49 protein-coding genes and 2 tRNA genes (1 of these 51 running past the window's edge) are annotated in these 57,671 nt (G+C 41.2%); 29 read left to right on the forward strand and 22 right to left on the reverse strand.

Annotated features, from left to right (window positions below; translation table 11 throughout):
• Nucleotides 1-51: 51 nt before the first annotated feature.
• Together bcp and AN395_RS11350 are read right to left on the reverse strand one after the other, a co-directional pair.
• Complete coding sequence (gene bcp / locus AN395_RS11345; RefSeq protein ID WP_029774548.1) at nt 52-531, reverse strand: thioredoxin-dependent thiol peroxidase; 480 nt, start codon at nt 529-531, stop codon at nt 52-54.
• Nucleotides 532-541: 10 nt separating this feature from the next.
• Nucleotides 542-1,078 carry a glycine cleavage system protein R gene (locus AN395_RS11350; RefSeq protein ID WP_054983068.1) on the reverse strand — a complete coding sequence of 179 codons (537 nt, stop codon included), beginning with the start codon at nt 1,076-1,078 and terminating at the stop codon, nt 542-544.
• Between the two features lie 360 nt (nt 1,079-1,438).
• Here AN395_RS11350 and bamC point away from each other — a divergent pair, with 360 nt between their 5' ends.
• Nucleotides 1,439-2,497, forward strand: coding sequence for an outer membrane protein assembly factor BamC (gene bamC, locus AN395_RS11355; RefSeq protein ID WP_029772477.1), 1,059 nt, complete (start codon nt 1,439-1,441; stop codon nt 2,495-2,497).
• Between the two features lie 70 nt (nt 2,498-2,567).
• Nucleotides 2,568-3,938 (forward strand): YjiH family protein, encoded by a 1,371-nt coding sequence (locus tag AN395_RS11360; RefSeq protein WP_029772478.1) that lies wholly within the window; start codon nt 2,568-2,570, stop codon nt 3,936-3,938.
• Nucleotides 3,939-4,058: 120 nt separating this feature from the next.
• Here the strand turns inward: AN395_RS11360 and AN395_RS11365 are convergent, their stop codons facing one another.
• Nucleotides 4,059-4,595: an acyloxyacyl hydrolase gene (locus AN395_RS11365; RefSeq protein WP_004589166.1), complete on the reverse strand. Its 537-nt coding sequence runs from the start codon at nt 4,593-4,595 to the stop codon at nt 4,059-4,061.
• Between the two features lie 246 nt (nt 4,596-4,841).
• Here AN395_RS11365 and AN395_RS11370 point away from each other — a divergent pair, with 246 nt between their 5' ends.
• Together AN395_RS11370 and AN395_RS11375 are read left to right on the forward strand one after the other, a co-directional pair.
• A complete protein-coding gene (locus tag AN395_RS11370) occupies nt 4,842-5,435 on the forward strand; it encodes a phospholipid-binding protein MlaC (protein WP_004589167.1) in 594 nt (197 codons plus the stop codon).
• Nucleotides 5,436-5,645: 210 nt separating this feature from the next.
• On the forward strand, nt 5,646-6,983 hold the full coding sequence (locus tag AN395_RS11375; protein WP_054983069.1) for an ankyrin repeat domain-containing protein: 1,338 nt from the start codon (nt 5,646-5,648) through the stop codon (nt 6,981-6,983).
• 270 nt (nt 6,984-7,253) lie between these two features.
• Here the strand turns inward: AN395_RS11375 and AN395_RS11380 are convergent, their stop codons facing one another.
• Genes AN395_RS11380 through AN395_RS11400 form a run of 5 tightly spaced genes read right to left on the reverse strand, consistent with a single transcriptional unit; the run spans nt 7,254 to nt 10,774 of the window.
• On the reverse strand, nt 7,254-7,697 hold the full coding sequence (locus tag AN395_RS11380; protein WP_054983070.1) for a DUF2069 domain-containing protein: 444 nt from the start codon (nt 7,695-7,697) through the stop codon (nt 7,254-7,256).
• A complete protein-coding gene (gene wrbA / locus AN395_RS11385; protein ID WP_004589170.1) occupies nt 7,694-8,248 on the reverse strand; it encodes an NAD(P)H:quinone oxidoreductase in 555 nt (184 codons plus the stop codon). The genes AN395_RS11380 and wrbA overlap by 4 nt, the downstream gene beginning before the upstream one ends.
• Nucleotides 8,248-8,595 carry an arsenate reductase (glutaredoxin) gene (arsC, locus tag AN395_RS11390; RefSeq protein WP_029772483.1) on the reverse strand — a complete coding sequence of 116 codons (348 nt, stop codon included), beginning with the start codon at nt 8,593-8,595 and terminating at the stop codon, nt 8,248-8,250. The genes wrbA and arsC overlap by 1 nt, the downstream gene beginning before the upstream one ends.
• Before the next feature lie 54 nt (nt 8,596-8,649).
• Complete coding sequence (locus AN395_RS11395) at nt 8,650-10,107, reverse strand: M48 family metalloprotease (RefSeq protein WP_024034211.1); 1,458 nt, start codon at nt 10,105-10,107, stop codon at nt 8,650-8,652.
• Between the two features lies 1 nt (nt 10,108).
• Nucleotides 10,109-10,774: a hypothetical protein gene (locus AN395_RS11400; RefSeq protein ID WP_004589173.1), complete on the reverse strand. Its 666-nt coding sequence runs from the start codon at nt 10,772-10,774 to the stop codon at nt 10,109-10,111.
• Between the two features lie 147 nt (nt 10,775-10,921).
• Between AN395_RS11400 and AN395_RS19640 the strand changes: the two genes are divergently transcribed.
• The 11 genes from AN395_RS19640 to AN395_RS11455 all read left to right on the forward strand — a co-directional run bounded on the left by AN395_RS19640 (nt 10,922) and on the right by AN395_RS11455 (nt 26,252).
• Nucleotides 10,922-11,140 carry a hypothetical protein gene (locus tag AN395_RS19640; protein WP_004589174.1) on the forward strand — a complete coding sequence of 73 codons (219 nt, stop codon included), beginning with the start codon at nt 10,922-10,924 and terminating at the stop codon, nt 11,138-11,140.
• Nucleotides 11,133-12,209: an AI-2E family transporter gene (locus AN395_RS11410; RefSeq protein ID WP_004589175.1), complete on the forward strand. Its 1,077-nt coding sequence runs from the start codon at nt 11,133-11,135 to the stop codon at nt 12,207-12,209. The genes AN395_RS19640 and AN395_RS11410 overlap by 8 nt, the downstream gene beginning before the upstream one ends.
• Before the next feature lie 126 nt (nt 12,210-12,335).
• Nucleotides 12,336-14,561, forward strand: coding sequence for an aminotransferase class V-fold PLP-dependent enzyme (locus tag AN395_RS11415; protein ID WP_054983071.1), 2,226 nt, complete (start codon nt 12,336-12,338; stop codon nt 14,559-14,561).
• Nucleotides 14,562-15,079: 518 nt separating this feature from the next.
• Nucleotides 15,080-16,726, forward strand: a complete 1,647-nt coding sequence (pgi, locus tag AN395_RS11420; protein ID WP_054983072.1) for a glucose-6-phosphate isomerase — start codon at nt 15,080-15,082, stop codon at nt 16,724-16,726.
• A 268-nt stretch (nt 16,727-16,994) separates the two neighbouring features.
• Nucleotides 16,995-18,467 carry a glucose-6-phosphate dehydrogenase gene (gene zwf, locus AN395_RS11425; RefSeq protein ID WP_004589178.1) on the forward strand — a complete coding sequence of 491 codons (1,473 nt, stop codon included), beginning with the start codon at nt 16,995-16,997 and terminating at the stop codon, nt 18,465-18,467.
• Between the two features lie 3 nt (nt 18,468-18,470).
• The gene (pgl, locus tag AN395_RS11430; RefSeq protein WP_054983073.1) at nt 18,471-19,181 is read left to right on the forward strand and encodes a 6-phosphogluconolactonase; all 711 of its coding nucleotides are present in this window, start codon (nt 18,471-18,473) and stop codon (nt 19,179-19,181) included.
• A 338-nt stretch (nt 19,182-19,519) separates the two neighbouring features.
• Nucleotides 19,520-20,227 (forward strand): SapC family protein, encoded by a 708-nt coding sequence (locus AN395_RS11435; protein ID WP_004589180.1) that lies wholly within the window; start codon nt 19,520-19,522, stop codon nt 20,225-20,227.
• 246 nt (nt 20,228-20,473) lie between these two features.
• Complete coding sequence (locus AN395_RS11440; RefSeq protein ID WP_054983146.1) at nt 20,474-21,508, forward strand: isoaspartyl peptidase/L-asparaginase family protein; 1,035 nt, start codon at nt 20,474-20,476, stop codon at nt 21,506-21,508.
• 95 nt (nt 21,509-21,603) lie between these two features.
• Nucleotides 21,604-25,491 carry an ATP-dependent RNA helicase HrpA gene (hrpA, locus tag AN395_RS11445; RefSeq protein WP_054983074.1) on the forward strand — a complete coding sequence of 1,296 codons (3,888 nt, stop codon included), beginning with the start codon at nt 21,604-21,606 and terminating at the stop codon, nt 25,489-25,491.
• Nucleotides 25,492-25,565: 74 nt separating this feature from the next.
• Nucleotides 25,566-25,946: a PleD family two-component system response regulator gene (locus AN395_RS11450; RefSeq protein ID WP_024034218.1), complete on the forward strand. Its 381-nt coding sequence runs from the start codon at nt 25,566-25,568 to the stop codon at nt 25,944-25,946.
• A 9-nt stretch (nt 25,947-25,955) separates the two neighbouring features.
• Nucleotides 25,956-26,252, forward strand: coding sequence for a PilZ domain-containing protein (locus AN395_RS11455; RefSeq protein WP_004589184.1), 297 nt, complete (start codon nt 25,956-25,958; stop codon nt 26,250-26,252).
• A gap of 96 nt (nt 26,253-26,348) precedes the next feature.
• On the opposite strand, the gene AN395_RS11460 is transcribed toward AN395_RS11455, so the two are convergent.
• Nucleotides 26,349-27,539 (reverse strand): class I SAM-dependent methyltransferase, encoded by a 1,191-nt coding sequence (locus AN395_RS11460; protein ID WP_054983075.1) that lies wholly within the window; start codon nt 27,537-27,539, stop codon nt 26,349-26,351.
• A 140-nt stretch (nt 27,540-27,679) separates the two neighbouring features.
• Between AN395_RS11460 and AN395_RS11465 the strand changes: the two genes are divergently transcribed.
• Nucleotides 27,680-28,336, forward strand: coding sequence for an HD domain-containing protein (locus AN395_RS11465; protein ID WP_054983076.1), 657 nt, complete (start codon nt 27,680-27,682; stop codon nt 28,334-28,336).
• Nucleotide 28,337: 1 nt separating this feature from the next.
• A complete protein-coding gene (locus tag AN395_RS11470; RefSeq protein ID WP_054983077.1) occupies nt 28,338-28,766 on the forward strand; it encodes a VOC family protein in 429 nt (142 codons plus the stop codon).
• On the opposite strand, the gene AN395_RS11475 is transcribed toward AN395_RS11470, so the two are convergent.
• Entirely contained in the window at nt 28,763-29,758 is a 996-nt protein-coding gene (locus tag AN395_RS11475) for a two-component system response regulator (RefSeq protein WP_054983078.1), read from the reverse strand. The two genes, AN395_RS11470 and AN395_RS11475, sit on opposite strands and share 4 nt — an antisense overlap.
• A 9-nt stretch (nt 29,759-29,767) precedes the next feature.
• The gene (locus AN395_RS11480) at nt 29,768-33,100 is read right to left on the reverse strand and encodes an MHYT domain-containing protein (protein ID WP_054983079.1); all 3,333 of its coding nucleotides are present in this window, start codon (nt 33,098-33,100) and stop codon (nt 29,768-29,770) included.
• 267 nt (nt 33,101-33,367) lie between these two features.
• On the opposite strand from AN395_RS11480, the gene AN395_RS11485 reads away from it, so the two are divergent.
• The gene (locus tag AN395_RS11485; RefSeq protein WP_054983080.1) at nt 33,368-34,060 is read left to right on the forward strand and encodes a M48 family metallopeptidase; all 693 of its coding nucleotides are present in this window, start codon (nt 33,368-33,370) and stop codon (nt 34,058-34,060) included.
• A gap of 61 nt (nt 34,061-34,121) precedes the next feature.
• On the opposite strand, the gene AN395_RS11490 is transcribed toward AN395_RS11485, so the two are convergent.
• Together AN395_RS11490 and AN395_RS11495 are read right to left on the reverse strand one after the other, a co-directional pair.
• A tRNA-Tyr gene (locus AN395_RS11490) sits at nt 34,122-34,234 on the reverse strand.
• A 48-nt stretch (nt 34,235-34,282) separates the two neighbouring features.
• Nucleotides 34,283-34,367, reverse strand: a tRNA-Tyr gene (locus tag AN395_RS11495).
• Nucleotides 34,368-34,479: 112 nt separating this feature from the next.
• Between AN395_RS11495 and AN395_RS11500 the strand changes: the two genes are divergently transcribed.
• Together AN395_RS11500 and AN395_RS11505 are read left to right on the forward strand one after the other, a co-directional pair.
• The gene (locus AN395_RS11500; protein WP_054983081.1) at nt 34,480-35,007 is read left to right on the forward strand and encodes a VC2046/SO_2500 family protein; all 528 of its coding nucleotides are present in this window, start codon (nt 34,480-34,482) and stop codon (nt 35,005-35,007) included.
• Nucleotides 35,008-35,197: 190 nt separating this feature from the next.
• Entirely contained in the window at nt 35,198-35,500 is a 303-nt protein-coding gene (locus AN395_RS11505) for a DUF6172 family protein (RefSeq protein WP_004589192.1), read from the forward strand.
• A 128-nt stretch (nt 35,501-35,628) separates the two neighbouring features.
• On the opposite strand, the gene AN395_RS11510 is transcribed toward AN395_RS11505, so the two are convergent.
• The 3 genes from AN395_RS11510 to AN395_RS11520 form a co-directional block, all read right to left on the reverse strand.
• Nucleotides 35,629-36,108: a YchJ family protein gene (locus tag AN395_RS11510; protein WP_029774254.1), complete on the reverse strand. Its 480-nt coding sequence runs from the start codon at nt 36,106-36,108 to the stop codon at nt 35,629-35,631.
• 42 nt (nt 36,109-36,150) lie between these two features.
• Complete coding sequence (locus AN395_RS11515) at nt 36,151-36,585, reverse strand: SulA-like leucine-rich domain-containing protein (protein ID WP_054983082.1); 435 nt, start codon at nt 36,583-36,585, stop codon at nt 36,151-36,153.
• Nucleotides 36,586-36,868: 283 nt separating this feature from the next.
• On the reverse strand, nt 36,869-37,324 hold the full coding sequence (locus AN395_RS11520) for a tetratricopeptide repeat protein (RefSeq protein WP_054983083.1): 456 nt from the start codon (nt 37,322-37,324) through the stop codon (nt 36,869-36,871).
• 117 nt (nt 37,325-37,441) lie between these two features.
• Here AN395_RS11520 and AN395_RS11525 point away from each other — a divergent pair, with 117 nt between their 5' ends.
• Nucleotides 37,442-38,734 (forward strand): NCS2 family permease, encoded by a 1,293-nt coding sequence (locus AN395_RS11525; protein ID WP_054983084.1) that lies wholly within the window; start codon nt 37,442-37,444, stop codon nt 38,732-38,734.
• Nucleotides 38,735-38,988: 254 nt separating this feature from the next.
• Here the strand turns inward: AN395_RS11525 and AN395_RS11530 are convergent, their stop codons facing one another.
• A complete protein-coding gene (locus AN395_RS11530) occupies nt 38,989-39,747 on the reverse strand; it encodes a hypothetical protein (protein WP_054983085.1) in 759 nt (252 codons plus the stop codon).
• 293 nt (nt 39,748-40,040) lie between these two features.
• On the opposite strand from AN395_RS11530, the gene cysB reads away from it, so the two are divergent.
• On the forward strand, nt 40,041-41,018 hold the full coding sequence (gene cysB / locus AN395_RS11535) for an HTH-type transcriptional regulator CysB (protein WP_054983086.1): 978 nt from the start codon (nt 40,041-40,043) through the stop codon (nt 41,016-41,018).
• Between the two features lie 71 nt (nt 41,019-41,089).
• On the opposite strand, the gene AN395_RS11540 is transcribed toward cysB, so the two are convergent.
• The 3 genes from AN395_RS11540 to pabB form a co-directional block, all read right to left on the reverse strand.
• On the reverse strand, nt 41,090-42,466 hold the full coding sequence (locus AN395_RS11540; RefSeq protein WP_004589403.1) for an L-serine ammonia-lyase: 1,377 nt from the start codon (nt 42,464-42,466) through the stop codon (nt 41,090-41,092).
• 102 nt (nt 42,467-42,568) lie between these two features.
• Complete coding sequence (locus AN395_RS11545; RefSeq protein WP_039972509.1) at nt 42,569-43,144, reverse strand: CoA pyrophosphatase; 576 nt, start codon at nt 43,142-43,144, stop codon at nt 42,569-42,571.
• Between the two features lie 6 nt (nt 43,145-43,150).
• Nucleotides 43,151-44,497 carry an aminodeoxychorismate synthase component I gene (pabB, locus tag AN395_RS11550; protein WP_054983087.1) on the reverse strand — a complete coding sequence of 449 codons (1,347 nt, stop codon included), beginning with the start codon at nt 44,495-44,497 and terminating at the stop codon, nt 43,151-43,153.
• Between the two features lie 169 nt (nt 44,498-44,666).
• Here pabB and AN395_RS11555 point away from each other — a divergent pair, with 169 nt between their 5' ends.
• The 6 genes from AN395_RS11555 to AN395_RS11580 all read left to right on the forward strand — a co-directional run bounded on the left by AN395_RS11555 (nt 44,667) and on the right by AN395_RS11580 (nt 55,877).
• Complete coding sequence (locus AN395_RS11555; protein ID WP_004589406.1) at nt 44,667-46,193, forward strand: fumarate hydratase; 1,527 nt, start codon at nt 44,667-44,669, stop codon at nt 46,191-46,193.
• A 450-nt stretch (nt 46,194-46,643) separates the two neighbouring features.
• Nucleotides 46,644-47,684, forward strand: coding sequence for a Glu/Leu/Phe/Val dehydrogenase (locus tag AN395_RS11560; protein WP_024033350.1), 1,041 nt, complete (start codon nt 46,644-46,646; stop codon nt 47,682-47,684).
• A gap of 153 nt (nt 47,685-47,837) precedes the next feature.
• The gene (locus tag AN395_RS11565) at nt 47,838-48,476 is read left to right on the forward strand and encodes a CatA-like O-acetyltransferase (RefSeq protein WP_095206654.1); all 639 of its coding nucleotides are present in this window, start codon (nt 47,838-47,840) and stop codon (nt 48,474-48,476) included.
• Nucleotides 48,477-48,831: 355 nt separating this feature from the next.
• Nucleotides 48,832-51,720, forward strand: a complete 2,889-nt coding sequence (locus AN395_RS11570; RefSeq protein ID WP_327078101.1) for a ligand-binding sensor domain-containing diguanylate cyclase — start codon at nt 48,832-48,834, stop codon at nt 51,718-51,720.
• Between the two features lie 58 nt (nt 51,721-51,778).
• The gene (locus AN395_RS11575; RefSeq protein WP_054983089.1) at nt 51,779-52,603 is read left to right on the forward strand and encodes a M90 family metallopeptidase; all 825 of its coding nucleotides are present in this window, start codon (nt 51,779-51,781) and stop codon (nt 52,601-52,603) included.
• 97 nt (nt 52,604-52,700) lie between these two features.
• On the forward strand, nt 52,701-55,877 hold the full coding sequence (locus AN395_RS11580; protein ID WP_054983090.1) for an amidohydrolase family protein: 3,177 nt from the start codon (nt 52,701-52,703) through the stop codon (nt 55,875-55,877).
• Nucleotides 55,878-56,017: 140 nt separating this feature from the next.
• On the opposite strand, the gene AN395_RS11585 is transcribed toward AN395_RS11580, so the two are convergent.
• On the reverse strand, nt 56,018-56,386 hold the full coding sequence (locus tag AN395_RS11585) for a hypothetical protein (protein WP_004588144.1): 369 nt from the start codon (nt 56,384-56,386) through the stop codon (nt 56,018-56,020).
• Between the two features lie 150 nt (nt 56,387-56,536).
• On the opposite strand from AN395_RS11585, the gene AN395_RS11590 reads away from it, so the two are divergent.
• Nucleotides 56,537-57,289, forward strand: coding sequence for a Nif3-like dinuclear metal center hexameric protein (locus tag AN395_RS11590; protein WP_054983091.1), 753 nt, complete (start codon nt 56,537-56,539; stop codon nt 57,287-57,289).
• A 13-nt stretch (nt 57,290-57,302) separates the two neighbouring features.
• On the opposite strand, the gene AN395_RS11595 is transcribed toward AN395_RS11590, so the two are convergent.
• On the reverse strand, nt 57,303-57,671 hold the end of the coding sequence (locus AN395_RS11595; RefSeq protein ID WP_235576572.1) for a YdcF family protein. The gene runs 396 nt beyond the window's last position; 369 of the gene's 765 nt are visible here — the last part of the coding sequence; the start codon falls outside the window, past its right edge; it ends in the stop codon at nt 57,303-57,305.

The following is a 57,671-nucleotide window of genomic DNA, read 5'->3' on the forward strand; positions in this document are numbered from 1 at the left end:
ACAGCTTACAGCTTACAGCTTACAGCTTACAGCTTACAGCTTACAGCTAACTTATTCCGCCGCTAAGTAATCTAAAACCACTTGATGATGATCTTTGGTTTTAAACTTATCAAATAAGTGTTTAATTTTACCGTCTTGGCCTACTAAAAAGGTTAAGCGGTGAATACCGTCATACTCTTTACCCATAAATTTTTTGTAGCCCCATACGCCAAATGCTTCAGCAATGGCGTGATCTTCATCGGCGAGCAAATCAAAGTTAAGCTCTTTTTTAGTTTCAAAGTTTTTAAGGCGCTTAATAGGGTCTGGGCTAATACCGACAACGCGGGTATTAAATTGAGCAAGCTGCGCTTGTTGGTCACGTAGGTTTTCGGCTTGAACCGTACAACCCGGCGTTGATGCTTTTGGGTAAAAGTATACCAGTACTTGTTGCTCTTTTAACAGCTCACTTAAGGTGACTGTTTCGTCGTTTTGGTTTTGTAAGCTAAATTCTGGTGCTGTATCACCGGCTTGTAATGGACTAATTTTGTTCATGCTGTGCTCCTTAGCGAATACGTTTAAAAATATAATCTAAGTTAAGACTGTGCGAAAGGTTTTCAAAGGTCACTTTAAATTGGTCTATATCAACCTCTACTGGGATATTAAACTCAATTTCGCAGCGCATTTTAGTGTCGGTTTCTTCATCGTAGGTGTCTGACTTTAATGAGCAGATACTAATGTGGTGATCGGCAAAAAAACGCGTTACTTTACTGAGTGTACCTGGGGTGTCTATCCCTGTGTATTCAAGGGTATAGCCTGCGCAAAATTCACTTTCGGTGTGGCGAGTGGTGCTGCGCTTCATCATGGTGAGTAGGCCTAGCTCCATGCCTTTAGTAGGCAAGGTGTGCTCTATGCGGCTAATGGCCGACATATCGCCGCTTAGCAGCATGGTAAAGGTAAATTCGCTGCCTAAAATGGCTATTCGGCTATCTATAATGTTGCAATGACAATCACTTACAAGCTGTGTAAGTTCACTTACAATTCCCGGTCTATCTTCGCCAATAGCGGTTAAAACAATTTGATGATTTGAAAATGCAGTCATGAAGTTTAATACCTACGTTTTTTGAAATATAACAACCGAGTTGGTATAGCCCGCTGCGCATACACTACGTTGCACGGCGGCGAAGTTTAACACAAAAAGCGCCCTAAACTACATAGGCGCTTAATTAAAGGCGCTTTAAAGCGTTGTGTTCCTTGTTTTTACTGGCACAGGAAAGTACCATAGCTAAAATTTGTCTTTTTGTTGTGATTGATTTTATAACACTTAGGTGTGAACTTTATTGCAATTAGACAGCCAAATAATAAATGTAAAGTTAATGTTGATTTTACACTGAACCAAATTCGGTATTACCCACTCATATACGTGTAAAACAATTAAAGGGTATGCTAAGGAGAAATATCTGTGCAGTATTGGATCCCAAAAGCACTTGCAGTGAGTGTATTGGTAAGTTTATCAGGGTGTAATGTTTTTATTAATGAAGCGCACAACGAACGCAATTATCGTACGCATGAAGGTGTTAAAACCCCGCCATCGTTATCTCAACCAGCGCAAGATCCGGTTTATAAAATGGATGTGGGTCAATACGATAACAACCCTGAGGCAACAAACTATCGTCCACCAGCACAGGTTTTAACTGTTGCTAAAGGTAGCTGGGTAGAAGAGGGCGATAAACAAGCGCGTATTTACTTTGATAAAAACGATGGCATTGTTGATTTAGATGAATTTGTTTGGGACTCAATTAAAGCGGTTATTGCCGAAAATAATGCAACAACCACAAAAGAAGATAAGCTGCTTGGAATTATCGAAACCGACTGGTACTCAATAATTAAAGCTGAAGAGAGCTGGTTATGGGGCGATGAGGTAAGCGAAAACCAAGAGCGCTTTAGATTCACAATTGAAGAAAAATCGCATCAGCGTACTGCTTCGTTACGCGCTGAACTTATTGACTTTAAAGGTGATGACACGTTAACCGATTTACTTAAGCAGCAATTAGAAGTACGCGCGCTTAACCAAGTTGTGGCTGAATTTGATTATCGCTATCGTCAGTTAGAAGTAGAAAACCGCAAGCGCCAAGGTATTATTTCTTTAGAAATGGGCTTTGATAACAAAGGCAATGCTGCACTTGTTACTGAGCAATCATACGATGCAGTATTCGACCGCTTCTCGGGCTTTTTAGAGCGCCTATCGTTTACCATTGTTGAGATTAAAACCGATACCGGCTTAATAACTGCCGACTACAACAAGCCAGAAAGCAGTGTATGGGATTCTATTTGGGGCGACGAAGTTGCGCAGCTTCCTATTGAAGAAGGCCAATACCAAATTTTAGTGAGCAAAACTAAAGAAGGCGGTACAAGCTTAACCTGGATGGATGACAAAGGCGAAACACTCGAACCTGGCACCATGAATGGTTTACAACAAGCGTTAGAAGCAGCACTTATTCAGCGCGGCATCAAAATTTAATAATTAATAATAAGTTTTTACTACAAAAAGAGCGCTTTGCTCTTTTTGTAGTTTTTATGGATTAAAAAATATGTCTCAGTTACCTCCTCGCGGCCACTATACGTGGCGCACTTGGTTTACTTTTTTAGTACCGTCGTTAATTGGTGTGTTTTTATTTATGACACCCATTCCTACCGCAGACGGGATGACCATTCCTATTGCGTTAATGGCTAAAGGCGTGCAAGCGTTGATGTCTGGCTCTGCGCAAGCAATTATTACCCTTATTATTTGTATTACTGGCGTTATGTCGGTGATCACCAAAGTATTTAAACCCGCCGCTATTTGCCAATCACCCCTGTTAAAGCATTTATTTGATGTAAGTGTAGTGTGGTTAGTGGTGCGTTTATTTGGTATGGCGTTTGTGCTAATGACCCATTTAGGGTTAGGTAGCGAGGCAATCACCTCTGCAAACACAGGCGCTTTGGTATTAAACGACTTATTACCTGTTTTGTTCTCGGTATTTATACTGGCCGGTTTATTACTGCCTTTACTAATTAACTTTGGGTTATTAGAGCTTGCAGGCACCATGCTAACCAAGGTAATGCGCCCTGTATTTGGCGTACCTGGGCGAAGTGCAGTTGACTGTACTGCGTCGTGGTTAGGTGATGGCAGTGTTGGTATTTTAATGACCGCAAGGCAGTACGACCAAAAGCACTACACGCAGCGCGAAGCCGCAATTATTGGTACTACGTTTTCGGCGGTTTCTATTACATTTAGCTTAGTGGTTTTAGGCCAAGTGAAATTAGAGCACTTATTTGCCCCATTTTATGCCACCGTATGTTTAGCCGGTGTGGTAGCCGCTATTATTGTGCCGCGTTTACCGCCACTTCGCTTTAAAAAAGATTTGCTTATTGATGGCAGTGAGCCAAATCGCGATGCTGAGGCTATCCCAACGGGTAAAAGCTTAGTAGGGCACTCACTTGATGTAGCATTAGCAAAAGCCAATAACTCGTCGGGCTTTAAAGGTACCTTAAAAGAGGGTGTACATAATGCGCTTGATATGGTGTTTGGTGTACTACCTGTTGTAATGGCCGTAGGAACATTTGCACTTATTATTGCTGAGCACACGCCGGTATTTCAATATTTAGGTATGCCGTTTGTGCCATTTTTAGAGTGGTTACAAGTACCCGAAGCACAGGCCGCGGCACAAACTATTATGGTGGGATTTGCCGATATGTTTATTCCGTCAATTTTAGCTGCGGGCACCATTGAAAGTGATGTAACTCGCTTTATTATTGCCGCAATGAGCGTAACTCAGCTAATTTACATGTCTGAGGTTGGCGCACTTTTACTGGGCAGTAAAATACCGGTAAACATTGTTGAGCTGTTCGTTATATTTATTTTACGTACACTTATTACGCTGCCGGTTATTGCCTTAATGGCGCATTGGTTAGTTGGCTAGTAGTGTATTTTAATTATAAAAAGCCCTGATTTATCAGGGCTTTTTTGTGGCTAGTTATTTCAATTTACCCTAATACTTAACCCTTTTAAGTGACAAATTGATACTAAATACGAATGAAGATTAAAAACGCCTTGCCACTGAAAGAGTTAAAAAGTTTAAACCTGGGTTAGGCTCTTTAAATCCGGCGTTTGAGTAATGAATAACCCGAAGCGCTACGTTAGTATGGCCAAAGTCTGCAACTAGGCCAATACGGTCTTCAAATTGGTAGTGAGTACTAATATTTTTGCCCGCAAATTTAGTTTCATCAATAAGCGATACGCCAATACCTGCTTCAATATAAAACGGGGTATTATGAAAACTAAAAGCAGGAAACTGCAGCACGGGCGACATAGCCAAAACAAGATTAGATTGCGAGTTGTCACCATGGCGGTATTCCCACATATTAACGCTGGTTTCAAAATAAAAGCGCGCATCGCCCACTAAGTTTTGTAAGCTAGGGGCATGATATTGATAAGCCAGCTTAACACCATTCACGTTGCCTTCGCCCTTGAGAACATCTACGGCGTAACCATGATTAGACTGCGCAAGCGCCGTGTTACCCCATACAGAAATAACTAAAAATAGAATAAGTGTAAAAGTTTTATATACCGTTTTCATAACTGCCAAATTGATGTGTGAGTCGAATGAGTAAATAAATGATAAGGGCGGGCCATTCACATTTTCAATGAGGACAAAATGCCGCTTGTTTATGGGCTGTTAACAGGGAAGGCTTAACTAATTGAAAATAAATAGTTTATTTAATTGGTGCTGTTTTGGCATTAATAAGGTGCATTTTTGTGTCTGTTTTTGTGGCTTAAAATCGCGTAATTTAGCCACATCTTAATCACACACATGGTCACGCTCATGAAACTTTTTAACACTATTTTTATTGCTGCTGCCTTTTTTAGCAGCGCGTTATTTGCGCAAACGGCGCAGTCGCCTCAACATATGCTTGAAGGCGTTGCCGATACGCTTTTTAGCGATATTGCAAAAGTAAATGCACAAGGCGATGCAAGCAAAGCCGATATGGCGCGCATTGTAGAGACGCGTTTAATGCCAAACATAGATATTAAGTTTGTGTCGTTTAAATTGCTTGGTAAGCACATAAAAGGCATTGAGCGCGAGCAAGCTGTACGTTTTATTGATGCAGTAGAGCATTATTTAACAGGTACTTACGCAGGTGCGCTAATGAAGTACACCGGCCAGCAAGTGGTATTTGAACAAGATACCGCTAAAAGCGACTCTGAGTACGCTACGGTTAAAACGCAAATTATTGAGCCAAACGCGCCCGTGATTGATCTGCATTTTAAGCTGCGCCAAGGTAAAGACCAGCAATGGAAAGTTTACGACATTGTTGCCGAAGGTATTTCGCTTTTAAGCGCTAAGCAAAAAGAGATCATTCAACGCATTTCTGATGTAGGCTTAGAGCAAGTAATTACTGAACTAAAAAATAAATAGTTCACTTCCTGATTAAGACCCTCTCCAACCACAAAAGCAGCCGCACTAAAGTGTATTGGCTGCTTTTATATTTTCTTAATATTCATCTACTTTAAGCTCGCAGCAAAAAAAAGGTGTGATAGAATATCACCACGTCGATTAAGCGTGGTGTCAGCTAAAAACTGCTATAACTGACGCCTCATCAAGCTACACTGGAGTTGTGCTGTTTTAATGGAAAATGTACTGATTTGGCCAAAGGAATACCCATTACTTATTAAAGGACTTGTAGAACAAAACGGTGCCTTTATTTTAGATGCTTTAGAAGCTTGGCCTGCATGTCGTTCTACTATTGAAGATGACGGTGTATGCACCACTGTGCTACCACCCATTTACTATTTGATATGGTTAACCCCGCTTGAACCCTTTGAAGAGTGTTATTTTCAGCATATTAGTGAATATGATGAAGATGCGCACGCTTACATTGCTGCTGTTAAAAATCATTATTTAGATAACGAATACACCAGCGAGTCCATGGCGCTAATGCTGTGCCAGCGCTTAGAAAAATACGCCAGTGTGGCGTCGCAAAACGCACTTGATACGCCGCTTTCGTTGTTTAGCTTATTATTTAGTAAACGCTATTTTTCGTTAATTGAACATGCTCTAAATAGTGGCAGCAAATTAAGTGCACACGATACGCTAGCACTGTGGCAAGAAGTTGATTTTAGAGAGCGTTTAAGTGCTTTTTTACCTGAATCGGTTGCTGATTTAAACGAACTTACAGAGTTTGCCAGTCAAAAAGTAGCAAACGGTAAAGACTATTTTACGCTACTAACGCAAGTATCGCCTGATGTTGATTCTATTGTATTGCTTGAAAAAGCATTACTTGCTCATTTAAGCCAAAAAAGCGCAAAGCAAACCATGGCAATGCGTTTTATAGAGCAAGGTGCCACCGGTACATTGGCTGATGAAAACAATAAAACAGCGTTTATGTGGGCAGCCGAAAAAGGCTATGTAAATGTGATAGAAACCCTGTTGGCTAAACAGGATCAAAAAGCGCAAGACACCTTAGGCAATACCGCACTGCATTATGCAGTGTTAGCTAAAAACGAAACCCTTATGGTGCTATTACTAAAAGCAGGTTACGACTTTAGAGCACGTAATAACGAGGGCTTAAGCTGTTACCGGTTAGCAGTAAGTATTAAAGCAAGCAATTTAGTTAAATGCCTTGAGCGCGATTTTGGTATAAAAGAGCTTTCGCCAGAAGGGCAGTTTAACCGCATTAAAAAGGTGCACGCCTTACACGCAATTGTCACTATTTTATTGCCATTGCAGCTCTATTTCTTTTTTGATGAAAGTATTGCCATAAAAAGTGAGCTGACTTTAATTTTTACATTGATTGCATCGGTGTGTTTTTTCTTTGCGGCGAGTTTAAAGCGCTGTGCGCTCTATCCACATATAAAGCACCCGTGGGGGTTATTTGTGTTGCGTGTTTTTTCGTTGTTAAGCTTAATAGCTCAGCTTGGATTAGCCAGCATAGTTGCACTGGCTGCACTGAGCGAATTAGTGTAGCGACTGCCATGGCAAACTAAAAGCCTAAAAAACGCGCTCACATTGTTATGTTAAGCGCGTTTTTTGTATGTATAAGCTGTTATATCAATCCGCAATAATATCTAATCATTTTGCGGGGCTAAACGTGTCGCTATCTGCGTGCGAATTTTTTGCCTTGCTATCAACACGTTTTTCCATCCTCAAAATAGATTACTTACTTATGCGGATTGGTATTATTTCAACTTTCAACTTTCAACTTTCAGCTTAAATAATTTATTTTGCGAATTAGCATTATTTATTGTATTCGTTAGCGGCTTTTTCCTCTGCTAGCTCTTCTTTAAGCTTACGTATTTTTAAGCCTTGCTCTTGCCCACGGTGCCGTGCGTAATATGTGCAGCCAATAAACATGGCAGAGGCAAACACAAGCTCTAATAACACCCATATTAGCTCATCAGGTGCAGCCCATAACATGGTTAAGCCGTGTATAAAGTACAACATAACAACAAAGTTAGCCCAAGCGTAAGTGTAAGTGTTGTCTTTAATAAAGCCTCTTAAGGGCAACAGTAAAGGGATTATAGGCACAAACAAGGATACGAAATTTGCGTTGCCATTTAGCGGAGGTACAAAGTACATCCACAGAGGAAATAAAAGTAATAAACCCACATAGCCAAAAATAGCGGTGCGCTGAAATTTTACAGTAATTGGCTTTTTAGCAGGGGTGTCAGCGGTATTCATTGAAGTTTTCTCGCAATGTGAGTGAGGCGTTTACCAACGCTTTGGCATATTTTAATTTCGTCTTTACTTAAAGTATTCGTATTACTACTGCCGGCTACATGTGTTGCCCCGTAAGGTGTGCCGCCGGTTTGCGTAGCTAGTAACTCAGGTACTTCGTAAGGCACCCCTAATAACATCATGCCGTGGTGTAGTAGCGGCAATGATAAATTAAGTAAGGTGGCTTCATTGCCGCCATGCATACTGCTTGATGATGAAAACACACAGGCTGGTTTATCTATTAACTGGCCTTTTAGCCAGAGATCGCTGGTGGTTTCCCAAAACGTTTTTGCTTGCGATGCCATCATGCCAAATCGGGTAGGTGTGCCAAACGCAAGGCCGTCGCAATTTATTAAATCATCTTTTGTAATTACTATATCGTGCGGGTTTTTAGCAACAAAGGTACGCAATACGGCTGTGGCACCCTGTTGCTCTATAGATTCGGCTATTTCGTGCGCCATAGCCTCAACCGAGCCATGGCTTGAGTGATACAGGACAACAATGCGAGTCGTCATTATAATACGCTTAATACGTTTTCAGGCGGACGGCCAAGGGCTGCTTTACCGTTGTTTTGTACAATAGGGCGTTCAATAAGTTTAGGGTTGTCTACCATGGCGTTTATTAGCGCTGACTCGTTGGTTTCTTCTTTTAGGTTAAGCGCTTTGTATGCGTCTTCTTTTGTGCGCATTAGCTGGCGAGCTGAGCTAAAGCCTAATTGTTCTAAAAGTTGGCTTATTTGCTCATGGTTAAGCGGTGTTTTTAAATACTCTACTACGCTTGGTGTTACGTTGTTTTGTTCTAGTAATGCGAGGGTTTCACGCGATTTAGAACAACGTGGATTATGATAAATAGTCACTGACATACAATTAGTTCCAAAATGTAATTTGCCGCTATTTTAGGGCAAGCGCTGACAGACTTAAAGCCTTGCCAGCTCTTTTTGTAAACGGCGGTACTGAGTAAGCAAGGCTTTTAAGCGTTGCTGTTTAACCAGTTCTGTGGGTTCTACGAAGTTAAGCGCTTTTTGGATTTCGTCTGCGGCTTTAATATACGCGCCATATTGCGATAACACATCAGCATTGGCCTCGTGATAAGCGGCAAGCTTGTCTTGCTTTTTATAGGCATCGGCTAATAGCTGTTTACCTAAGTTGTGGTCGGGTTTTTCAAGTAAAAAGCTTTTTAAAATGTTTTCAGCTAGTTCAAACTGCTCAGCCTCTAATGCCGCATTTGCATAGTTTAAAGTTATAACTTGGTTGTTAGGGCGATAGTTGTTTAGTTCAGCCAAAAATTTTACCGCTTCGTCGGCTTTTTTTTGCGCTATTAGTAAATCGGTATGGGTATCGATATAAAATAAATTTTTAGGACTTTGCGCTAATAGCGGCTCTAAAATTTCGGCGGCTTCATCTAGTTTATCTTGATCAAGTAAGCTTATGCCCAAGCCGTATTTAAGCGCGGTGTTGTTGTAACTGTTTTCGCGCATTAATTTTTTAAATAACGCTTCGGCATTTTCGGGCTTATTGGCATAACGGGCAAGTACACGGCTTTTTGCTAAATTAAACTCAAGGCTTGGGTTTAAATGGCGCACAGGGAATTGCTCTGCACGTAGGCGTACGTCAGATACACGGCTCTCTGGCAATGGGTGAGTCAGTAAAAAAGCGGGTGGTTTGTACTTATACCTTATTTGCGCTGAAAGTTTAGTTAAAAATTCACTCGATGCACGGGCGTCAAAACCGGCGTTATTAAGGGTTTGCATACCAATTCTGTCGGCTTCTTGCTCGGCAGCACGGCTGTGAGTTAATTGGCTAAACGCAGCTTGGGTTTGGTTAGCCGAAATAATAGCAATACCTGCGTCGGGAGCAACCACGGTGGCTAATATACCGGCTATCATGCCTGCAATAGTCAGTGCGCTGTTGTCTTGTTGTTGCTGAATACGACGAGCTAAATGGCGCTGAGTTACGTGCGCTATTTCGTGCCCAAGTACAGAGGCAAATTGGCTTTCGTTATCTGATTGCGCAATAAGCCCAGTATGCACACCAACATGCCCGCCGTAAAAAGCAAAGGCGTTAATTTCGTTGTTATTTACCCAAAAAAACGAAAAAGGAAAACGCACGTCGTTTGCATTAGCCACAAGTTTTCGGCCAAGTGTGGTTAAGTATTCGTCTAAAACGGGGTCGTTTACTACCGGTGATGAGCCTCTTATTTGCATCATCATCACTTCGCCAATGGCTTGTTCTTTTTCAAGTGGCAAAACTTGTAGCGCAGACGTGCCTAAATCGGGTAGCGTAAAGTTTGTTTGTGCCTTTAACGGCTCACTAACCAGTAGGCTAAAGGTAAGCGCGGCACTGCATAAAGTGATAAAGGCTGATTTTAGCTGCATTTTATTCCTTGTTAATTTGTTCACCAATGGCAATTTTTGCTATGTCAATTTCATCGCTGCTTGCACGGCTGTCTTTTTCGCACAATTGGTAGAGTTCTTTTATTGTGACTCCATCAAGCTTTACAACGTTCAATTCCTGCTGCAAAAATTTAATAATTTTATGTACTACCTTATGTGCATGTAAAATAATGGCTTTATCGGCCTTGTCGCCGCGCTCAAAATAAAAGCCAATAAACTTATGGAGCTGATTTATGCGGATCAGGTTTTTCATTGAATGCGGATCCCATACTTTAAACTCCATAAAGCGGTTATCTTTAACGTATTGATCAATAATTATGTCTTTAGCATAGGGTTGCGCCCAAAGCTCAAAGCCTCGGTCGGTAAATACTTGGTGTAGCGCTATACGCGGCTTATGCTTGGTGTGTATTTCACCAAAATCATCTTCATAGCCATCAAGTAAGTCTAAGTTCCAATTGCGTTTATTGATCAGGCTTTTTACAGCGTTATCAAATCCGTGCTCCAATATTCCTTCAGATTCGCTGACCGAAGAAGCAACAAGATGATAAAAAGGCGGGAGCTCTCCCCAGTTTATCTGCTTTTTATACCAATTAATCTCTTTGAGAGTTGGATTACTAGGTAGTTGCGCTTTATTATGCGTGCCAGGCATTAACTTATCCTTACTGCTAATTATGTTATAAGGATAAACCATTGCTGGAATGGTTTTAAGAAAAAGTTACTGCTGTTCACATTTTATAAATAGAATGACCGACAATATGCGACTTATTATTCATTTTACTTAGCGAGTAAAGTAGTTATGTTAGAGTGCGATTTAAAAAAATTTAAATGCCCACAACAGTTTGTACAATTTAAATTAGCGCTTCGTAATGCGCAGTCATCTAATAAGGCAATAACGTTTAGTATAAATAACGACGAAAGCGCAGATGATATTACGCGTTTTTTAAGCAAAAATGCATATACATATAAATTTGATCAACACCTAGGACTATTACTAGTGGAGCCATTGCATGTTTGAATACGTTAAAACATGGTACGAAAGAAAGTTCTCAGATCCTCATTCAGTCACCTTACTTTTTTTACTCATTGCCTCTGTGGCATTACTGTACTTTTTTGGCTCGTTAATTGTTCCTGTGTTAGTGGCATTGGTGATTGCTTATTTACTTGATTGGCCGGTTGTACACTTAGAGCGCTTTGGGTTAAAACGCTTTAGCGCCACAGTCATTGTAATGCTTATTTTTACCGGGGTTATGCTTACCCTTATTTTGGTTATTGGCCCCGTACTTTGGAAGCAAACCAGTAATTTAGTACAAGAAACCCCACACATGGTAGAGCAAGGTAAGTCATTTTTAATGGCCTTACCACAGCAATACCCCAGTTTAATTAATGCTGAGCAGGTCCAAGCTATTGTGGCAAGTGTAGAGGCAAAGGCGCTCGAATTTGGCCAAGTTATTGTCTCGTTTTCACTTACTTCGTTAAAAGATGTTGTGGCATGGCTTATTTATTTGGTGCTTGTACCCTTACTTGTATTTTTTATGCTTAAAGACAAGCTTGAGCTTACAAGCAGTGCCGCTACGCTTATTCCGCAGCAGCGACGGTTAATTTTGCAAGTGTGGCACGAAATGAACCAGCAAATAATGAATTATATTCGAGGCAAAGTATTCGAAATTTTAATTGTGGGTGGCACCTCGTTTATTGCCTTTACTGTACTTGATTTACGTTATGCAGCTTTACTTGGTGTGCTGGTTGGGTTTTCGGTGTTAATTCCATTTGTGGGTGCGGCATTGGTTACCATACCGGTTGCGGCGGTGGCGCTGTTTCAATTTGGTATCGAAACGCAGTTTTGGACCATATTAATAATTTACGGGGTCATTCAGGCGCTCGATGGCAACGTATTAGTGCCCTTGTTGTTTTCTGAGGCCGTTGATTTAAATCCCGTATTTATTATTGTTGCAGTGCTATTTTTTGGTGGCTTATGGGGTTTTTGGGGCGTGTTTTTTGCCATTCCGCTCGCATCGCTTGTAAAAGCGCTAATAAATGCCTGGTCATCAACCCATGGAGAAATAACAAAAGAGCGGGCAGAGTAACGTACTTTTAGTTTAAAAAAGCATAGTAAACGCACCTAAGTTACTAATTGATTATTACCCAATGAGAACAAACTTATGTACTATTGGGTATAAGATATATTTTTTAGTAATAAAGGTGCGTTTTTAATGTCTGAGTTTTTATTGCACGATGAACAAGCAGCCCAAGTTTATCTTGATGCAAACGCTACAACACCTGTTTTACCCTGTATTGCCGATGTGGTCTCGCACACCATGCAAATTTGTTTTGGTAACCCCTCAAGCCCCCATATTAGCGGTATACAAGCCAAGTATTTATTAGAACAAACAAGACAAAATGCACGCCATGTTATTGGTGCGCCCGATGGCGATATTCTTTTTACCTCAGGCGCAACAGAGGGCATACAAACAGCCATTGTTTCAACGCTCATTCATGCTAAAAATCATACGGTTAAAAACCCTGTATTATTGTACGGGGCAACTGAGCATAAAGCGGTGCCTAACACGTTAAAACATTGGAATAGCGTTTTAGGCATTAACGCCCAATTACTGGCTATTCCTGTTGATAGTAAAGGGGTTTTAGATTTAGCGTTTATTAGTGAGCACATAAATAACGCGCTAATGATTTGCACCATGGCGGTTAATAACGAAACCGGTGTTTATCAAGATTTAAACGCTATAGAGCATACTATTCGCAGCCGTAATAAATCAGTGTCTTGGATGGTTGATTGTGTACAAGCCTTAGGTAAACAAGCGCTAGCGCTTAGTAGTACCAGCATAGATTATGCCCCGTTTTCGGGCCATAAACTCTATGCACCAAAAGGTATTGGTTTTTTATACATTAAAAATGGCAGTGCCTATACGCCATTTATTGCGGGGGGCGGGCAAGAAAGCGGCATGCGCTCTGGCACTGAAAACCTACCAGGTATAGCAGGGCTTAATAAACTGTTTAACTTGCTGCTAGATAAAAACGACGACACGTTTAAGTCGGTTGAGGTATTAAATAGCTACAGAGCGCAACTGCTTAATGCGCTGCAAAGTACCTTTGGTGATATAACCTTTAATCACGATTTTTCACATTCTGTACCTACCACCCTTAATTTTGCTGTTGATACGCTTACCTCCAAAGAGGTTATTGATTTATTTGACGCAGCAGGCATTAGAGTGAGCGGTGGCTCGGCGTGCAGTACAGGGGCAACACGCAGTTTTGTGCTTGATGCAATGGGGGCAACTAATTGGCAAAGTGAAAACGCCATTAGGCTGTCTTTTGGGCCTGCTGCAACCGAGCAGCAAATTAGCCAAGCATGTAAGCGTATATGCTCGTTAAAGGCGGTATTAGAGGCCAATTGCTTAATTGTTTCTGACAGTGCCTCGCCAAAGCAAGAAGTGTGCGCGCTGGGATTAACACAATTTAGGCATAAAGGGGCGTGTAGCTGGCTGTATGTTAGTGACGATGACAGCGCCGTTATTATTGACCCGGTAATAGAGCTTATTCCGCGCTTTGAAAAAATAGTGAGCACACAACAGCTCAACGTAAAAGCAATTTTAGATACCCACCAGCACCAAGACCGCCCAAGCGCAGTGGCTTTGTTAAATGAAGTACTGGGCACAACGCATGCGCTGCAAAATAGCATTGAGCTTGGTACAAAAACGCTAACCATAGAGCCAACCCCAGGGCACAGCAAAGACAGCGTTAGTTATTTATTAAAAGAGCGCACCAAAGGTCATATTGATTATTGTTTTTGCGGTGATTTAATTTTACCTGCAGGACTTGGCAATACCTCGCTTGAAGGGGGCAGTGCAACGCAAATGGCACACTCACTTATTACCCTTGCTGAGCAAATAAGTGACGATACGGTTATTTGTTCGGGGCATGACTATCAGCAATGCTTTGCCATTAACTGGCGTACTGTACGTGCACAAACGCCTTTGCTTAGCCCATTATTAGATGGAGAAATAAGTACGGCGCAATTTGCACAGCTAAAAGCACAACACGATCAGCTACATATGCAAACCAGTAACCAATTGTGTGGCTATGTACAGGCGGCGGTGCAAACAGACACTAAGCAGCTAGACTTTACGCAAGCTAAAGCGTTACTAACGCAAAAAAATGTGTATTTAATTGATACCCGTGAGCCGTATGAACATGGCGCAATTAATGTGGCGGAGCTTTTTGCTGCGTCTTTAGCTAATACGCTTAATATTTCACTTAGCCGTATGGCTAACGCCATAGTACAAAATCAATTAAACCCGCAGCACACCTATATATTACTGTGTAGAAGCGGCAATCGTTCTAAAATTGCAGCGGCAAATTTACAGCAATTAGGCTTTGCGAATATTTATAACGTAGCGGGTGGCTTGGCGTTGGTGAGCTAATTATGGGCCTAGTTTTGAGGATGTTTTAACCACCTATAAAGCTAGGCGAGTGCATACGGTGCAATTTATGCTTTGGGCCTATAATGTTTCGAAGTTTAATTTGCAGCAGTGTGTTTGCTATTTTTACATGGATGTAAGCCAGTAGCGTAACGCAAGAGCAGTTACTGAACCCACTAGGGTACAAACCTCGCGCCAAGATTAAATTGTTCCTAGTTTGTACAAATTTTAATCCTAAAAGGTCAACAGGCCCTAATTCATGAATATTTAATAAATGTTGTTTAAACTATTAAATGCTTAAAATTTGTGGGTAATTAATTCATAAAATTTTTATGATACCGGTGTCAAAAGTAAAAAATTGCGTTATTATCTGCATCATAAATTATAAAAACAGCATTTTTATTGCTTTTTTCGTTATACTAAGCGCTTGCTTTTTTACTAGCACTACGCGCAATTAGCGAAGTCTTTTTACCTAAAACTGTTTTTAAATCATTAATTTAAATATTTTAGAGGATATTTACATGTCTAATCGTTCGCAATTAGCAAGTTGGCAAGCACTGCAAAATAGTGCCGCGCAGATGAAACAAACCCATCTAAAAACGTTATTTGCACAAGATGATACACGATTTGATGCATTCTCTACTCAAATTCCGGGTGTGTTGTTTGATTATTCAAAGCAGCGTATTGATAAAACTATTTTTGCACAACTCATCGAGCTTGCTAAAGAGTGTGACATTGCCTCTTGGCGCGAAAAGATGTTTAGCGGTGAAAAAATCAATATTACAGAAGAGCGTGCTGTTCTTCATACTGCTTTACGTAATCGTGCCCATACACCTTTAGTTGTTGACGGCGAAGACGTAACGCAAGCGGTTGATAACGAATTAGCTAAAATTAAAACCTTTGTAGAAAAAGTACGCAGTGGGCAATGGGTAGGCTACACAGGTAAAGCAGTAAAAGATGTGGTAAGCATTGGTGTAGGTGGTTCAAACCTAGGCCCGCAAATGGCAACCGAAGCGCTAAAAGCACTTGCTGATGACACTTTAAATGTCCATTACGTATCTAATGCTGACGGTGTTCAAATTGCCTCTGTGTTAAAAGCAATTGACCCAGAAACAACCTTGTTTGTTATTTCATCGAAAACATTTACCACATCAGAAACCATGACCAACGCCAAAACGGCCGTTGATTGGTTTTTACAAACAGCAAAAGATGACAGCGCCATTGCTAAGCATTTTGTTGCTGTGAGCACAAACTTAGAAAAAACCGCAGCCTTTGGTATTAGCGATGAAAACGTATTCACTATGTGGGATTGGGTTGGGGGTCGCTTTTCACTTTGGAGTGCGATAGGCTTACCTATTGCGTTATACCTAGGTTATGACGCGTTTGAAGCTATTTTAGAAGGCGCATTTGAAGTAGATGAGCACTTTAAAGCAGCCCCATTTGAGCAAAATATTCCGCTTATAATGGCACTACTTAGTGTATGGAATACCAGCTTTTTAGGCTTTACGTCGCAAGCTATTTTACCGTACGACCAAGCGCTTCATATGTTACCTGCGTATTTACAACAAGGTGAGATGGAAAGTAACGGTAAACACGTAAACTTTGCAGGCGAAACCGTACCTTATACAACGGTTCCTATTATTTGGGGTATGACCGGTATTAACGGCCAACATGCGTTTTATCAGTGCTTACACCAAGGTAATGTAATTGTACCTGCTGATTTTATAGCCTCAGTTAAGCCGCAGGTAGCCGTAGATAAGCATCACGATATTTTATTATCTAACTTTTTAGCGCAAACAGAAGCAATGATGAGCGGTGTAGATGCACAGCAAGTCACAGAAGATTTAGCCGCTAAAGGTAAAACACAAGCGCAAATTGATGAGTTACTAAATCATAAAATTCATCAGGGTAATCGCCCTACAACATCTATACTGCTAGATACAGTTGATGCAAAAACAGTAGGCCGCTTAATTGCGCTGTACGAACATAAAATTTTCTGCCAAGGCATAATTTTAGAAATTTGCTCATTTGATCAATGGGGTGTAGAGCTTGGTAAAGGCCTTGCCTCTAAAATTGAAAGCGAACTAACCGATGACAGCGTAAAACACGCCCACGATAGTTCAACAAATGGCTTAATTGCGTACTACAAGCAACACCGTACGCAGTAATATATTCGCTTATGTAAATAAGCAAACCGAGTACCTTTGAACGGGTAGCGCTGGAGTTCTTAGGGCCTGTATTTTTGTGAGAGGATTTACAGGACTCCTAAGACTCATTTAATTGTGCGAACAGTCAAATAATAAATAAAACGCCGTAGCGTAAAACATTCAATAGGCTTTTATTAACACTAAGAGCCACTGTCATTCAAGCACTAAACCTGCATACCAAGCGGCTTATGGAAGTCACTTTTAGGTATTACAAACGTAGAGAGTAACTATGCTTAATCCTTTTGATATTATAATTTTTGGGGGCGGTGGTGATCTTGCGTTACGCAAATTGCTACCTGCAATGTACAGAGCATATCAAGAAGGCAACTTACCAGAAGGCTCGCGTATTCTGCCTACAGTGCGTGAAGAAAGTAAGCGTGCTGACTACATAGAAACAGCACACAACGCACTGAAAGAATTTTTAAGTAAAGGCGAATTTAACGCTAAAGATTGGAAAGCATTTTCTACTTACTTAGTGCCTGTAGTAAGCAACGTAACTGAAGCTGACGACAACTGGGATGTACTTAAAGGCATTTTAGATGAGCACGACAGCAATAAATCTCGCGTATTTTATTTATCACTTCCGCCTGCTGTTTACGGCACATGTTGTGAAATTTTATCAACGAAAGGTTTAATCACACCCACTTCACGTGTGGTTGTTGAAAAGCCAATTGGTTACTGCGGCGAATCAGCAGAGGCTATCAATGGTAAAATTGCAGAGTTTTTTGACGAAGAGCAAATTTTCCGTATTGACCACTACTTAGGTAAAGAGACAGTACAAAACCTAATGGCACTGCGTTTTTCAAATTCACTGTTTGAAAACATGTGGGATGCTAAATCTATTGATAATATTCAAATTAGTTTATCTGAAACGGTAGGCCTTGAAAGCCGTGCTGGTTTTTACGATAAAGCCGGTGCACTGCGCGACATGGTGCAAAACCACCTATTACAGTTATTGTGCTTAGTGGCAATGGAATCACCAAATAAACTAAACGCAAATAGCATCCGTACTGAAAAACTTAAAGTATTAGAAGCACTTCGTCCGTTACTAGAAGGTGACGTAGATGAAAATATCGTTCGCGGTCAATACGTACCAGGGGATTTAAACGGTAAAATTGTACCAGGTTACTTAGAAGAGCTTAACGAAGGTTCAAGTAAAACAGAAACCTTTGTGGCTATTCGTGCACACATTGATAACTGGCGCTGGGCGGGGGTACCTTTTTACCTTCGTACTGGTAAGCGTATGGCTAAACGTTGTGCAGAAATTGTGGTTGAGTACAAAAAAGTATCGCACAATATTTATGAAGAAAACGTGGGTAATATTGAGCCAAACCGCCTTGTTATTCGTTTGCAGCCGGAAGAGACGATTCAATTAACGCTTATGTCTAAGCGCCTTGATAATCTTGAAATGCAATTAGAGCCGGTAACGATGAATATTGAGCTTTCTCAAGCATACAGCAACGGTTTCCATTCTGATGCGTACAAACGCTTAATGCTTGATGCTGCAGCTAATAACCCATCGTTATTTATACACCGTGACGAAGTTCGTCAAGCGTGGAAATGGATAGATCCAATTATTGAGCGCTGGCAAACTAAAGGCAAACCTGCACTTTACCGTGCTGGTAGCTGGGGACCGGATGATGCTGATGAATTATTAGCTGAAAACAACCACGTGTGGTTTAACACAGGCGATAAGGCGTAAGGTATGGCAACACTTGTTGAAAAATTTTTTGACTCAAAAGATGAGTTAACCGCTGAGCTATCACACACGCTTGAGCAATCTTTACGTGATGGCATAAAAAGTGATGGCCGTGCTGTGCTAATGGTATCGGGCGGTTCGTCTCCGGCGCCGGCGTACAAGCACTTATCAACGCTTGATTTAGATTGGCAAAATGTAGATGTTGCCATGGTTGATGAGCGCTGGGTTGAGCCAAGCCACGAAAAAAGTAACGAAGCGTTTATAAAAAGCACCCTGTTACAAAATTATGGCAGTGCCGCTAATTTTATTACCATGAAAAATGATTCAGCAACGGCCGAGCAAGGTACACAAGTATGTGAAGCCGCTTATGGCGCTTTAAAAGCACCGTATGATGTAACAATTTTAGGCATGGGCCCAGATGGCCATACAGCGTCTTTGTTCCCCCATGCGCAGGGTCTTGAGCATGGTTTAACAACACAGCAAACTGTGTGCGCTATTAATGCAATAGAAAGTGACGTGACAGGCAGCATTACAGAGCGCATGACACTGACTTTAAATGCAATAGCAAACTCTAAAGTGGTTAAACTCCTGATCAGTGGTGAAGAAAAGCTAGCGGTTTACAAGCAAGCTAAAGCGGGTGGTGATGTAAACGATATGCCACTTCGCGCTGTGCTAAACCACCCAAGCATAAATATTGAAGTGTATTGGGCGCCTTAATTTAGCCGCTCATTTACAGTTTAAAAAGGCAGCTTAATTAAGCTGCCTTTTTATTTGGCTAAATAACATGCTAAACCTATTCAAAAAATACCGTCAAACTGTTAACCAATGTTAATGGTTTTTATGGTGCTGTATTAAAATCACCCGTTATTTGTACTGTTTTTGAGCGTATTAGTTGCGTTTTTATTGTCTGTTTTTTAGCAACGCCCAGATTTAGTTAAACTTTATTTTTTCATGACGGTTGTCATAAAACTTTCCCTTCCTTTTTTCGTTCAAAAGCATTAGCCTAAAGGCATTAACAATGAAACATATATATTAAAAATAAACGGAGCAGTAACATGGCGGAGCAACAAGTACAGCCTTTACACAACGAAAAGCATGCCAACACTAAAATTCAAAACGGCATCAACGTTGAATTTATGAAAACTCAACATTTAGTGCCAGTAGTTGCACATGAGTTTGCACGCGTAGCAAATGAATTCCCAATGTCTTTTGTTAAAAACAACGAAAGCGGTACTTTCCAAGCAGTTGCAATGTTTGGCCTAGAGCCAGGCGAAAACCTGTTTGTAGAAGATGGTAAATGGACAGCAGCTTTTGCGCCTATGGCATCAACGCGTTACCCATTAGGTCTAGTAAAGCACCCTGAGCAAGATCAGTACGGTATTGTGATTGACGAAGCAAGCTCGCTTGTAGGTGAAGAAGAAGGTAACGCATTATTTGAAAACGGTGAAGAAACAGACTACTTAAAGCGTCGTAAAGAGTCTTTAGTGTCTTTCATTGAGTTTTCTCAAGTAACAGAAGCATTCACTAAATACTTAGCTGATAAAGAGCTACTAGTAGCGCAAACGCTAACAGTAGACATTAAAGGCGAGAAAAAAGACATCAACGGTATTTACCTTATCGATGAGAAAAAACTTAACTCGCTTAGCGATGAAGAATTTTTAGAGCTTCGTAAGCGCGGTTACTTAGCACCTATTTATTCGTTCTTAACATCTACTCACCAAGTAGCACGTTTAGCACGTTTAAAAGCTAAGCAAGACGCGTAATTACATACACGTTTAGCTAAAAAGCGCCTGATGGCGCTTTTTTTGTGCCATTAAACTTACTCTATGCCAATTGGGTTAAAAAGTAGGGGTGATGAAGGGAAATAACACCCTCGTATTTCGCATTATTATTAGGCTGTTTATTAGCTGCTTAAATAAAGTGCTAACTTAATACCGTTGATATTAGTTGAAAAAATACGTGTAACCATTCAAAGTAAATTCAATACTAAATTTAAAAAAGAGCGCACTATGAAAAAAACATTCTTATTGTCAGTTTTAGCCAGCGGCTGCTTAACACTAAGCACGCAAGCAGTAAGTGAACAAGCCCCGTTTGCTATAGCGATTCATGGTGGAGCAGGCACAATTGAAAAAGCAAAATTTACCCCAGAGCAAGAAAAAGCCTACCGAGCAAAACTAGCCGAAGCTGTTGAAGCAGGTTACACCGTACTTGAAAAGGGCGGCGAAAGTTTAGATGCAATCACCACTGCTATTGAAGTATTAGAGCAGTCGCCTTACTTTAATGCTGGGCGCGGTGCAGTGTACACCTATGATGGCAGCCATGAACTTGATGCCTCAATAATGGATGGGCGAAACCGTCAAGCGGGTGCGGTCGCTGGCGTAAAGCACATAGAAAGCCCAATTCAATTAGCCCGCTTAGTAATGGATAACTCAGTACACGTAATGCTTAATGGTCAAGGCGCTGAAGAGTTTGCAAAAGAGCAGGGCGTTGCGCTGATAGAAAATAATATATTTGATACTAAGCACCGTTATGAAGCACTTTTAAAAGCAAAGCAAAAATTAGAAAAAGAAAAAGCAACCAGCAAAAACTACCAAGCTGCGCATAAAGCCCTGCCAACAAATTATAACATGGGCACCGTAGGTGCAGTGGCACTTGATAAAAACGGCAATTTAGCCGCAGGTACATCTACAGGTGGCATGACCGCAAAACGCTTTGGCCGCATTGGCGATTCCCCTGTTATTGGCGCGGGTACATTTGCTGAAAACGATTCGTGTGCGGTGTCGGCCACCGGTCACGGCGAGTATTTTATTCGCTACAGTGTTGCCAGTGATATTTGTGCACGCGTTAAATATCAAAATAAAACCATTGAACAAGCTGGGGATGAGGTTATTAACCAAGTACTTGCGCCTATAGGTGGTACAGGTGGGGTTATTATTGTGGATGCTAAAGGCCATATTAGTATGCCATTTAATACCTCGGGCATGTACCGAGCGAGCAAATCGAACACGCAAGCAACTTTTGTGGGAATTTTTAAAAACCAATAGCGTGATATATAAGCCTTATAGGGATTGTAGGATTAACGCTGCGCGTTTATTTTGATACTATTAGCCCTCATTTATTAAATTTATAAGGTGTGCGGGTGGTAAACCTAGGTCAGTTGTTGGGCGAGCTTAAAACGTGCTTAAAAAAAGATCAGTTTATATTTAAAAAACGCTTACATGGCGTAAAAAAAATACAAGACGAGACTAAGCAGGCCAATGCCCTTGAAAAAATAGCGGCTGATATTACCCGCAGCCAGCAGCTACGTGAAAAACGTTTAGCTGAGCTGCCCGCTGTAACGTACCCTGAGCAATTACCGGTAAGTCAAAAAAAGGATGTCATTAAAGACGCCATTGCGAACAATCAAGTGGTGATTATTGCCGGTGAAACAGGCTCAGGTAAAACCACACAAATACCAAAAATGTGTTTAGAGCTTGGCCGTGGGGTTGATGGCTTTATTGGCCATACTCAGCCAAGACGTTTAGCCGCGCGCAGTGTAGCTAACCGCATTGCTGAGGAAATGAAATGTGAACTTGGCCAACAAATCGGTTTTAAAATACGTTTTAGCGATCAGGTTTCTAATAATACGTATGTAAAACTGATGACCGACGGTATTTTGCTCGCCGAAATACAACAAGACCGCTTTTTAAATCAGTACGACACCATCATTATTGATGAAGCCCATGAGCGCAGCTTAAATATCGATTTTATTTTGGGGTATTTAAAAAACTTACTGCCAAAGCGCCCCGACTTAAAAGTTATTATTACCTCGGCGACCATTGATCCTGAACGCTTTTCAAAGCACTTTGATGATGCGCCAATTATTGAAGTGTCGGGACGTACATTCCCCGTTGAGGTGCGCTATAACCCTATAAGCGATATAAATAAAGAAGCTATGGAAGCCGAAGGCGACCAACTGCAAGGTATTTTTGATGCGGTAGATGAGCTGTGCGCTGAAGGGCCCGGGGACATTCTCATATTTTTAAATGGCGAGCGCGAAATACGCGATACTGCAGAGGCGCTCTCTAAACGTAATTTAAAACACACCGACGTATTACCACTTTACTCGCGCTTATCTAACGCAGAGCAAAACCGTATATTTGCCCCGCATTCGCGCCGCCATATCATTTTATCAACCAACGTGGCCGAAACCTCATTAACGGTGCCGGGTATTCGCTATGTAATAGACCCAGGTACAGCGCGTATTAGCCGTTACAGCTATCGTACTAAAGTACAGCGTTTACCTATTGAGCCTATTTCTCAGGCAAGTGCGAATCAACGTATGGGACGCTGTGGCCGTGTTGAAGCGGGTATTTGTATTCGTTTGTATTCGCAAGATGACTTTATATCTCGCCCTGAATTTACAGACCCAGAAATACTGCGCACTAATTTAGCCTCTGTTATTTTGCAAATGTTGGCATTAGGGCTTGGCGATATGAGCGAGTTTCCGTTTGTGCAAGCGCCAGATAGTCGCAATATTAACGATGGTTTAACCCTACTTGAAGAACTTCAGGCGATTAAGCCGAGTAAAAAGCGCCATCAAACGAGTTTAACGCAATCAGGGCGTGAGCTTAGCCGCTTACCGGTCGACCCGCGCTTAGCTAAAATGGTGTTGACGGCTAATAAGCTCGGAGCACTACGAGAAGTTATTATTATTGTGGCAGCGCTATCGATTCAAGACCCCCGAGAGCGCCCACAAGAAAAACGCGCCGCAGCGAACGAAAAACACAGTCGCTTTGATGACCCTGACTCGGATTTTATTGCTTTTTTAAATCTTTGGAATTACCTAGAAGAGCAGCAAAGTGAGCTGACAAATAGCCAGTTCAGAAAGTTGTGCCAAAAAGACTTTTTAGCTTATATGCGTATTCGTGAGTGGCAAGACATTGTTTATCAAATAAGCACTGTGTGCAACGAAATGAAAATTAAAGCCACCACGCAAGTGGCTGACTCAGAGCTAATACACAAAGCGCTACTGAGCGGCATGTTAAGTCACATAGGCTTTAAAGACGAAAAGCAAATATATAAAGGCGCTCGCAATAGCCAGTTTCATATTTTTCCGGGTTCTGGGTTATTTAAAAAGAGCCCCAAATGGATTATGTCGGCAGAGCTGGTAGAGACCAGTAAACTATACGCACGTATTAATGCCAAAATAGATATTAATTGGGTAGAGCCCCTTGCACAGCATTTAGTAAAACGAAGCTATTCTGAGCCGCATTGGGAGAAAAAACCAGGCGCTGTTATCGCGTTCGAGCAACAAACCTTGTACGGCTTATTGGTGGTTAATAAACGCCGCTGTGTGTATAGCAATATAGACCCTAAAGTTAGTCGTGAGCTGTTTGTACGCACCGCCCTTGTAGAGCAAGAGCTTGGCTTAAATGAGCAATTTTTAGCGTACAACCGCGAGCTAATAGAGGATATTCAGGTACTTGAGCATAAATCGCGACGTCGCGATATTTTGGTTGATGAGCAAACGTTATTTGAATTTTACGATAAAAAAATACCTAAAGAAATCAACAACCGTGCAGCCTTTATTAAGTGGTATAAAACTCAAAAGCAAAAAGACAAACGCTACCTATACATGACCCGTGAAGAGCTTATGCAGCACGGTGCAAGTAATATTACTGAGTTTGATTACCCTGATACATGGCAGCAAGATAATATTATTTTGCCGCTGAGCTATCATTTTGATCCAGGACAAGCTGTTGATGGGGTGGCTGTACAAATACCGGTAGCACTTTTAAACCAAGTGCAAGAAACCGGGTTTGATTGGCACATACCTGCCTTTAGGCATGAGCTAATAAGTGGTTTAATTAAATCGTTACCTAAGTCGTTACGTCGAAACTTTGTACCTGCGCCCAATTACGCTGATGCTGTACTGGCTGCCATTGAGCCTATGCAAGGCAGCTTACTTGATGCACTTACTACACGCTTACTAAGAATGACAGGCGTAAAAGTAGATATAGAAGCGTGGGATTTAAACGCACTGGCGCCTCATTTAAGATTGCAGTTTGAGGTGCGTGATGAGCACGATAAATTGCTTGCACGCGGACTAGATTTAGCAAAACTAAAAGCACAGCTGCAAGTCAAAGTAACCGATACGCTATCAAAGGTGGCCGATAAAGGCATTGAAAAAGCCGATTTAACACAATGGGACTTTGGCGCTTTGCCTGCTTCGTACGTTAAAAAACAAGGCCAATACGAAATAAAAGCTTACCCAGCGCTGGTAGATAAAAAAGCCACAGCGGCAATTGAGCTCTTTGATAGTGAAGAAAAAGCCCAGCAAGCGCATCAGCAAGGTTTACGGCGTTTAGTTTTATTAAATGTGCCGTCGCCAATAAAGTACCTTCAGCAAAACTTGCCTAATAAAGCCAAACTGGGCTTGTACTTTAATCCGTTTGGGAAAATTGCAGACTTAATTGACGATTGTATTGCCGCCGGCGTAGACAGCTTATTAATAAAGCATGGCGATATACGCGATGAAAACGCTTTTGATAAAGTTAAAGAGCAAATTAGGGGCGAACTAGGCGATGCTGTGGTCGAAATTGCCACACAGGTTGAACAAGTTTTAAGCATTGCTCATGCGTTACATAAAAAAATGAAAGGGCGTGTCGATTTAACTATGATAACTGCCCATGGCGATATAAAATCGCAGCTTGAGTCACTTATCTTTAAAGGGTTTGTGAGCGCTCACGGTGCGAATAAAATGCCCGACCTAATTCGTTATTTAAAAGCGATTCAAAAACGTTTAGAAAAACTACCTGTTGATCCTAACCGCGATAGACTGTGTGTTTTAGAACTTGAAAAAGTAGCGCAAGAGTACAAAAAGCTCGTAAATAAAATTCCAAAAGGCTTACCTATTCCGCAACAGGTAAACGCTATTTTTTGGATGCAGCAGGAGCTTAGGGTGTCACTGTTTGCGCAAACCTTAGGTACCCCATATCCTATTTCTGCAAAACGCGTTATGAATGCGATAAAAGAGATAGAATAAAACTTGCATTTTCTATTAAGCTTAGTACCTTAATAGAAGGATTTATTTTTGGTTGAGAAGGAAGCGACATACCTATGTCCTCATCGGTTGAACATAAGATTAAGCGATTGTTAGTTGTAGATGACGAGTATTTTAATTATGAAATGCTTAAATCTGCCCTGACTTCAAAATTTGATGTTAGTTATGCTGACTCGGGGAAAAGCTGTTTGGCGTCTGCCATTGCTAACCCGCCGGATATTATTTTGCTTGATGTATGTATGCCTGGCCTCGATGGGTATGATACATGTCGGATGCTTAAGCACACACCTGAGACTAAAAATATACCTGTTGTTATGGTTTCGGGCTTAGAGTCGCCCTCGGAAAAGCAAGCTGGCTTTGATGCAGGGTGTGATGCCTATGTAGTAAAACCGTTTTCGATGGGTACTTTATTTGAGCAAATAAACACGGTTGTTTAAAGGTGATGCATGTTTACTGAAGATAAGCGCAATTTTAGACGTATGCAGGTTAATACTCCTGCGCAATTAACAACAATAGAGCCAGTTGCTGGGCTAAATTATACCGCAGAATGTGTTGATTTAAGTGCCACTGGGCTATCACTTCATTTAGATGACTTGCTTGAGCTCGATACTTTGTTACAGGTTAATATAGAATCGACTCACCCAAGTATTGCCTCTTTAAATGCAACGGCTAAAGTTATACGTGCTAGCAAAGAAGACGATGGCACCATTACCGCAGGATTAGAAATAGTTCAGTTTAACTAAATTGAATAAACACCAAGCGGCTGGCTTTTGCTATTTCGGGTGTTAAACAACGTTCGATTTTATTACCTACGTCCTTGTAGGTAATAACAATAATTTTTAGTAAACCTTACAAATCAAGCCTTTTAAGTAAAAGCCTTCAGGGTAACTGCCAGCAATAGGGTGATCGGCCGCTTGATTTAAACGCTCCATAATCAATAGCTCTTTACCTGCATCTAGCGCAGCGTCTGCTACCACTTTTTGAAACAAGTTTTGCTCCATTAATCCAGAGCACGAGAAGGTAAGTAATGTACCGCCTGGTTTTAATATTTGCATAGCAATCATGTTTATATCTTTATAACCACGACACGCACCGGTTAGCTGCGCTTTGTTGTCTGCAAATTTTGGTGGGTCCATCACAATAGTGTCAAACTGTTTGCCTTCCTCACGGTATTGGCGTAATAGCTTAAACACATCTTGTTTTACAAAATCGACTTTATTTAAATCTAAGTTATTGTGCTCTACGTTACGCTTAGCGGTATCCAGTGCTGGTTGTGATACATCAACATTCGTGACGTGTTTACAGCCACCACGTAGTGCGTAAAGTGAGAAAGTACCTGTGTAGCTAAAGCAATTTAATACGGTTTTATCTTTTGAAAAGCGCTCAAGTGCTGCGCGGCTATCACGTTGATCCAGGTAAAAGCCTGTTTTATGACCTTCTAAAATGTCTACTTCAAGCTTTAAGCCATTTTCTTCAATAACCACCGGCTCTGAAGGTTCGTTGCCCCACAGTACACCTTTAATAGGTTCTAAGCCTTCTTTGGTGCGCACGTCTACATCTGAGCGCTCATAAATATTCGCACCAGGAAAAATAGCCATTAACGCGCCTACAATTTCACCTTTATGGCGCTCAGCGCCGGCACTTAGTAATTGGCAAACTAAGGTGTTATCAAACTTATCAATGGTTACACCTGGCAAGTAGTCAGACTCAGCAGCACACAACCTAAAGCCAGTTAAACCGCCTTCGGCTATTGCATGCTCGCGGGCATGTAAAGCACGGCGTAAGCGACGCTCAAAAAAGTGTTGGTCTATTACTTCTTTTTCATCAAAGCTCCACACACGCGCTCTTATTTGTGAATGAGGGCTATAAGCAGCGGTGGCTAAAAACTTACCTTCGCTGTCGTGAATGGTGACCGTATCGCCTAGGCCTGGTTTACCTTTAATTTTTTTGATGGCTTTTGAAAATAACCAAGGGTGTTTCCTTTTTAATGATTTTTCGCGACCAGCTTGTAGGTAAACGGCAGATGACATAAGGCTTCTCAGTTGTAATAAATAAGCGCTGTATTTTAGTCAAGCATAGGGCAACATACAATGAATGTTTTGCAAGGGAGGTGTAAAGCGCGTTAAAGTACGGATAATTCTCATATAAATTAGTTTTTTGGAACATCACTGTGGCCAACACTGCTTTAAGCCCTGAGTTACAACAGCTTGATTCTCAATGTCGCTCATTTATTACTTCGTTAATACATGCCGATGTAGCACACGACATAACGCATATTGAACGCGTAGTGCGTGTTGCCATTCAATTATGTCACGCCGAGCAAGCCAATATGAATATTGTTTTGCCAGCGGCGTGGATGCACGATTGTGTTGCGGTGGCAAAAAACCACCCCGATAGAGCAAAAGCATCTACTATGGCGGCAGATAAAGCCATTGCGTTTTTAAAATCAATTAACTACGACGCATGTTTGTTTGATGATATTCATCATGCTATCGCTGCCCATAGCTTTAGCGCCAATATAGCGGTTAAAACTGTAGAAGCGCAAATCGTGCAAGATGCCGATAGAATGGACGCACTCGGTGCAATAGGCGTTAGCCGTTGTATGAAAGTAGGGGGCTCTATTAGCCGCTTACTGTATAACTCTGATGACCCATTTTGTGTTAACCGCGAAGCAGATGATAAAACCTATACCCTTGATCACTTTTTTATTAAATTGCTTCATATTGCTAAGAGCATGAATACGCCCTCAGCTAAAGCCGAGGCAGAGCGACGCACAGAGTATATGTATGCGTTTTTAGAGCAGCTAAAATCAGAAATTGGTCAATAATATGAGCGCTCCTTTATTATCGGGCATTGATCATTGCCACCTTAATGTTGAAAACATCCAAGAAGCGCTAAAGTGGTACAAGCAGGTACTAGGCTTTAGCGTAGTTGAAGAGCTTGCCTTTTGGGATGAAAATGGCAAAGGGCCACTCACACTTGAAGATAGCGCAAAAACAACGCGTTTAGCGTTATTTGAAGGACAAGGGCGAAGCAAAGGTATTGCGTTTGCAGCCACCGGTGCACAGTTTATTGGTTGGGTTGATTATTTAAATGACTTAAACATAAAAACTGTACTGGCTGATCACGGTGTAACGTTTTCGCTTTATTTTAAAGATAACAGTGGGAATAGCCACGAAATAACCTCTCATGACTACCCGCACATAAAAGCGGTATATGGTGATGTAAAACAAGGCTCACGCACGCGCAATACTTAGTGTTGCTCTTGATATGTGTTTTTAATTGCGATTATAGCATCGAGCTTATTTACAAATAAATTGATGAGGTGGGGGTCAAAGTGTTTACCCGCTTGTGCTTGCATATGCTCAAGCGCTTCTTCTACACCCCAAGCCTCTTTATACGGGCGTTTTGAGGTAAGGGCATCAAATACATCTGCAATAGCCACAATACGCCCTTCAACCGATATTTGTTCGCCTTTTAAACCATTAGGGTAGCCACTGCCATCCCACTTTTCGTGGTGCTCTATAGCCAGTTTATGGGCAAGTTGTAATAGCGGTGATGAGGAATTTGCTAAAATTTGCGCGCCAATAGCCGCATGCTGTTTCATGTGGTCAAATTCGTCAGGGGTTAATCGCCCAGGTTTTAATAAAATAGCATCCGGAATACCTATTTTACCTACATCGTGCATGGGGGCTGCTTGGCGAAGCAGCTCTGCTTGTTGCTCACCCATGCCAAATTCTAATGCTAATAATTTACTGTATTGGCTCATCCTAGCAATGTGCTCGCCAGTGTCTGTGTCTTTGTACTCTGCAGCGCGGCCTAATCGATGTACTAAATCAACATGGGCTTGCTTTAATTGCTCGGCTTGTACAAGCGATAAATGCGTTTTAACACGTGCGCGTACAATCGCAGGGCTAATAGGTTTAGTAATGTAATCAACAGCGCCAAGTTCAAAGCCTTTAAACTCATCGCTTTCATCACCCAAAGCTGTTACAAAAATAATTGGGATATGCGAAAGCGCAGGTGTGCTTTTAAGTATTTCGCACACCTCAAAGCCATTCATATCGGGCATCATGATATCGAGTAATATAAGTTTAGGCTGTTCTTTTTCCAGTAGCGCAAGTGCTGCAGCGCCCGATTTAGCAAAAGACATACGGTATTGATTACCTAATACTTCTCGCATGACTTTTAAGTTAGCAGGTTCATCGTCAACGATTAATATACGTGGTTTGTCGTTGCTAAAATCCATTCAATATTCTCATTCTTGGGTAAACTCTTTAATTAGACCGTCTAGCACGTGTTGCGCCTGATCAAAGTCAAATTCATCAAATGCGTTTACAACCTCATTTACTTGAGTTTGTAGGTGTGCAGGGGCGTTATTTTCAAGCTGCGCAAGCAAATCATCGTTGAGCTCGGCGCTTTGCGCTTCATGGTGTAGCGTTTCACACAGTGACTTTAATTCAGCCGCACTTAGCGTGCTTTTTTGCTCAGTATTTTCACTCTCAGCAGGCGTGATTTGTGCGCACTCATCGCCTGATATTAATTGCGTTATTGTCTCTAACTCGTCTTTTATTTGTGTTACTAACGCTGTAGATTGCTCAGAAGTTTGCTCGCGCTCTAACTTGGCTAATAAAGTCATTAATGTTGTTAGGCCTAAATTACCGGCGACCCCTTTAAGGGTATGTATCAGGCTATTGGCGTCTTTAATCTCAGATAACTTACTGTTAAATAAAATATCAAATCGTTTATTGCTGTCATTTATAAATTTGGCAATTTCGGTTAACTGCTTGCATTTATTACCCCAAAGCATCACACCTTTTTCAAAGTCGATGTGTTTAGCCTCAGGGTCTGATTGGCTAATAACCATATCTTTAGCAATACCTAAGCCAAGCACCTGGGCAATTTCTTGGTTAAGCTGATTTATATCTATCGGCTTATTAGCAAAGCCGTTCATGCCGGCACGTTTAGCTGTGAGTTTATCTTGTTGTAGGACGCTTGCCGTTAACGCAATAATGGGGGTAAATTTAAGCTGCCTTTGCTTTTCTATGGCTCTAATTTTTGTGGTTGCTTCTATGCCATCACACTCAGGCATATGAATATCCATTAAGATGACATCAAAATCTTGCTTCTCGAATATTGCAATAGCCTCTAAACCGTTGCTTGCTTTGCTTACCAAATGTTGATCTTTAGAAAGTAGTAACGAAAGCAGCTCGGTGTTTTGCTCAATATCATCCACCACAAGTACCCTTAGCGATGGTAATTGAGTGTGAAGGCCATCGAAATGGTCTATTTTTTCTGAATCGCCTTGTATAAGCGGTAAAGAGAAGTAAAAGCAGGTGCCTTTGTTTTCTTCACTGACTAGATTTATGGTGCCGCCCATCAGCTCTACTAATTGTTTACTAATGGTTGTTCCAAGGCCTGTACCGCCAAAGCGACGAGTAGTGGTGCCATCGGCTTGAACAAACGGCTGAAATATAGCTTTAACACGGTCTTTGGCAATACCTATGCCGGTATCTTGCACTTCAAAAAAGAGCTGATCAGTTTGCGTAGTACTTACAGTGAGCTCAACCGAACCTTGCTCGGTAAATTTAATAGCGTTACCGATGAGGTTAGTTAAAATTTGCCTTAACCTATCTGGGTCGCCATAGTAAGTTGTGGCAACAGAATCTTTAATGTTCAATTTTAAACGCAAGTCTTTCTTTTTTGCTTCAAGCCAAAATGTCGAAATAATGCTATCGAGTACTTGTTTTAAACTAAAGTGAACGGGTTCAATAGTTAGCTTTCCGCGCTCAAGCTTTGCGGTATCAAGCACTTCGTTAAGTAACCTTAATAATGAACGCGCCGCATTATTAACTGTAACCAAGTGTTTTTGCTGTTCTTGGTTTAGCGGAGTGTCCATCAGTAGGTCGCTAAAACCGATAATAGAATTCATCGGCGTGCGGATCTCATGGCTCATATTAGCCATAAAAGATTGCTTAGCGTGCGCTGCTTCTTCAGCTTGCAATTTTGCCTGCTCAAGTTTGTCTTCGTATTCTTTTTGTTCTGTAATATCAACCAATACCCCATCTATCCATTGCGGGTTATTATCTTTATCAAGGGTAATACTGCCTTTGTCTAATACCCAGGCAACTTTGCCGTTACGGTGGCGAATACGATACTCTACCGAGTACTTTAAACTTGAGGTCATGGCTTGCGCTACGGCTTCGTTTACCGTTGGCTGATCTGTTTTTAAAATAAGGTCGTTAAGTTCAATGCAGCTTTCTGTGAACTCTTCTGGCGTGTAGCCTGTTAGTTCAGCCACTGTTGGGCTGATAAATAACATGCTCCAGTTTTCGTCGTACTTACAGCGAAAAGCAGCGCCAGGCATATTATCCATTAAAGAGCGGTACTTTTGCTCTTTTTCAATAAGACTTTGCTGCATAGCGCGTTGTTCGGTTAAATCGGTGATAAAGCCAACATATAACGGCATATGGCCTGGCTGATTAACTTCCCCTATACCTAAGCGAATAGGAAAAAGGTGGCCATCTTTGTGTTTGGCAGACACATCCCTATTTATACCAATTACTTTTCCTAGATCTACATTTTTGGCGTGAGACAAATAGCCATCATGGTGGCGAGCGATTTCATCGGCCATCAGCATTTTTACATTATGACCTTGGACTTCGTTTTCTCGCCAACCAAAAATCTTGCTGGCAGCTTCGTTAAAACTCAAAATAATGCCGGTGTGATCTATAGTCACAATGCCATCAATAGCAGTGCCTAAAATAGCATTTAGTCGAGATTCATCCGCCGATTTTTCCTCAAGCAGTAAGCGGTATCTAACCATGCCATTTATAACTGCAATGACACAGGTTATAGCAACGGTCGCGGTAGCTACGGCAATAGCCACAAAAGCAAGCTCAGTGGTTGACTCTTCGTAATCGGGTAAAAGCGGAGAGGTTGCAACAAAGCGGGTAGCAGCCATACCCATATAGTGCATACCAGCCACCGCTGAGCCTAAAATAACAGCGGTAATAGCGCGCGCTTGCAGTTGTGATAAATTAGGTAGCAAACGCGTTAAATGATAACGCGTAAAAAGTGCTATGAACGATAAACCAACAGCGACCACAATTGATAAAGCAAATATGATTGCATCGTAACGTAGTAACGGGGCCAGCTCCATTGCTGCCATGCCGCTGTAGTGCATTGTACCAATGCCTGAGCCTAGTAAAATAGAGCAAATAATAAGGTTTTTATATGACCCTTGCGATTTTACTAAAATCGAAAAAGCATACTGACATGAAATAAACGCCGGTAAAAAAGACAACACGGTAATGAGTGGATCATAGCTAATGTTTGTGCATAACGAAAAGGCCAACATACCTATAAAATGCATGCTCCAAATTCCGGCCGATAAAACCGTGGCGCCGGTTACATTAGCTAAGCGTTTATAGTTTTCGAACTTTGTTTGCTTTGCTACATCAACTAACCAGAGCGTAAAAAAGGCAGCAAAAATAGCGGTAATGACCGATAAACTAACCAGTATAGGGTTATATGCACCGTTAATTATGAGGCTCGGATCGTGGTCGGTTATAAAAAATGCAGACAGCATAGTGGCTCAAATTAGTATCTTTATTGAACTAGTTTAATAGATTTAATATATAAATAAACTGTTAATCTAATAATTTATATTATAAATCAGCGAGGTTACTTTTTAGCATAAAAATATTAACATGCGTAGCGTGCTTTATTAATAAGACGTGATTTTGCGTAAATAAAAATAATAATAAACACTGAGCCCATTTATTTATCGCTAAATAACTGCATTGAATAAATAAGGCTTTATAATACGCTTTTATTTATATTTAGAGCATACACCTTGTTTGAGTATCAGCTAAAACGCAGTGCAAGGCGTAAAACAGTTGCAATAAAAGTTAGCCAAAAATCAGTCACTGTTTATGCGCCTACGCTCGTGCCAAAACTACAAATAGAACAATGGCTGTTTAGTAAAAAAGAGTGGGTAACTGCGCAATTACATAAACAACTTAACGCCATTGATACTCAACAACACCCGTTTAAAAACCAGCAAATAATGGTTTTTGCTAAGCCATATACCATTACTTTTGCAAAAGGGACACGCTCTCATGTTCAGCAATCCGATAGCGTATTTACTATTTACACTTCTAATCGAGTAAAAAAACAGCCTGAAAAACGTAAACAGTTACTTTGCCTTGCCCTTGAAGAAACGCTAACAAACTACATTGAAATGCGTTTAGCTTATTATTGCCAACAGATGTCAGAAGCATTACCGACTAAATTGACGATTGGAAGTTATAAACGTAAGTGGGGGAGTTGTAATTCTCGGCGAGAGCTAACCTTTAGCCTTAACCTTGTTGGGGCGCCTCATCATATAATTGATTATGTTATTGTGCACGAATTGGCTCATTTAAAGTATTTGAACCACAGCAGCGCTTTTTGGAAGCGCGTAGCTAAATTTTATCCCGATTATAAATCTGCATCAGCATGGCTTAAAAACCACGGGGCAACATTACAGTGGGTATTTGATAATTAGTCTAAAAATGAAGTTAAATAGTGATGAAAAAGATGTAGAAAAGGGTACTGAAGATAAGAAGTGGTGGAGGGAGCTGGATTCGAACCAGCGAAGGCTGAGCCGTCAGATTTACAGTATGATCCCTTNGCCGTCAGATTTACAGTCTGATCCCTTTGGCCGCTCGGGAACCCCTCCACACTATTTTGTTACATTTGACCCCACTTAACTTAGCGGTAAGAAAAGTGGTGGAGGGAGCTGGATTCGAACCAGCGAAGGCTGAGCCGTCAGATTTACAGTCTGATCCCTTTGGCCGCTCGGGAACCCCTCCAATGCAACGGCGCTGATAATAGCAAACTGCGTATTTAAGTAAAGAAAAAAGCTAAAGAAATTTGAAATAAAGCCGATAAATATCTATCAGTTATCATAATCGGCTAAAGACTATGCAAATCGATGATTTGTTAATCACAGAGAGTCAACTAAAGACCAGGCTAAATAAAAGTGTGCATGAAAATCGCAGAGACGAATTCTCACTTTTATTAGCGATGCTATCGCACGATGCGCTGGATTTTAGTCAATTTCACTTGCCAAAAAGTGAAACGCATAGTGCTTATGTAGACGAAGAAGAGTTAAGGGAGCGCTTTGGTGCTGGACCAAAGCAATTATTAGCTCCCGAAAAATTTGATATGACCATAGGGCAAGAGCACGCGTCGGTGATTGTTCAACAAGGCGAGCAAGCAGGCATGAAAGCAATAAAATTAAGCCACTGCTTAAACCCTGAGCCACTAGCGATTAGAGATGACAAGTTACATATTCCTTTAACAGTAATCGATAATTGTGAACTATCAGTACGCAGGCGCTTAAATGACACGCACACCGCGCTTGCAAGTCCACAAATGGACGCCGCGGCATTTTATGACGATTTAACTAATGAGGCTATACATAAGCCACTGCTTGTTGCTAACGCATAAAAATAATTTAACACTTGTGCGTTTTAAAAGCCTAAAACACCTTATATTTAATAATCGGTTATGCAATAAAATAGAACAATTCTTTTTTTGTTTAAAAAAAGCATCCACAAATTAAATGCAATTGCTATAATGGCTGCAAATGGTATGACTTGAGTGCCATTATCATTAAATCAAGGTAATTAGGAACGTAATGAAGAAAACATTCACGCTAAATCATGAGAAAATCAAATACCCTCGTATGGTTGATGCTGCAAAGCATGAAGTGAAAAAATATTTGAAAAGAGAGCGCAATAAAACGCTACCTGTTGAAGCTGATTACTGGGCGTTTGACTGTAAGTTTGGCACAAGTGCCGATGATGCCGAAGTTGTTCACGTAGCTGAAATTAACAACAAGATCAGCGAAATCGAAAAGCAGGCGCTTACTTCATTCTATGTTGAGATTTTAGCTAGACCTGCGCAGCGTGAATCGTTCGATCTAGATGATGATGAATAACCAATAGCATATTGTAGAAAATGGACCTAGATGGTCCATTTTTTGTTTATGGCAGTTATTAACATGTTTAGTGGTATAGAGTAGCGCTTAAATAAAAAGCTATTGTTATGCTAAGTGTTTAGCTTATTTTATACACTGTGACACTTTTTATATTTTTTACCGCTTGCACATGGGCAGGGGTCGTTTCTGGCAACTTTTATATCGGCGACCGGATTAATAATACCCTCTAAATAACGCCATTCACCGTCCTCTTTTATAAAGTCTGATTTCTCATCCAACTCACAATATAAGTTTTGGTAAAAATAATACGCGTTAAAAGCAACATAACCTCGCTCATCACTTTGCTGCGTATCGCGCACAACTAATTTTACAAAGCGGCAGCTATTAGCAAAGTCAGCAATTTCATTTACTGGGTTTTGTGCTTGTTTTTCTTTGGCGTAAGTTTTAAATACATAAGATGCATTTTTTAATGCATAAGCACTAAAGCGCGAACGCATTAGTTGCTCAGGTGTTGCTGGGGTTTTTATATCAAGATGATAAGGCTGGCAACAGTCGCCATAATTAAGCTGACTGTTGCATAAGCAAGCGCTAGTACTGGTTACACTCATAAAATACTAATTAACATAAATTAAAAATGTATTTTACCAAGCTTATTGAGTAAGTGATATTGCTGTAGTGCTGGTTTTTTTAGTAAAGCAAAATAGCTTAGCGCTTCTTTTGTCTAAATTAAGCGATAAATTAACAAGCTGCTGTTCACTTACTATATCGGTCCACGTAATAATGGCTGCAAAGTTACCATTATGAAGTGCTGAATTTAGCACATACTCTAAATTTACTAAATGCTTTTGTCTTATTACAAGCAGTTTGCTGGTATCTATAGAGCAGCTATCTAACAAGGCTTTACTAGGTACATGGTCGGGCGCAATCAGTAAGGTCCACGCGTTAGAGCTATTGTATTGGTGCAACACTTTTAGCATCTCAAACGTAGCAGAAATTTCATCTTCTACTTTTATTAAGTTTACCGACTCACTTTCATCATGTTGTTGGTAGCTTTTAACGGTTCTTACGGTAATTGGCTGTAGCATAGGTCTCACTCACTGGGTTTATATACAGTACATGTATACAGTAGTTTATACAGTTGTTGTGTGCAAGCGTTTTTTGTTATTTTTTATACAGTTAATGGTTTTAAAAAATAAATAATAAAAATAACACTTTAAAAACAGTGTGTTATAATTTAAGTCGTGTAAGTGAAAGCTGAGGGTGTTTGCAGTACTGTATAAAGTGTAGCAGCGTTATACAGTACTTAAGGGATGGCTATACAGTTATTTTAGTGTGTTTTACAGTGCTTAGCTGTTAGCTATACAGTAGTTAGTCATTTTTTGGGATTAAGTGGGCAAACTGAATTTGGTGGATTTGCTCATACAAACTGGCTGCATAGCACTGAGCGTCTTTAAGACGTTTGGTGTCGATATATTTTCTTAAATCATTTAAAGCAGCGGTTGCCGGTTCATAGCCTTGGCTGCTGGCTAAACTCAGCCATGCTGCTGCGTGAAATACGCTTTTTGGTACGCCTTGGCCTTTGACAAAAAATAACCCTAAATAAAACTGGGCGCGATGATTTCCGGCCATTGCGGCAAGGCGCATCCACTTAGCTGCCAACGGTGCCTGGTTATGCTTTAAATAATACAGTGCTTTGTTAAGTGTTGTTTGCTCACTTACATCACTCTTGTTTTCAGCGCTGTGGTTTGTAGGCTGTGTTACAAAATCTAAAATATTGTTTAATTGCTGCTCTAAGTCTTGTCCGCTAGGCTGAGTCTTATTCATATATTTTCTTTTTTATAGTTTCTACGTCAACAGTTTAGTATATCGCAAGGTAAAATGTCCTGTTTATACTTAATTTTATGGTAAAATCACGTCACTTTTTACTATCACAAGTCTATTATGCTCGAAGCTCTATTTAAACTCCGCGAAAATAACTCCAATGTGCGACGCGAAAGCATTGCTGGAATCACTACTTTCATTACTATGGTTTACATTGTATTTGTAAACCCTGCAATGCTTGCGGAAGCAGGCATGGATCAAGGTGCTGCATTTGTTGCTACCTGTATTGCGGCTGCTATTGGCTGTTTTATTATGGGATTGTGGGCTAATTACCCTTTAGCACTTGCGCCGGGCATGGGTTTAAACGCATTTTTTACTTACGGTGTTGTACTGGGCATGGGTTATAGCTGGCAAGCTGCATTAGGTGCGGTATTTATGTCTGGTTGTATATTTTTAATATTAAGTTTGTTTAAGGTCAGAGAGTGGATAATTAATGCTATTCCTTTGGTTTTAAAGCAGGCTATTGCCACTGGTATTGGTGCGTTTTTAGCGTTAATTGCGCTTAAAAATGCAGGCATTATTGTTTCAAGCCCAGCTACATTAGTACAGCTTGGCGATATTACTTCGGCAGGTCCTTTATTAGCTATTTTAAGCTTTTTTGTCATTGCTGCTTTGCTTTATCGTGATATAAAAAGCGGCGTACTTATTAGCATTTTGCTAGTAACGGGCATTGCGTTAAGCCTCGACTTAGTTGAGTACCACGGCGTAATGTCAATGCCACCGTCTATTTTACCTACCTTCATGCAACTTGATTTTGCAGCGGCCTTTGAGCTTTCTATGCTGAGTGTAATTTTTGCGTTTTTGTTTGTTGATTTATTTGATACATCAGGCACGTTAGTTGCGGTAACTCAAAAAGCAGGCTTAACCGATGAAAAAGGCAATATGCCACGTTTAGGGCGTGCTTTAAGTGCCGATAGTACAGCTACTATTGCGGGGGCAATGTTAGGTACTTCTACCACTACTTCTTATATTGAGTCTGTGGCCGGTGTATCGGTTGGTGGGCGTACTGGCTTAACAGCTGTTGTTGTGGGTATATGCTTTTTACTAATGATGTTTTTTGCGCCGCTTGCGCAAATGGTGCCGGCTTATGCAACAGCGGGTGCTATTTTATACGTTGCGGTATTAATGCTGCAAAACCTTAAGTTTGTAAACTGGGATGACATGAGCGATGCAATTCCGGTAAGTGTAGTACTACTTATGACGCCGCTTACATTCTCTATTGCGCATGGTATTGCTCTTGGTTTTATATCGTATACTGCGGTTAAAGTACTGTGTGGTAAACGCGATCAGGTTAGTATTAGCGTGTGGATTTTAACAGCGTTATTTATTATCAAGTTTGCATTTTTATCATAATAGCTAATACCCATTCTTTTAGCTAAGAGGCTTAGTTTGAGGGTGGGTAAACATTTATTATTTAGTGGCTATCGCTCATTGCCACTGCATTGTTATACCTTGCGTATCTATGTTGTGGTAAATGAGCGTTTATAACGTAGTTAGCGCTAGGTAGTGCCTCAAAATACGTTAGTATTTACCCATTGGTAAAAACAGCTTAACAGATACAAAAAAGCCCATACATTATGTATGGGCTTTCTTTTGGGTATTTAAAATTACCATTTCTTTTTAGGTGCAAATAATACGTCTAAGTCATCTTGCTCTGCTTCTGCTTTTTTCTTCAAGGCAGTGGCGTTTGATGCTTTTAGTTCTGTGCTTATTTCTTCTAAATAGGCTTCAACTTCTTGGCGTTTTGCGTTTACGTATTCATCAGAATAGGTAACGGCACTAAGTGTTGCATAGGCTTTTTCAAAATATTGCCTAGCAGAGCCCACCATGCTCGCTGAGCGAGCAGATAAACCGCGTTTAATCTGGCTTTCTATGTTAATTCTGAGTTGTAACTTTTCAAGGCGCTTATCTTCTGCTGCAAATATTTGGCTATCTACACGGCCTTTACTGTGCTCAGAGCGCATAATAACTCTAAGCTTTTTTATGCCCTGAATTAACGAGACTAACTGCTTATCGTTACTTGGTAACGATAAATTGTCGCTGCTATTACCTTGAACTGCTCCACTTAGCTTTTCTTTAGCTTCGTTCATTCTGCTTTTTAATGCTTTAGAATTAGGTGAATGGTTCACCATAGCGTTTAGTGCTTCGTAACATCTACGTTGTAAAACGCGTATAATGTTTTCAGAAAGCGGTATATTAGCGCTATTTATAAGTGCTTCTTCGGTTTCTTCAATTATCGCTTTTTGTTTTGTTAATTCTTTGCGACGTTCAATTTCTTGCTTTTCTTTGTGCTGCTGTACAGCGCTTACCCACAGTGCAATCACTATCAGTGCCACTATAAGCACAATTATAATCGAAACGATCATGGCTTAATTCTCGGATTCATAATCTATTTTTTTATATTACATCAAATATATGCTTTGAGGGTAGCTTTGCGCTGATTAACTTAAAAATATGTTAAAAATTAGATATAAGAATAATGTATTATAAGTTGAACCTGAATAAACATCGCTATCTGCAGCGGGTTTATTATGCTAGCCTTAATGCTTAAATAATGAAAATATACGTGCTTACTTTGCCAAGTTTTAACTAATTTAAACTTGGTTTTGCTTAGTATTACCATCATATAAGCTTAATAATAACGTTAAAAACTGCAACCATGAAATTACAACAACTTAGATACATCGTAGAAGTTCAAAACCATAAGCTAAACGTATCAGCAACTGCTGAGAGTTTATTTACCTCACAGCCTGGTATATCTAAACAAGTGCGCATGCTTGAAGATGAGCTAGGTGTACAAATTTTTGGCCGCAGTGGTAAGCATTTAACGCATGTTACAGGTGCCGGCGAAGAAATAATTAACATTTCTCGCGAAATTTTATCTAAAGTCGAAGGTATAAAAGCGGTTGCTAATGAGCACACGCTGCCTGATCAGGGTAAACTAAATATAGCCACCACACATACGCAAGCTCGTTATGCTTTGCCAAGTGTTATTCAGGGCTTTATGAAAAAATACCCAGCAGTTTCGCTGCATATGCATCAAGGTACACCACAACAGATTTCTGATGCGGCAGCGCGCGGTGACGCAGACTTTGCCATTGCAACTGAAGCACTTCATTTATACTCAGATTTAGTTATGCTGCCTTGCTATCATTGGAACCGCAGCATTGTGGTGGCAAAAGATCACCCTCTAGCACAAAAGGCCGACAATTTAACCGTTGCTGATATAGCGCAGTATCCGCTTATTACGTATGTATTTGGGTTTACTGGGCGCTCTGAGCTTGATAAAGCATTTAACGCGCACGGCCTTGAGCCGCACATTGTGTTTACTGCAACCGATGCCGATGTAATTAAAACTTATGTAAGGTTAGGGCTAGGTGTAGGTGTAGTCGCTTCAATGGCCGTTGATCAATTAAGTGACACAGATTTAGTGTGTATTGATGCCAGCCATTTATTTGAAGCTAGCACAACTAAAATTGGCTTTAGAAAGGGCAGTTTTTTACGTACTTATATGTATGACTTTATTGAGCGTTTTGCCCCGCATTTAACTAAAGAGCGAGTAGAGCGAGCAAGCTTATTACGTAATCAAGAAGATGTTGATGCGTTATTTTCCGACATAGAACTGCCAGTAAAATAGTAAGACTTTAAGTATACAAATACTAAAAAACCGCGTATTGCTAAAATACGCGGTTTTTTGTTTTTATACGCTTAACATTCAATAATGTTTACCGCTAATCCACCGCGTGCGGTTTCTTTATATTTGGTTTTCATGTCGTTACCGGTATCGAGCATGGTTTTAATCACTTTATCAAGCGACACCTTTTGCTCGCCACTGCCACGTATTGCTAGGCGAGAGGCATTAATTGCTTTAATGGCACCCATGGCATTGCGCTCAATACACGGTACTTGTACCAATCCGCCTACAGGGTCGCAGGTTAAGCCTAAATTATGTTCCATGCCTATTTCGGCGGCGTTTTCAACATGTACTACATTACCACCAACAATTTCGGTGAGTGCGCCGGCAGCCATTGAACAGGCAACACCTACTTCACCTTGACAGCCTACTTCTGCGCCCGAAATAGAGGCATTTTTTTTGTATAAAATACCAATCGCCGCTGCGGTTAATAAATAGCGTGTGGCTATGTCGCGGTCCACTTCTTTAATAAATGTGTGGTAGTACATTAAAACGGCCGGCAATATACCCGCAGCACCATTTGTTGGCGCCGTGACTACGCGCCCACCCGCGGCATTTTCTTCATTTACAGCTAAGGCAAATAAATCCACCCAATCCATTGCTCTGAGTGGGTCATTACTCACTTCTACATTTAGCTTTAAATACAAACTAGGTGCACGGCGTTTAACTTTTAAACCACCAGGTAAAATTCCCTCGGTGCGCATGCCACGTTCAATACAGGCTTTCATTACTTGCCAAATATTAAACAGCTCGTCTTTAATATCGTCTTCTTTGCGCAGCGTTTTTTCGTTATGCATCATTAAAGTAGATACACTAAAGCCGGATTCTTTACACAGCTCTAGTAAATCTTTTGCACTTTCGAACGGGTAAGGAGCCGGGTTTTGCTCGCGTATATCAAGGGCTGCTTGTTTTTCGTTTTCAAATTCTTCATCGGTAACAATAAAGCCGCCGCCAATAGAGTAGTACACTTTGCTATATACTTTTTCGCCATTATTTGAGGCAATAATTTCCATGGCATTAGAGTGCTTAGGTAACGTTTTACGGCGATGAAAAACAATAGCCCCTTGCTTAGGAAAGTTCGCTTTATGGGTTTGGTTGAGGTATATCACTTGCTCTTTTTCAATGGTGGCAAGGATATCGTCAACTAAATCGGCATCTATTGTTTCTGGGTCGTAGCCGGCAAGCCCTAATATAACGGCTTTACCAGAACCATGGCCTACGCCGGTTTGACCCAGTGAGCCATAAAGCTCTACCTTTATATCGGTAACAGAGGTTAAAAGTTGCTGCTCTTGTAGGTCATTAACAAATAAGCGCGAGGCACGCATTGGGCCAACGGTATGTGACGACGATGGGCCAATACCAATGCTAAACATATCAAATGCACTGATCATACTATGGGTCTCTACTTTATTTACTCAGCCCGAAAGCTGTTCTTTGAACGGTCGAGTATCATAACGTTAATTCTATATTATGTAACTATTTGGCCGTAAGTTTTACACTGGTAGGGCAAGCTGTTTTGTAAAGTTTTTTATAATGCTAGCCGTTGCTCCCCACAGTAATCCGTGCGGTGTACTAAACCCTTGCAAGGTGATGGTTTTGCCAAAACGTTGAAAAGGAATGGGTTGCCAATTGGCCTCGTTTGAAAGCTGGGTAAGCGACAGTAAAAAGCTAGCTTGCACTTCATTATAATCGTTCTCCCATACTGTGTGTTCATCAAGTAAACCCACAAATGGGCTAATGCTAAAGCCAGTTAGGGTAGAGTATTGTGGCAGCTGCCCGAGCACTTTAACATTACTTGGCGCTATATTAAGCTCTTCGTGTAGTTCTCGAAGCGCTGTGGTGCGCAGGTGTTTATCGCTTTGCTCAAATTTACCGCCGGGTAAACAAATTTCCCCAGGGTGATGATGTAAATAAGTAGGGCGCTTGCACAATAAAATATGCGCGTGGTTATCAACATCAATAATAGGCAGCATAACCGCACTGGCACGCTTTTTACGGGTATCTTTTATTTGATTTGGCGCAGCAGTAGGGCTTAGCTGAAACCGCGCCATAATATGTTCACTATTCAAAGCGTTCTACTGTTTTAATAAAGGAAGTATTTTATTCACTTTATCGTATGTTTCTTGGTATTCCAATTCGACTTTAGAATCAGCGACAATACCACCACCGGCCCAGCAATAAATGTGTTCGTTATGACAAACCAATGTACGGATTGTAATACTGGTATCCATATTACCGCAGGCGCTTAAATACCCTATAGAGCCACAGTAAATACTACGCCTATGAGGCTCTAGCTCTTCAATTATCTCCATAGCTCTAATTTTAGGCGCGCCAGTGATTGACCCACCGGGAAATGCTGCTTCAAGTTGATCAACACACGTTTTGCTTTCATCTAGCTCTGCCGTTACGGTACTCACTAAGTGATGCACTGCCGGAAAGCTCTCAATAGCAAAAAGTGAGGGCACCTTTACAGAGCCAGGTTTTGCAACTTTACCTAAATCGTTACGCAGTAAATCAACAATCATTACGTTCTCTGCGCGGTCTTTGGTTGAGTTTTCAAGGGCTCTGGCTTGCTGTTGATCTGCGATTGCATCTGCCATGCGTGGCAAAGTGCCTTTGATAGGTTTTGTTTCAACTATATTGTCGTGAACTGCAATAAAGCGCTCTGGCGATATTGATAAAATGGCGCCACGTGGGTGGTTAATAAAGCTAGAAAATGGCGCTTTATTAGCCTCACGCAATACTTTGTAGGCTTGGAAAGGGTCGCCTTTAAAACCGGCACTAAAGCGCTGTGCTAGGTTGATTTGATAGCAATCACCACTTTTTAAATAATCTTGTATTTGCGCAAATTTGTCAGCGTATTCATGCTCACTCATATTTGAGTGCCAAGCGCTGGTGAGCGAAAACTGTGCAGGCGCTGCATCGTTTGCTAAATACTGCTGGTAAAGCGCTAAACGGTTCACGTTAGGCTGAGAAACGTAAAACCAGCTTTGCTGGTGTTTATCAAATATCAGCGCATCTAAATAAAGGCCAATGGCCATTTGTGGCAACGTTATATCGTGTTTTGCCGTGCGTGGCATGTGCTCAATAATACGCCCTAAATCGTAACCAAAATAACCAAGCCAGCCGCCGTTAAAAGGCAGGTTATTAGCGGCTTTTTGCGCGCTAAGTTTACTTAGTTCTTCGTTCATTATTGTAAAGGGGCTACGCGAGTCAAGCTGCTGATTAAATACGCTATGATTATTGTTTACTTCTAAAATAGCGTGAGGCTCTATCGCAATAATATCAAAGCGACTATTTATGTGCTCGCTATTGGCTGAGTCTAGTAATACGGCATAGGGTAAATGCGCAAAATGCGCGAAAACATCAATGCAGTTTTGTGTTATGGCTAATTTTACACAATTTTTTTCATTGTTTAGCATTTACTGCCCCTTTAAGAACTGGCTCGAAACGGGCTGGGAGGGTATCATAAGTCAAATTTTTTTGGCAGCGTTTAGTATCAAATCTACGTTGTAATTAAAACAGTGCAAACCACCGTCACCGGTTTGGTATAGATTACGCTTAAGCGTAACGCTAACTTAAGGAACCACTATGAGTACAATCCGTCAGCAAGACTTTATTGATAGCATTGAAGATGCGTTGCAATATATCTCTTTTTATCATCCCCTTGATTTTGTTCAAGCGCTAGAAAAAGCCTACAACAAAGAACAAAGCAAGGCTGCAAAAGATGCAATCGCGCAAATTTTAATTAACTCGCGTATGTCGGCTGAAGGCAAGCGTCCATTGTGTCAAGACACGGGTATTATTACCTGTTTTGTAAAAGTAGGGATGGATGTTAAGTGGGATAAAACAGATTTAACCGTACAACAAATGGTTGATGAAGGCACACGTCGCGCATATTTAAATCCAGATAACCCACTACGCGCTTCTATTGTAGCTGACCCTGCTGGCACACGTAAAAACACTAAAGATAATACCCCTTCAGTTGTACACATTGATTTAGTGGCGGGTGGCGAAGTAGAAGTAATGGTTGCAGCGAAAGGCGGCGGCTCAGAGAACAAAAGTAAAATGGTTATGCTAAACCCATCTGACGATGTAGCTGCATGGGTAGAAAAAACGCTACCGACAATGGGCGCTGGTTGGTGCCCGCCAGGCATGCTAGGTATAGGCATTGGTGGAACCGCCGAAAAAGCAGCGGTAATGGCAAAAGAGTCGTTAATGGACCCGGTTGATATTCATGAGCTTATGGAGCGCGGTGCAGAAACAACGGAAGAAAAACTGCGTTTAGAAATTTTTGAACGTGCTAACAAACTAGGTATTGGCGCGCAAGGTTTAGGTGGTTTAACAACGGTTGTTGATATTAAAGTAAAAACAGCGCCTACGCATGCGGCATCAAAACCTGTTGTAATGATCCCTAACTGTGCAGCTACGCGCCACGTACACTTTACACTAGACGGCTCAGGCCCTGCAGATTTAAAAGCACCTAAGCTAGAAGACTGGCCAGAAGTGACGTTTGAAGTAGGTGAAGGAACTCGCCGTGTTAATTTAGATACGTTAACTAAAGAAGACACCCGCGAGTGGAAAATGGGAGAAACTGTTTTACTCTCAGGCACTATTTTAACAGGCCGTGATGCTGCTCATAAACGCCTACAAGATATGATCAATTCAGGTGAAGGTTTACCTGAGGGCGTTGATTTTGATAATAAGTTTATTTATTACGTTGGCCCAGTTGATGCTGTAGGTGATGAAGCCGTAGGCCCTGCAGGCCCTACGACCGCAACACGTATGGATAAATTTACCGATATGATGCTGGAAAAAACCGGCATTGTAGGCATGATAGGCAAAGCTGAGCGTGGTCCTGCTACAGTTGAGTCGATTAAAGAGCATAAATCGGTTTATTTAATGGCTGTAGGTGGTGCGGCATACTTAGTATCTAAAGCAATTAAAAAAGCACGCGTGGTTGCCTTTGAAGATTTAGGTATGGAAGCAATCTACGAATTTGAAGTAGAAGATATGCCAGTTACGGTTGCTGTAGACAGCGAAGGTGCTAACGCACACACGCAAGGCCCTGCAATTTGGAAAGCTAAAATTGAAGAGCTAGACGGCAAGCTTAAATAAAGGTTTACGTAATCTAATAACAAAGCGAGCTTAGGCTCGCTTTTTTTGTATTTGTTTTATGAAATATTAAAAAAGCGCAAATTGCCCCTTCACATAAACACCTCAGACCAGTTGTAGTAAATCTGCTTTTTTCTTCATAAACCTATACACTGTGCGCCTTTGCTGGGAGGGGAGCTGTGTAATACAAGGTTTACACTTGGCATTACCTTTACGTTCACGTAAATGTGAAGGCGCTTTTTAACGGTGTTGTTAGCTTTAAACTTAATTTATATGCCTTTTGTTGAATTTTCTATCCATGTTTTGTTGTTATTTAGATTTATTAATTCACAAGGCTTGCTTTTTACGGGTTTAACTTCTCATTATGTGGCACCCTTAAAAATGAAGTGGTAAAGTTTCGTCAATTTCCAGCGCTCATCCCTCTCACGGGTAAACTATTTTGGAGTAATTACAGTGGCTGTGTTTAATCAAGCTGAATTTGATAACCACGAACAAGTGGTTTTTTGTTCTGACGAAGCGTCAGGTTTAAAAGCAATTATTGCCGTACATAATACTAACCTTGGCCCTGCTGTTGGTGGTTGTAGAATGTGGGACTATGCCAACGATGAAGATGCCGTTTACGATGTTTTACGTCTCTCTAAAGGGATGACCTATAAAAATGCGGTTGCTCGCCTACCGTTTGGTGGTGGTAAATCGGTTATTATTGGCAATGCAAAAGAGATTAAATCAGAGCAGTTGTTTCGAGCTTTTGGTCGTCAATTAGAGCGATTAAATGGCCGTTACTATTCTGCCGAAGATGTAAACATTACATGTGATGACGTTGCATTAATGAATAAAGAAACGAATTATGTGTTGGGCTTGGAAGGGAAAAGCGGTAACCCGTCACCTTTTACAGCTTACGGTACGTTTTTAGGAATTAAAGCGGCATTACAGCACCAACGCGGACATCAAGATTTTGCGGGCATTAAAGTGGCTGTACAAGGTTTAGGTGCAGTCGCCTATGGTTTATGTAAGCATTTAGCCCAAGCTGGTGCAAAATTATTTGTAACAGATATCAATCAAGATGCTGTAGAGCGCGTAGTAAATGACTTTGGCGCTACGGCGGTGGGTATTGATGAAATTTACGACCTTGATGTTGATGTATACGCACCTTGTGCTTTAGGTGCCACCATTAATGATGAAACCATTGCACGTATTAAGGCAACCATTATTGCTGGGTGTGCTAATAATCAGCTAGCGCAGTCTCGTCACGGTGAAGTACTTCGTGAAAAAGGTATATTGTATGCACCCGATTACGTTATTAACGCTGGTGGCATTATTAATGTGTATTACGAAACTGCTCCACAAGGCTACAGTGAGGCGGCGTCTAATAAACATGTTGAAGGTATTTTTGATACCTTAACCGAAATATTCACCCGTAGTGAAAAAGAGCAAAAATCAACGCACTTGATTGCCGATGAGTTAGCGCAAGAGATAATTCAAAACGGCCTGTAAATTTATCCGTTTATTTAAACTAAGGCGTACAGTGGTACGCCTTTTTTGTTTATACTCTATGGCGTGGTAATTTTGTGGCCAAGACCCTCAAGGGAATGCGGCCTAATCGTTAACGACAAGCTTATGGATATTATGACTGATACAAACGCCTTAATGGAGCCCATCGACCTTGTTAAATGGCCTCGCCAACAACACTTCGAATTATTTAAAAACTTTACCCAGCCATATTTTAATGTGTGCATAACACTTAACGCCAAGCCTTTATTTGAATATTGTAAACAAAATAAATTGTCTTTTTTTCAAGCATATGTGCATGCCACATTAAAAGCTTGCCACGCTTATAACCCGATTATGCTAAGAATTATTAATGAACGTCCATGGCGCTTAAAGCAAGTAAGAGCCAGTGTGGTCGAGCTTGCTAGCGATGATTCGTTTATATTTAGTTACTTTAATTATTCGCCTTGCCTTGAAAAATTTGCTCAGCACGCCACAGCTATAAGCGCCAATGCTAAATCTCAACCGTTATTTTCTCAGGCGTTTAATCAAACCGAAGGGCAGGCCGATTTGATACATATATCGGTTTTACCTTGGCTGAACTTTAGTAGTTTTTCGCATGCCTTTAGTGAAGGAAAAAGTTTAGGTATTCCTAAATTTGTGTTTGGTCAATACGATAAAACCACGGGCCTAATGCCGTTTTCGATTGATGTGCATCATTCGCTAATGGACGGTTTACACGTCGCAGCGTTTATAAACGTATTACAAAACAATATTGACGACTTTTGTAAAGATTAATTGAATTTAGTTAATGCAATGTATTTATTTGCTATGGTAGTATTTTTAGTTAGATAGGCGATATAAGTTAATTTGTAACGATTAGCTGATACGTTTACGACATTAAGTTTTAGCGACTTATTTAAGGTGCTTTTTAGCACGTATTATTAGTTGTTTACGCTATTGTTTAGTTTTAATTAATGCGCTTTTAGCGCTTAAACAAACCCTAGTGTATTCACCCAATGCGTATAGGGATTTTAACGCTTTGTTGGAGTGCACAATTTTGGTGTGCTCAGTGCCAAGTAAATTCTTTCCTACTCCTTTTAAATAACGATAAAACGCTTACACACAAGTAAAAGAATAACTAAGGCAGTTGATGATGAGACAATTAAGCATTATATGTTCTTTTTTCGTCATGTTTTTATGTGAAGCCCAAGAGCAAACCCGTTTACCGTTAAGTGATTATTTTTCTGAAACATGGAATACCCGCTCTGGATTGCCCCACAACAGTATTAATAGCGTTACGCAAACCCAAGATGGCTACTTATGGGTTGCTACATGGGAAGGTTTGGCACGTTTTAATGGCCAAGAGTTTACGATATTAACCCGTGCTCATATTAATAACTTACCCGACTCGGGTTTAAGGGCACTCACTCCCACAAATAGTGGGGGGTTATACATAGCGGGGTCGCGCGGAGGAATTAGCTTATATCAACATAGGCAGTGGGATACCAAGCGATCAGCATCAACCATGGTTAATCATTTAATTGAAAGTGCTGATCAAAGCCTATGGTTAGCTCTTGAAAACGACGGCGTGTTTTATCGTGAACATAACAGCGATACCGACCTTGCGATTATTAAAAATGTGAGTGCTTATCGCGTTATAGAAGATCACGATGGGGTTATTTGGGCAGCAACCAGTGCAGGCCTTTATAAAATACACAACAAAATACCGACCTTAATGACACCACACTTTGGTTTACCAAATGCACCTGTCTATAACTTATTAATTACCCGTGGTGGCTCGCTTATTGTTGGAAGCGAAAAAGGCGCGTGGATAAAAACCAATGCGCAGTTTCAGCCGATACATGAAAAGCTTAGCAATGAATCTATTTCTAGCTTATTAGAGGATAACCATGGAGACTTATGGTTTGGCACAATTAATAAAGGGGTGTTTAGGTTATCGCCTGATGGCGTAGAGCAGTTAGATGCCAATAACGGATTACCCGCCAACCGTATTTTATCTTTGTTACAAGATAGAGAAAACAGTATTTGGATTGGCACAAACGCCGGATTGTTTCGCCTGCGTGAGTCGCCGTTTTCATCGTGGACCCAAAAAAGAGGTTTAGCGGGGGATTATACCCGCACAGTGCTTTCTCACTCCGATGGCAGTTTATGGGTGGGGGGAAGCTCTGGCTTAAATATAATAAAAAATAATCGCGCTACCTTGGTTTCAGGCTCTAAACAAAGCAGCCCTTATTCTGTACTCAGTTTACACGAAGCACCCGACGGTAGCGTGTGGGCAGGTACGTATACCTCAGGTGTTTTAAAAATAGTTAATAATACCTTTACGCCGTTTATTAATCGTAGCACTGGCCTTGGGAGTAACGAAGTAAGGGCTTTATTATTTGATTCTAAAAACCGTTTGTGGATAGGCTCTGCTATGGGGCTGACGCGCATCAATGAAGATGGCAGCTTAAATCAATTTACAAATAAAAAAGACTTACCAAGTGGGTTTGTACTTGCACTTAGTGAAGATAACGCAGGCAATATTTGGGTAGGCACCGGCAATGGGGTGGTGGTATTTGATATTGTTAGTGAGCAATTTACAACGGTTGAATTCCCTCGTGAGTTTTCTGCGCAATATGCGTTTGGGTTTTATATTGATGATACCTATACCTGGATGGCCACAGATAGAGGCTTAGTGCGCTATGAGCTAACAAGCGGAAAAATGGCCATGCTTGGCTTAGAACAAGGTTTACCTATCGATAAACTATTTCAAGTGGTGCCGCACAATGGCTCATTTTGGCTCTCGAGCAACCGCGGGATTATTCAAATCGATAAAAATCATATACAGCAAATCCTCGACGCTCCCGCGAGCGCTAAAGCAGCCGTGCTTAACTATCAACTGTATGATGAAGGCGATGGGATGTTAAGTGCACAGGCCAATGGAGGCTCAACCCCTTCGGCTGTAACGCATAACGATGGGAGTATTTGGTTTGCAACCGCAAAGGGGGTGAGTACTGTAAAACCAGCGCGCTTACAAGCATCAACGCAAATTGCGCTGCCGACCATTATTGAAAATATTTTTGTAGATGGTAAGCCTATTGCGCTTCCGCTTGAAGGGGAGTCGGTATTTTTGCCTCCGGGGGTTTCTCGTTTATCGTTTCATTATGCAGGGCTGAGCTTTATTATGCCGCAGCGATTAAATTTTCAAACCCAATTAAAGGGCTTTAACGATAAATGGGTTAATCGCCAACATATGACCGGTGCTGAGTACACTAACTTACCGCCTGGGGAATATACCTTTATGGTACGAGCAAGTTACCCTAACGCACAGTGGCAAGATAATCAGCAAGCTGTAAATATTGTAATTCAGTCATTTTTTTGGCAAAAACCGCAATTTAAGTTTGCAGTATTTGTATTATTTTTAATGGTTATTTTTGCTATATACAAATACCGTTTATATCACTACAAAAAAATAGAAATAGAGCTGACTAATCGCGTAGAAAAACAAACCCAAGACCTACAAACGCAAGCCAATGCGTTTGCGTACCAAGCAACGCACGACCAACTTACCGACATGCCTAACAGGCGTGCTTTTGACTGCTGGCTTGCCCATAACTTTGCCACTTATAAACAGCAAAACCGGCCGCTAGCCATAGCTATACTGGATATTGATCACTTTAAGCGGATTAACGATAACTGGTCGCATATTATTGGCGACAAAGTGATTTGTACTATTGCAGAGCTGCTTAAAAATGGCTGCCAAGAAAACCAGCATATAGCACGCTGGGGCGGTGAAGAGTTTACAATTGTTTTTTCAGATAAAACCGCCGGCGAAGCAAAAATCATATGCGAAGCACTGCGCGAGAGCATTGCACAGCATGACTTTTCGGCCATTGGTGAGGGGTTAAGTGTAACAGCCAGTTTTGGTTTGTCTGACTCAACCAACGTCGGTGATTACGACCGCCTTTTATCGCGGGCAGATCAAGCATTATACAAAGCTAAAAATAGCGGACGAAATTGCACAGAAATTATCTGATTGAAAATGAGTGCATGCGCACATATTAATAAGAGACTAACTTATTTTGGATGTCCCCATGATAAACGGGCTACTCATTTTTGCTTTGGCTATTTTTGTTGTAATTTATTGGCGCTGGCAGGCACTACAAAACTGGCTTTGGAATAAAAAATATAAAAACGCGGTTTTAAACTCTCAACAAAAAGAAATACTCCTTCGTTGCATGCCTATCTATAAAAAGATGACGGATAACGACAGAGCCAAGCTTGAGCGCCACATAATATGGTTTTTAAATGAAAAGCGCTTTTTAGGCCGAGACGGACTAAAGCTAACCCCCGCCATGAAGCTGATAGTTGCGGCCGATGCCTGTGTGTTAGTGCTTAATAAACCGTGGCCACTTTATAAAAACGTGAAAGAAATTTTACTCTACCCCAGTGCGTATTATGCGCCGCAATCTACACGAGATAGTGCTGGGCTGGTTAGTTACCACAACGCGGTACGCCTAGGTGAGTCGTGGCCTGGTGGCACGTTAGTGCTAAGTTGGCACGATGTACTTGAAGGCAACCGTTTACCAAGCGATGGCCATAATTTAGTGTTTCATGAATTTGCCCACCAGTTAGACCAAGAAACCGGAAAAACCACTGGCACTCCATTATTAAAAAACCCCAATGCTTATAAAGAGTGGGCCCGAGTGTTTAGCCGTGCCTTTGTGCAGTTAAAAAGTCATGTTGCTTATAACATGCCTCACGTTATTCATAGTTATGGGGCCACCAATGAAGCTGAGTTTTTTGCAGTACTCACAGAGACCTTTTTAGAAAAGCCGGCGCAGCTTAGGCAGCACGACCCTGAAATTTATAGAATGCTGGTGGATTACTACCAATTTGACCCCATAGTTTGGCATTAATTTTTGGTACTTGGTCTGATAACGCTGGCAAGTTAGCGCTGTTTTTGTTGCAATCGTGTTAGAGAGTTTAACTGCAATAATAACAAGCGAGAAATGCATGAAAAAAATGCTTCACACTGCACTGGCTTTATCAGTCGCCCTTGCAATAGGTCAGCCGCACGCAAACGAAGAGCAAGAAAAGTGGCAGGTAGATTCACCAAAAGGTGAGTTTGTTGATGCCACCATTAGCACAGAGCAAGGCACATGGATGAACATTGACGTTAGTCCTGATGGCAACACGCTGGTGTTTGACTTACTTGGCGACATTTACACTATGCCTATAAGCGGAGGTGAAGCAACTAAACTCACCTCAGATATTGCTTGGCAAATGCAGCCTCGCTTTAGCCCTGATGGTAAACACATTGCGTTTACCTCAGATCAAGGCGGTGGTGATAATATTTGGGTTATGGACGTTGATGGTAGCAATCAACACGCTGTGACTAACGAAACCTTTAGACTTTTAAACAGCCCCGCATGGAGCCCTGATGGCGATTACCTTGTCGCACGCAAACACTTTACCGCTAGTCGCTCACTAGGGGCTGGAGAAGTGTGGCTTTATCACAAAGCGGGTGGTAAAGGTGTTCAGCTTACTAAACGTGAGAACGACCAAAAAGACTTAGGTGAGCCAATGTTCTCACCAGATGGCCGCTATGTTTATTTTTCTCATGACGCGACGCCAGGTAAAACTTTTCACTACTCTAAAGATTCTGTTGCCGGTATTTATAAAATTAAGCGCTACGATAGAGAAACAGGCGAAATAGAAACCATAATACAAGGCATGGGCGGTGCAATAAGACCCACACCTTCACCTGATGGTAAAAAGCTTGCCTATATAAGACGTGATGACTTTCAAACAAGCTTGTACTTATACGACCTAAGCAGTGGCGAGCACAGCAAGCTTTATGACAAGCTTGAACGCGATATGCAAGAAACCTGGGCTATTCATGGTGTGTATCCGACCATTGCGTGGACCCCAGATAACGAAGAACTGGTGTTTTGGGCTTCCGGTTCAATACATAAAATTGCTGTTGATGATAAAGCTGTTGCGCGTGTTCCCTTTAAAGTAAACACCAGTAAAAAAATACAAACCGCGGTACGCTTTACTCAAAATTTAGATACCGATGAGTTTGATGTAAAAATGTTGCGCAACGTTCAGGTTAGCCCTGATGGTGAAACTGCGATTTTTGAAGCATTAGGTTATATTTATAAACGCGATTTAGACTCTGGTAAAATTAAGCGCTTAACCAAACAAACTGATCATTATGAGCTGTTCCCGCAGTACTCCCGCGATGGTAAAAAGATTGTTTACACCACCTGGAGTGATACTAAGCAAGGTACTGTTCGCGTTGTCTCTGCTCGTAGCGGGCGCGGCGAGGCGATAGCCCGTGAGCCGGGTAAATACGTTGAGCCTACTTTTAGTCCTGACGGCAAAACAATCGTTTATCGTAAAGCCACCGGCGGAAGTATTTTAAATCCTAAGTGGTCACTTAACCCAGGTATTTATAAAGTAAGCGCAAAAGGGGGAGAGAGCGAGCTTATTTCTAAAAGTGGTTATCAACCTCAGTTTGGTAGCGCCAATGACCGTGTATTTATCATGAGCCCTTGGCCTAAGCCTACCTTAAGTGTTGTGGAGCTTGAAACTAAAAACGTTCGTAAACTTTACGAATCAGAGCATGCAACTGAATTTCGAGTCTCACCAGATGGTAAATACTTAGCGTTTGCTGAGCGCTTTAAAGTATTTGTTACCCCGCTGGTAGAAAGCGGATCACCTATCACAATAAGCCCTAAAGATAACCAGTTTCCTATTGAGCAGTTGTCTGTGCGTGCGGGTGAAAATATAAGTTGGAGTGCTCAAAGTAACACTCTCTACTGGAGCTTAGGGCCCGAGCTATACCATGCAAGCCTTGATGGTATGTTTGCTATTGATAAAGCCGATGATGCCGACTTTAAAGTAAAAAGCGGTGAGAATATTAGCTTTAGTAAAAAAATGGCTGCACCAAAGGGCATGATTGCGCTAAAGGGCGCCAACATTATTACCATGAAGGGTGAGCAAGTCATTGAAAATGGTGTCATCATCACAGACGGTAAACGCATAAAAGCAATAGGTACTGCTGATGAGGTAACGATCCCTAAAGGGGCTGAAATTATCGATGTAGCAGGTAAAACAATTATGCCTGGGATTGTTGATGCGCATGCCCATGGCTCACAAGCCAGCGATGAAATTATTCCTCAGCAAAACTGGAAAAACTATGCTGGTTTAGCGTTAGGTGTCACAACAATTCATGATCCATCAAACGATACCTCTGAAATATTTACCGCCAGTGAAATGCAAAAAGCCGGCATGATTGTCGGGCCACGTATTTTTTCTACCGGCACCATTTTATATGGAGCAAATATGCCTGGTTACACCTCGCATATTGATTCGCTAGATGATGCTAAATTTCATTTAGAGCGTCTTAAAAAGGTTGGGGCGTTTAGTGTTAAATCGTACAACCAGCCACGCCGTGAGCAGCGCCAACAAGTTATTGAAGCAGGGCGTGAGCTTGAGATGATGGTTGTGCCAGAGGGCGGCTCACTGCTACAACATAACTTAAGTATGGTTGTTGATGGGCATACGGGCATTGAACACTCAATTCCGGTTGAGCATATTTACGATGATATAAAACAATTATGGTCGCAAAGTGATGTTGGTTATACCCCAACGCTTGTTGTCGCCTATGGCGGAATTTGGGGAGAAAACTACTGGTACGATAAAACGGACGTGTGGAATCACCCGCGTTTAAGTAAGTTTGTGCCTAAAAATCAGCTGTTGCCACGTGCTATGCGCCGAGTAAAAGCGCCCGATCATCACTATAACCACTTTAATAACGCCCGCGTTGCTAAAGAGCTGCAAGATTTAGGTGTACTGGTAAATTTAGGTGCTCACGGACAACGCGAGGGCTTAGGTGCACATTGGGAAATGTGGATGTTTGCTCAAGGCGGTATGAGTTCACTTGAAGCAATTAGAGCCTCTACGCTTGACCCTGCTAAATACTTGGGGCTTGATAAAAATATAGGCTCGCTAGAAGTAGGTAAGCTTGCCGATTTAATTGTTATTGATGGCGATCCGCTGAAAAATATTCGCGATTCAGATAAAGTCGATTATACCATGATCAATGGGCGTTTATTTGATGCAAGCACAATGAACGAAGTGGGTAAAAAGCAGCGAAAACCACTTTATTTTGAAAAGCTATAATTGTAATACACGTTTAAAAAGCGGCTATTAGCCGCTTTTTTTAGCTCAAAATAAATTATTTAATAAAGCGAACTGATAGAAGGTGATAAACAGGCACAAAAAAACCGCTTAACGCGGCTTTTTTATTAATCACATGTTGTTTAAACAACACCGCGCGGTAAGCGACAGTCGTGATCTTTACTTGCAAGCTCAACAATCCAAAGCTCTTCAGCTGTGTAGCCGTCTTCGCTTTGTGTTACAACAGTAAACGGCGCTGTTTTTTGTGCTTTAACAGGCGCAGCAGCTTTAGTTTTAGTTTTTTTCGCAGGCGCTTTTTGCTCAGCTTGTGCAGGCGATTTGCCAGAGCTTAATTCTTTCGTTAGCTCTGCTACATCAGCTAGGCGTAAGTTTTTGCCACCATCGATGCTGTACCAGCCAGGTTTTGTAGTAATTTCAGGTTTTTTACCATTGGCAGCTTCATATGCAGCTTCAAAGGCAGATAAAACTTCTGTTTTGTCTAGTTTGCTCATCAGAGACCCTATACGTTGTGAACACAGATAAAGAAGCCGTATTTATACCTATTTTCAAACTGTTTTTCAATTTTTTGCGATTTTCCTTCCATTTTAGCCCCATAAACGCCAAAATTTGCACAAAATTCAGTGCTGAGTAAGGTAATAAGTATGCAACGTAGAGAATTTAACCAACTGTTAAACGACATTTTAAAGCCTCACACAATTAAAGATTTTTGTCCTAATGGGCTGCAAGTCGAAGGTAAAAATGAAATCAGAACGATTGTTACGGGGGTGACTGCAAGCCAAGCACTCATTGATGCAGCAATAGAAAAAAAAGCCGATGCTGTTTTGGTTCACCATGGTTATTTTTGGAAAGGTGAATCGCAACCTATTACAGGCATGAAAAAACGCCGTATTGGGGCTTTGTTAGCGCACGATATTAATTTATTTGCCTATCATTTACCGCTTGATATTCACCCTGTTATAGGTAACAACGCCCAACTTGCTAATTTACTTGATATTGAAATAGAGACAGGGCTTGAACCCGTTACTAATAGCGTTGCTATGAAAGGACGGTTAAAAACTCCGCTTACAGGTAGCGAGTTTGCAAATAAAATAGCCAAAGTTTTAAACCGCGAACCTTTAAGTAGTGTTGTACGCGATGAAAAAATTAACACCATTGCCCTGTGTACAGGAGGCGGGCAAGGTTATATCGATTTAGCAGTAGAGCAGGGGATTGATGCATACCTAACGGGTGAAGCCTCAGAGCAAACTATTCACAGCTCGCGAGAGCAAAATATAGACTTTTTTGCAGCAGGGCATCATGCAACCGAGCGTTACGGAATTAAAGCCCTTGGTGAGCTACTTGCCAAAGAACATGGTTTTGATGTGAGCTTTATAGATATAGATAACCCAGTATAAATTTATATATACTCTACAGCGCCTCTGGGTTTATCCAGCGGCGCATACTTATCCAAGCATTCCCAATCACTTCATGGGCATATTGCGTTACTACACGTAATGCTTCAGCATTTGGTATAAATTGTTTATACAAAGGTAAAGCCGCAAAATTGTGATAATCCGTAGCGGCAGGAATTACCTCAATGCCTTGGGCATTAAACAAGTTTATTGAGCGCGGCATATGTAGCACAGACGTAACCAGTGCAACCTTAAAATCAACGAGCTTAGGCGCGAGTAGTTTGGCTTCTGCGGCTGTATCCATTGCCTGTGGGTTTTGTTTTATGCGGTTTTTACTCACCCCTAAATTTATTGCTGTTTGGCTCATTAACGCGCTATTTGTTAC

Source organism: Pseudoalteromonas sp. P1-30, assembly GCF_001400005.1.
Lineage (GTDB): Bacteria > Pseudomonadota > Gammaproteobacteria > Enterobacterales > Alteromonadaceae > Pseudoalteromonas > Pseudoalteromonas atlantica.

Coding starts and splice junctions, on each gene's coding strand:
- AN395_RS11520 (WP_054983083.1), bottom strand. CDS start 37,324: ATGAATAAGACTCAGCCTAGCGGACAAGACTTAGAGCAGCAATTAAAC.
- pgi (WP_054983072.1), top strand. CDS start 15,080: ATGTCTAATCGTTCGCAATTAGCAAGTTGGCAAGCACTGCAAAATAGT.
- AN395_RS11415 (WP_054983071.1), top strand. CDS start 12,336: ATGTCTGAGTTTTTATTGCACGATGAACAAGCAGCCCAAGTTTATCTT.
- pabB (WP_054983087.1), bottom strand. CDS start 44,497: ATGCTAAACAATGAAAAAAATTGTGTAAAATTAGCCATAACACAAAAC.
- AN395_RS11470 (WP_054983077.1), top strand. CDS start 28,338: ATGAGCGCTCCTTTATTATCGGGCATTGATCATTGCCACCTTAATGTT.
- AN395_RS11510 (WP_029774254.1), bottom strand. CDS start 36,108: ATGAGTGTAACCAGTACTAGCGCTTGCTTATGCAACAGTCAGCTTAAT.
- AN395_RS11585 (WP_004588144.1), bottom strand. CDS start 56,386: ATGAGCAAACTAGACAAAACAGAAGTTTTATCTGCCTTTGAAGCTGCA.
- AN395_RS11350 (WP_054983068.1), bottom strand. CDS start 1,078: ATGACTGCATTTTCAAATCATCAAATTGTTTTAACCGCTATTGGCGAA.
- AN395_RS11400 (WP_004589173.1), bottom strand. CDS start 10,774: ATGCCTGGCACGCATAATAAAGCGCAACTACCTAGTAATCCAACTCTC.
- AN395_RS11410 (WP_004589175.1), top strand. CDS start 11,133: ATGTTTGAATACGTTAAAACATGGTACGAAAGAAAGTTCTCAGATCCT.
- AN395_RS11555 (WP_004589406.1), top strand. CDS start 44,667: ATGAGTACAATCCGTCAGCAAGACTTTATTGATAGCATTGAAGATGCG.
- AN395_RS11370 (WP_004589167.1), top strand. CDS start 4,842: ATGAAACTTTTTAACACTATTTTTATTGCTGCTGCCTTTTTTAGCAGC.
- AN395_RS11480 (WP_054983079.1), bottom strand. CDS start 33,100: ATGCTGTCTGCATTTTTTATAACCGACCACGATCCGAGCCTCATAATT.
- AN395_RS11375 (WP_054983069.1), top strand. CDS start 5,646: ATGGAAAATGTACTGATTTGGCCAAAGGAATACCCATTACTTATTAAA.
- AN395_RS11380 (WP_054983070.1), bottom strand. CDS start 7,697: ATGAATACCGCTGACACCCCTGCTAAAAAGCCAATTACTGTAAAATTT.
- AN395_RS11440 (WP_054983146.1), top strand. CDS start 20,474: ATGAAAAAAACATTCTTATTGTCAGTTTTAGCCAGCGGCTGCTTAACA.
- AN395_RS11580 (WP_054983090.1), top strand. CDS start 52,701: ATGAAAAAAATGCTTCACACTGCACTGGCTTTATCAGTCGCCCTTGCA.
- bcp (WP_029774548.1), bottom strand. CDS start 531: ATGAACAAAATTAGTCCATTACAAGCCGGTGATACAGCACCAGAATTT.
- arsC (WP_029772483.1), bottom strand. CDS start 8,595: ATGTCAGTGACTATTTATCATAATCCACGTTGTTCTAAATCGCGTGAA.
- cysB (WP_054983086.1), top strand. CDS start 40,041: ATGAAATTACAACAACTTAGATACATCGTAGAAGTTCAAAACCATAAG.
- AN395_RS11590 (WP_054983091.1), top strand. CDS start 56,537: ATGCAACGTAGAGAATTTAACCAACTGTTAAACGACATTTTAAAGCCT.
- AN395_RS11360 (WP_029772478.1), top strand. CDS start 2,568: ATGTCTCAGTTACCTCCTCGCGGCCACTATACGTGGCGCACTTGGTTT.
- AN395_RS11525 (WP_054983084.1), top strand. CDS start 37,442: ATGCTCGAAGCTCTATTTAAACTCCGCGAAAATAACTCCAATGTGCGA.
- AN395_RS11395 (WP_024034211.1), bottom strand. CDS start 10,107: ATGCAGCTAAAATCAGCCTTTATCACTTTATGCAGTGCCGCGCTTACC.
- wrbA (WP_004589170.1), bottom strand. CDS start 8,248: ATGACGACTCGCATTGTTGTCCTGTATCACTCAAGCCATGGCTCGGTT.
- AN395_RS11530 (WP_054983085.1), bottom strand. CDS start 39,747: ATGATCGTTTCGATTATAATTGTGCTTATAGTGGCACTGATAGTGATT.
- AN395_RS11450 (WP_024034218.1), top strand. CDS start 25,566: ATGTCCTCATCGGTTGAACATAAGATTAAGCGATTGTTAGTTGTAGAT.
- AN395_RS11565 (WP_095206654.1), top strand. CDS start 47,838: ATGGAGCCCATCGACCTTGTTAAATGGCCTCGCCAACAACACTTCGAA.
- AN395_RS11435 (WP_004589180.1), top strand. CDS start 19,520: ATGGCGGAGCAACAAGTACAGCCTTTACACAACGAAAAGCATGCCAAC.
- AN395_RS19640 (WP_004589174.1), top strand. CDS start 10,922: ATGTTAGAGTGCGATTTAAAAAAATTTAAATGCCCACAACAGTTTGTA.
- AN395_RS11460 (WP_054983075.1), bottom strand. CDS start 27,539: ATGTCATCTGCCGTTTACCTACAAGCTGGTCGCGAAAAATCATTAAAA.
- zwf (WP_004589178.1), top strand. CDS start 16,995: ATGCTTAATCCTTTTGATATTATAATTTTTGGGGGCGGTGGTGATCTT.
- AN395_RS11455 (WP_004589184.1), top strand. CDS start 25,956: ATGTTTACTGAAGATAAGCGCAATTTTAGACGTATGCAGGTTAATACT.
- AN395_RS11515 (WP_054983082.1), bottom strand. CDS start 36,585: ATGCTACAGCCAATTACCGTAAGAACCGTTAAAAGCTACCAACAACAT.
- AN395_RS11540 (WP_004589403.1), bottom strand. CDS start 42,466: ATGATCAGTGCATTTGATATGTTTAGCATTGGTATTGGCCCATCGTCG.
- AN395_RS11365 (WP_004589166.1), bottom strand. CDS start 4,595: ATGAAAACGGTATATAAAACTTTTACACTTATTCTATTTTTAGTTATT.
- AN395_RS11505 (WP_004589192.1), top strand. CDS start 35,198: ATGAAGAAAACATTCACGCTAAATCATGAGAAAATCAAATACCCTCGT.
- pgl (WP_054983073.1), top strand. CDS start 18,471: ATGGCAACACTTGTTGAAAAATTTTTTGACTCAAAAGATGAGTTAACC.
- AN395_RS11575 (WP_054983089.1), top strand. CDS start 51,779: ATGATAAACGGGCTACTCATTTTTGCTTTGGCTATTTTTGTTGTAATT.
- AN395_RS11570 (WP_327078101.1), top strand. CDS start 48,832: ATGATGAGACAATTAAGCATTATATGTTCTTTTTTCGTCATGTTTTTA.
- AN395_RS11475 (WP_054983078.1), bottom strand. CDS start 29,758: ATGGATTTTAGCAACGACAAACCACGTATATTAATCGTTGACGATGAA.
- AN395_RS11500 (WP_054983081.1), top strand. CDS start 34,480: ATGCAAATCGATGATTTGTTAATCACAGAGAGTCAACTAAAGACCAGG.